We start from the raw sequence: 56610 nt of genomic DNA, 5'->3' as shown, positions 1-56610 counted from the left end.
TGTCTTCTTCGTACTCGCGGTAGTTGCCCTGGAAGAACTCCACGTGCGAGTCGCCTTCGAACGCCAGGATGTGGGTCGCGATGCGATCCAGGAACCAGCGGTCGTGCGAAATGACGAAGGTGTTGCCCGGGAACTCCAGCAGCGCATCTTCCAGCGCACGCAGGGTTTCGATGTCCAGGTCGTTGGACGGTTCGTCGAGCAGCAGCACGTTGCCACCCTGCAGCAGGGTCTTGGCCATGTGCAGGCGGCCACGCTCACCACCGGACAGCGAACCGACCATCTTCTGCTGGTCCTGGCCCTTGAAGTTGAAGCGGCCGATGTAGGCGCGCGACTGGATCTCGATGCCGTTGATGTTGAGGATGTCCAGGCCGCCGGCGATTTCCTGGAAGACGTTGTGGTTGCCTTCCAGCTTGTCGCGGCTCTGGTCCACGTAGGACAGCTGCACGGTCGGGCCGATCACGATCTCGCCCGAATCCGGCTTTTCCTGGCCGGTGATCATCTTGAACAGGGTCGACTTGCCGGCGCCGTTCGGGCCGATGATGCCGACGATCGCGCCCGGCGGAATCAGCATCGAGAGGTTGTCGATCAGCAGGCGGTCGCCGAACTTCTTGGAGACGTTCTTGAACTCCATCACCATGTTGCCCAGGCGCTCGCCCGGCGGAATGAAGATTTCGTTGGTCTCGTTGCGCTTCTGGTAATCCTGCGACTGCAGCTCTTCCAGGCGGGCCAGACGGGCCTTGCCCTTGGAGCGGCCGCCCTTGGCGTTCTGGCGCGACCACTCCAGCTCCTTCTGGATCGCCTTCTGGCGGGCCTTTTCCTGGTTTTCTTCCTGCTTCAGGCGCTCATCCTTCTGCACCAGCCATTCGGTGTAGTTACCCTTCCACGGAATGCCGCGGCCGCGGTCCAGTTCCAGGATCCACTCGGCGGCGTTGTCCAGGAAGTAGCGATCGTGGGTAACGGCCACCACGGTGCCGGTGTAGCGCGCCAGGAACTGTTCCAGCCATTCCACCGACTCGGCGTCGAGGTGGTTGGTCGGTTCGTCCAGCAGCAGCATGTCCGGCTTCTGCAGCAGCAGGCGGCACAGCGCCACGCGGCGCTTTTCACCACCGGACAGGTTGGCGATCTTGGCATCCCACGGCGGCAGGCGGAGCGCATCGGCGGCCACGTCCAGCTGGTTTTCCAGGGTATGCGCATCACCGGCGGCCAGGATCGCCTCCAGGCGCTCCTGCTCCTTGGCCAGCGCGTCGAAGTCGGCACCTTCCTCGGCGTAGGCGGCATACACCGCTTCCAGCGCAGCCTGCGCCTGCAGCACTTCGCCCACGCCTTCCTCGACCGACTCGCGCACGGTCTTGTTCGGGTCCAGTTCCGGTTCCTGCGCCAGGTAGCCGACCTTGATGCCCGGCTGCGGGCGGGCCTCGCCCTCGAAATCGGTGTCCACGCCGGCCATGATCTTCAGCACGGTGGACTTGCCGGCGCCGTTCAGGCCCAGCAGGCCGATCTTGGCACCCGGGAAGAAGGACAGCGAGATGTCCTTGATGATCTGCCGCTTGGGCGGGACCACCTTGGACACGCGGTTCATGGTGTAGATGTATTGCGACGACATGAGGTCTCCGTAGGCGCGGCCCTGCACCCGACCCGTCACGGGAACATCCCGTTGCGGCAGCGGGCACAGACTGGAATGGAATACCGCCAATTATAGCCGGAACCGGTTCCGGGCCGCGCCCGGCGCAGGGGCGCCGGCTGGCCGTGGCCTGAATACTCCGTCACAGTCCTGCAGCGGGAAGCGTTTCCAGCCGGAAACGGTTCAGATCGGTTGCGCAATATGGGCTCACCACCACCCAAACAGAGGTCTGACATGCGCATCAATCGAGTAATGGCCAGCGCCGTGGCCTCTGTGCTGGCGCTCGGTGCCGTGGCTCCCGCCTTCGCCGACAACGACCACCGCCGCGGCCACGACCGCCGCGAGTGGCGCGAGGACCGCCGCGAGTGGCGACAGGACCGCCGTGACTGGGAACGCGACCGCCGCGAGGCCCGGCGCGACTGGGAACGCGACCGCCGCGACTGGCACCGCGACCATGACCGCTACTACCGCCCGGCACCGCCGCGCGTGGTCTATCGTCCGGCCTACGGCCCGGGCTATGGCTGGAAGGTCGGCCACCGCTATCGCGACTACTACCGCGGCCCGATCTACGTGGTGAACGACTACCCGCGCTACAACCTGCGTCGCCCGCCCTACGGGCACCAGTGGATCCGCGATGACCGCGGCAACATGCTGCTGGTCGCCATCGCGACCGGTGTGATCGCCCAGTACGTACTCAGCAGCCGCTGAGGGGCGCGGCTGGGGTCGGATCCCTTTCCAACGGAAAGGGCTCTGACCCCACGACATCAATCGAAACCATACGGGGCCGGATTCCTTCGGGGATGCCGGCCCCGTCTGTTTCGGCCCCAGCGGGCCGGTGCGGGGCTACAATCGAGGGCTGAGCCGTACCCCTTTCCCTGCCTGCTGGAGTACCCGATGTTCCCGCGTGACGTCCGCATCGAATCCTACGATCCCGAACTGGCCAAGGCCATTGCCGCTGAAACCCAGCGCCAGGAAGACCACGTCGAGCTGATCGCCAGCGAGAACTACACCAGCCCGGCGGTGATGGAAGCCCAGGGCAGCCAGCTGACCAACAAGTACGCCGAAGGCTACCCGGGCAAGCGCTACTACGGCGGCTGCGAATACGTGGACATTGCCGAGCAGCTGGCGATCGACCGCCTCAAGCAGCTGTTTGGTGCCGACTACGCCAACGTGCAGCCGCACAGCGGTTCGCAGGCCAACCAGGCCGTGTACTTCGCCCTGCTGCAGCCGGGTGACACCATCCTTGGTATGAGCCTGGCCCACGGCGGCCACCTCACCCACGGCGCCAAGGTGAATGCTTCCGGCAAGCTGTTCAACGCCGTGCAGTACGGTGTGAACGATCAGGGCCTGATCGATTACGACGAAGTCGAGCGCCTGGCCCTGGAGCACAAGCCGAAGATGGTCGTGGCCGGCTTCTCGGCCTACTCGCAGGTGATCGACTGGGCGCGCTTCCGCGCCATCGCCGACAAGGTCGGTGCGTACCTGTTCGTGGACATGGCCCACGTTGCCGGTCTGGTCGCCGCAGGCGTCTACCCGAGCCCGCTCGAGCACGCCCACGTGGTCACCTCCACCACCCACAAGACCCTGCGCGGCCCGCGTGGCGGCATCATCATCGCCAAGGGCGCCGACGAAGACCTGGTCAAGAAGCTGCAGTCGATCGTGTTCCCGGGCATCCAGGGCGGTCCGCTGATGCACGTCATCGCCGGCAAGGCCGTGGCCTTCAAGGAAGCGCTGGAACCGGGCTTCAAGGCCTACCAGCAGCAGGTGGTGAAGAACGCCCAGGCGATGGCCAATACGCTGATCGAGCGTGGCTACAAGATCGTCTCCGGCGGCACCCAGAACCACCTGATGCTGGTCGACATGATCGGCAAGGACGTGTCCGGCAAGGACGCGGAAGCGGCGCTGGGCAAGGCCCACATCACCGTCAACAAGAACTCGGTGCCGAACGACCCGCGTTCGCCGTTCGTGACCTCGGGCCTGCGCCTGGGCACCCCGGCGGTGACCACCCGTGGCTACGTCGAACAGGACTGCGTGGACCTGGCCAACTGGATCGCCGACGTGCTCGACGCGCCGAACGATGACGCCGTCATTGCCCGCGTGCGCGATGCCGTCAGCGCGCAGTGCCGCAAGTACCCGGTCTACGGCTGATCAGGGCCGGGGTCAGAGCCCTTTCCTGGCGGAAAGGGATCCGACCCCGCCTTCCGGATCGACGCAGGGGGCGGATCCCTTCCCGCAGGGAAGGGCTCTGACCCCGACATCAGGAATCCCGCGCATGGATGAGCGCCGCCTCAAGTACCTGTACATCGCACTGGCGGTGCTGTTCGGCCTGCCCAGCCTGTTCTTCGGCGGTGCCGGCGCCTGCATCGCCGTGGTCATGGGCGTGATCGGGCTCGTCTCGCTGGACGCGGACAAACTGTTGTTTGCCGCCGGCATGCTCGCGTGGGGATCCTGCGCGATCACCGGCCTGGTGGCCTGGGTCGCACTGAGCATCGTCTGGCTGCGCGATGGTGCACGCGGGCTGCACATGGCATCACGCCGCTGGTGGCTGCTGCTGGGCCTGGGCGTGCTGGCAGGCCTGCCCTTGCTGGCGATGGCGCTGTATTACTTCGCCGAGCTGGGTTCGTCCGTGCTCAGCGGGCTGTTCGCCGGGCCGTCCCTGTTGGTGCCCACCGGTACGTTGATCCTCCTGCGGCTGCGTGCTGACGCCCTGGGCGAGCCATCCGGCCGGGCGCGATCAGAGGTGTAGGCCCGCGTGGATGAGCGCCGCCTCAAGTACCTGTACACCGCGCTGGCGGTGCTGTCTGGCCTGCCCAGCCTGGTGGTGGGCGGTGCCGCAGCGACGATGCTGCTGCTGACGGGGCTGGGCCAGTTCGGTCATGGCACGCTGGCCTCGGTGACGGTGATGCCGTTGTGGGGCCTGGCCGGCATTGCCGGCTGCCTGGCCTGGTTGTGGCTCAGCGCGGGTTTTCTGATGCAGGGGCGTGCCGGGCTGCACGTGCACCGCCTCTGGTGGTGGATGCTGCTGGCAGGCGGTCTCGCCGCCTTGCCCCCGCTGGGGCTGGCGCTGTGGTGGGGCATCGCCGTGCATGCCGAAGGCAACGGCTTGTTACTGTTGGGCCCACCGCTGCTGGTGATGGCAGGGCATCTGGTGTGGCTGCGTTGGGCGCGCGCGGCCTCGGCGCCGCCGGCACCCGCTTGAACGCGCAGCGCTGACCGCGCAGAAGGCTCGGTTCGACCGAAATGCAGGCACTTCCGCGCAGAGAGCATTTGCTGCCGGGCCCCTTCTCAGGTACCTTTGCGACGCTGCCATGACCGTGGCAATAGGTACTTCCCTGAGCCAGGCGTTCCATGCATTGCCCCTTCTGCCAACATGCCGATACCCGGGTCATCGACTCGCGCGTCTCTGAAGACGGCGCGACGATCCGCCGTCGGCGTGAATGCGAAGCCTGCGGCGAGCGCTTCAGCACCATGGAAACAGTCGAGCTGAAGCTGCCGGCCATCGTCAAGAGCGATGGCACCCGCGAAGCGTTCGATCAGCGCAAGGTACGTGCTGGCTTCGACCGCGCGCTGCAGAAGCGTGCGGTGGCCGAAGACAAGATCGAAGCGGCAGTACGCGCTGTGGTCCACCAGCTGCGCATCAGCGGCGAGCGCGAAGTGCCCTCCATCAAGGTCGGCGAGTTCGTCATGAACGAACTGCGCAAGCTCGACCATGTCGGCTATGTGCGCTTCGCTTCGGTCTACCGCAGCTTCGAGGACGTGGCCGATTTCCGCGAGGAGATCGAGAAGCTTGAACGCGACCTGCCGTCCAGTACCGAACAGCTGCAGCTGCTGGGCGATGTCATCGCCCTGACCAAGAAGAAGAAGGGCTGACCACCTCTGCCCTGGTGGGTGCCAACCTTGGTGGGCACTGATGGCATGGGTCTCCTTCGCTCTGGTGGGCGCCAACCTCAGTTGGCACTGATGGCATGGATCTCCTTTGCTCTGGTGGGTGCCAACCTTGGTTGGCACTGATGGCATGGATCTCCTTTGCTCTGGTGGGTGTCAACCTTGGTTGGCACTGATGGCATGGATCTCCTTTGCTCTGGTGGGTGCCAACCTTGGTTGGCACCGATGGCGTGGATCTACACCGGCGGCGTTACCATGGCCGCATGACCACCCCGTTCTCCGTCCTCGACCACCTGCACATGGCCAACGCGCTGCGCCTGGCCGAGCGCGCTGCCTATACCACCCGCCCGAACCCGATGGTCGGCTGCGTGATCGCCCATGGCGAACGCGTGGTCGGGCAGGGCTGGCACCAGCGCGCCGGTGGACCGCACGCCGAAGTGTTCGCGTTGCGCGAGGCCGGTAGCGAGGCGCGCGGTGCCACCGCCTACGTCACTCTGGAGCCCTGTGCCCACTACGGGCGCACACCGCCGTGTGCACTGGCGCTGATCGAAGCGGGCGTGTCGCGCGTGGTTGCCGCAATGCGCGATCCGTTCCCGAAGGTCGATGGCGGTGGCTTTGATCTGCTGCGCAATGCCGGCATCGAGGTCGCCGAAGGACTGATGGCGACGCAGGCACGTGAGCTCAACAAAGGCTTCCTGTCACGCGTGGAGCGCAATCGGCCGTGGTTGCGGGTGAAGCTGGCCGCGAGCCTTGATGGGCGTACCGCGATGGCCGACGGCAGCTCCAAGTGGATCACCGGTCCAGCCGCACGCGAAGACGTGCAGCACTGGCGTGCGCGTGCTGGTGCAATCCTGACCGGCGCCGACACCGTGCTGGCCGACGACCCGATGCTGACCGTGCGCCTGGCCGATACCGAAGTGATGCCACCGTTGCGCGTGGTACTCGATTCGCGCCTGCGTTCGCTCGAATGTAGTCGCGTGCGCGAGGACGGGGCACCGACGCTGTACCTGCACGATGCGGCGGTGAGTGCGCCGGATGCGGCGGACGCAGAATTTGCCAGCGTGCCCAGCGCAGAGGGACGGTTGGATCTGGGCGCGGTGCTGGCCCTGCTGGCCGAACGCGGCATCAACGAAGTGCATACCGAAGCCGGCGCGACGCTGGCCGGTGCCTTGCTGCGCGGCGGCTGGGTGGACGAGCTGCTGCTGTACCAGGCCCCCACACTGCTGGGCGACGGCGGACGCCCGTTGCTGACCGGCCTCGGCATCGATGCCATGGACCAGCAACGCCGCCTGCGGGTGGTTGACCAGCGCCAGGTCGGCGAGGACATCCGGCTGCTGCTGCGGCCGTGAGGGAATGGCGGTATCTCCGGCGTCGTCAGGTGCCCTTGTCCTCGTCCTCGTCTTCGTAGGCGGGGCACTGTTCTTTCACTGCTGCTTCCACAGCACGTGCAGGTCGCGGCAGTAGGCACTGAGCGCTTCCCCCGCCAGCTCTGTCGACTTCGACCGTAGTCTGCGGCGGCTGATGCCGTCGTCGTACTCGTCCGGCAGGACCGTCGGTGCACATCGATCGTGGTACTGCAGGAACGCGCAGCAGTCGTCGTTCTCGCTCAGCTGTGCATCAATGTCCCTGTCACGTAGCTGGTTCGACTCGAAGGCAACCGATGGGCGGATGATGAAGGTCTTGGGCCTGTACGCTTCGACCTGCCCACACACCATCAGCGCCAGCAGCATGACAGTAGTCGACGTCGTACGATGTTTCATGCGGTTGCCCCGGTGGAAGAGGGCAACCGCATTGACATGCAGGCCGCGCAAGGCCATGCAACGGTTCTGAAAGTGCAGTCGCCCTTGTCGTCGGCGACGATGAGCCGAGCGTGGGCTCGGCTCTATACGTGGCTTACGCGCACTCGTCGGTCCACATCATTTCGGCGATCGGGCGCAGCGACTTGCACTCCTGCGTCATCTCGTCGGCCGACTTCACCTGGGCCTTGGCCTTCAGTTCCTCGGCCATCGCGTCCACGCCGCCGATCTGGTCCGGTGCGATCTTCGCCACGCAGCTGCGGTGCTGCTGCAGCAACAGGTCGCAACCCGGAACGCCGGTCACCTTCGGCGCGTTGGCCGCCTGCGCGTCCTGCATCCAGTCCTCGAACGGTGCCAGCGCACCGGCCACGGTGCCCACCAGATCATCGAAGTTGCCGCTGTACCAGTAGCCATTGTCCTTGGCCGGATACAGGGTGAAGGTGCCGCTGGCCGGAACGCGCGCGCCACTCTGCAGTGCCTGGGTATAGGCATCGGTGAACTGCTTGCGCGCGGCCGGGCTGGCATCGTCGGCCAGGCTGGCGGCGAACAGCGGGCGGACCTTGCCCAGGTCGGGCACCTGGCAGCTGTAGCTGATCCGCGCCAGCTTCTGGTCTTCAACGTATTCGTTGTCTTCGATCACGCTCTTGGTCGCGCGGCACTCCGAATCGCGCAGCGCCTTGGCATACAGCGCTTCGGTGCCCGCAGCGTCGACCTTGGCGCCGGTGCTGGCCAGTACCGTCTGCCAGGGTTCGGCCAAGGCCTTGGCCAGCGCACCCGGGTTCGGGGTCACGGCGTCCTGGCCCTCGAACGCCGGCTTCAGTGCGTCGTTGAGCGTGCGCGTGGCGGCCGCGTCGTCTTCCAGCAGCACGCGTGCATACAGGTCGAAGGCCTGCTCGGGCGTCAGTTGGGCCGGTGCTGCGCTGGCAATCAGCGGGGCGCACAGCAGCACGCTGGCCAGAAGGGTTCGGGTGGGGGTCTTCATGACGGTGTTTTCCTGTTCCAGACGCGCGCAAGCCTAGCGCATCTGCCCACACTTTCGATGGCGCGATGCAACCAGGTGACGGTGTGCAGCGGACAAAAAACGGGCCCCTTGCGGGGCCCGTTCGATCGCACGACGAGGAGCGATCGTTGGATCAGAAGCTGGCGCGCACGCCAACCGAGTACTGGGTGACGTCGCGGTAGCCGGAGATTTCGCCCACCAGACCCCAGGTCTTGGTGAAGTTGATCTGGCCGCCGACGGTGCCGACCCAGGTGCCCTTGTAGTTGTTGCCGCCGTCCATGTAACCGGCCTTGGCCCAGGCTTCGGTCATGCGCGACGGCTTGCCGCGGATGCCCATGGTGACGCGGCCCAGGTTGGTGTGGTCCTTGCCGTGGTAACGCACGCCGTCATAGCGCAGGGTCGATTCGGCGTTCTGGCGAACCCAGGCGGCATCTGCGGTGAAGTCCACGCGGTCGGTCCATGGCATGTGGTAGCCGATGCCGAGCTCCGGCTGGTTCAGTTCCAGTTTCAGCGAATCCTCGCCGTAGTGGCGGGTCTTGCTGGTACGCGACCATCCGCCGAACACGTAGACCTGTTCAGCCAGCGCGACCGAACCACGCAGGTAGCCGCCGTCGACCTTCGGGTCGTCCAGTGCGTTGTCGTCAACCTTGACCTGCGTCCAACCGCCTTCGACGTAGGTGTAGCTAAGGGCGTCGGCCGAGGCCGAGAACGGGGCGGCGGCCAGCAGGGCGGCCACGATCAGGATCTTGCGCATGGGAATTCCTGTGAATTTCAGTCCATTGGCGGGCCTGCCGTCGCGGCTGCCCGTGGCGACATCATGTCGTCCAGGGCGGAATTTTAATGAAAGTTTTACAAATTGCGAGCGACGGCCGTCACAGCTGCGGCATCCGACCCCGTTCAGCCTGGGCTGTTACACTGGTCACGCCGGTTCGCCGGTATACAAACGTCTTCAGGGCGGGGTGCAATTCCCCACCGGCGGTAGGTGCGCAAGCACGAGCCCGCGAGCGCCCCGGCCCACGGCCGGGGGTCAGCAGATCCGGTCCAATGCCGGAGCCGACGGTCATAGTCCGGATGAAAGAAGACGGTGCCACAGGGCTCATGCCCTGCGTGCGCCTGTTTGCCTTGCGGCGTTTTTCGCTCACTTTTCGCGGAGAACGTTACTTGTTTACTGGAATCATCGAAGGCGTCGGCCGTCTGGCCGCACGCGAATCCATCGGCGGCGATGTCCGCTTCACCTTCAGTGTCGGGAATCTGCCGTTCGACAACGTGCAGATGGGCGAGAGCATTGCCATCAACGGCGTCTGTCTCACTGTCATCGCATTCGACGCCAGCAGCTTCCAGGCCGATGCCTCCACCGAGACCCTGGGCCTGACCACGCTGGGCCAGCTGGGCGAAGGGGCAGTCATCAACCTGGAACGCGCCATGCGGCCAACCGACCGCCTCGGCGGCCATCTGGTCAGCGGCCACGTCGACGGCCTCGGCCAGGTGCTGTCCATCCACGAAGACGCGCGTGCCCAGCGTTGGCGTTTCGCCGCGCCGGCCTCGCTGCGCCGCTACATCGCCAAGAAGGGCTCGATCTGCGTGGATGGCGTCAGTCTCACCGTCAACGAAGTGGACGATGAAGGCTTCGAAGTCGCCCTCATTCCGCACACCGTGGCCAACACCGCGTTTTCCGCTACCGGCGTGGGCAGCGCGGTGAACCTGGAAATCGATCTGGTCGCTCGGTATGTCGAGCGGTTGTTGGGTGAAGGAGCCCGCGCATGAACTTCGCACCCATCCCCGAAATCCTGGAAGACATCCGCCTGGGCCGCATGGTGGTCATCGTCGATGACGAAGACCGCGAGAACGAAGGCGACCTGATCATGGCCGCCGAGCTGGTGAAGGCCAGCGACATCAATTTCATGGTCACCCACGGCCGTGGCCTGGTGTGCCTGCCGCTCACCCGCACGCGCGCGGCCGATCTGGGCCTGGCGCCGATGGTGCAGGCCAATACCGCCCAGTTCCAGACCAACTTCACGGTCAGCATCGAGGCTGCCGAGGGCGTTACCACCGGCATCTCGGCGCATGACCGCGCGCACACCATCCGCACCGCGGTGAAGCCCAATGCCAAGCCATCGGACCTGCACCAGCCGGGCCACATCTTCCCGCTGATCGCCCAGCCGGGCGGCGTGCTGACCCGCGCCGGCCACACCGAAGCCGGCGTCGACCTGGCCATGCTGGCCGGGCTGGAGCCGGCCGGTGTGCTGGTGGAGATCCTGAACCCGGATGGCAGCATGGCGCGCCGCCCGGAGCTGGAAATGTTCGCCCGCGAGCACGGGCTGAAGATGGGCTCCATCGCCGATCTGATCGCCTACCGCCTGGCCACCGAAAAGACCGTTGAACGCGTGGACGAGCGCGAGATCGACACCGAGTTCGGCCCGTTCAAGCTGGTGACCTACCGCGACCGCATCGCCCACGACATGCATTTCGCGCTGGTGCGCGGGACCCCGGATGCGGACACCCCGACCCTGGTACGCGTGCAGGTGGAAAATCCGCTGGCTGACCTGCTGCATTGGCGCCGTGACGACTTTGGCGTGGCCGCCACCGATGCCCTGCGTGCGATCGATGCCGAAGGCAGTGGCGTGATGGTGGTGCTGTCGGCCCCGCGCGACGGCGAAGCCCTGCTGGCCCGCCTGCGCCAGCAGCCGGCGCCGGTGGTGCCGGGCAAGGACAAGGATGTGGGCCAGTGGCGCCGCAATGGTGCCGGCGCGCAGATCCTGTCCGACCTGGGCCTGGGCAAGCTGCGCGTGCTGGGCACCCCCCGCCGCCAGATCGGCCTGGCCGGGTACGGCCTGGAAGTGGTGGAGACGGTGACCCTGTAATGGGTAGTGCCGGCCGCTGGCCGGCAACCGCATCCCCGGGCTTGCCGGCCAGCGCCCGGCACTACCGGTGGGTGCCGACCCCTGCCATCGGTGGATGCCGACCGTTGGTCGGCACGCCCTTGCGCGCCCGCCAGCCACGGCCGGGGTCCATCCACGCTAGAATTACCCCCTTATCGAGTCCCCCAAGCCGCATATGAGCCACTTCGAAGGCGATCTTCGCACTCCCGAATCGGCGCGCTTCGCCATCCTGGCCAGCCGCTGGAATGCCCGCATCACCGACACGCTGGTCGCTGGCGCCCGCCAGAGCCTGGCCGGCAACGGCATCACCGAAGCCAACATCGACGTGATCCGCGTGCCGGGTGCCTGGGAGCTGCCGCTGGTGGCCGCGCGCCTGGCCGCTGCCCACGAACACGCCGCCATCCTCACCCTGGGCTGCGTGATCCGTGGCGATACCCGTCATTACGAGCACGTGGCCGACCGCTGCGCTGAAGGCTTGATGCGCGTGCAGCTGGATTTCGGCGTGCCGGTGCTGAACGGCGTGCTGGCGGTGGAACGCGTTGAAGACGCCGAGGCCCGCGCAGGCGGCAGCCACGGCAACAAGGGCGAGGAAGTCGCACTCGCCGCATTGGAAATGGTCAATCTTCTGGAGCAGCTGCCATGAACAAGAACACCCAGGGCAAGCCCTCCGGTAAACCCGTCCGCCGCGATGGCGTCGATCCGGTGCTGCGCTCGCGCGCACGCCGTCGCGCGGTGCAGGCCATCTACGCCTGGCAGATCTCCGGCGGCAACGCCCAGTCGCTGATCGCCCAGTTCGCCCACGAGCAGGCCCGCGAAATCGCCGACCTGGCGTATTTCGAGGCGCTGCTGCACGGTGTGCTCGACAACCGCCGCGACATCGACGAAGCGCTCGGCCCGTACCTGGACCGTGGCATCGAAGAAGTGGACGCGATCGAACGCGCGGTGCTGCGCCTGGCCGGCTACGAGCTGCGCTACCGCCTGGACGTGCCGTACCGCGTGGTGATCAACGAAGCCATCGAATCGGCCAAGCGCTTCGGTTCCGAACATGGCCACACCTACGTCAACGGCGTGCTGGATCGTGCCGCCGTGGAATGGCGCAAGGTCGAATCGGGTCACTGACCCACCCGTGGTAGTGCCGGCCGCCGGCCGGCAGCTGCAGGGATCCTGAGGTTGCCGGCGAGCGGCCGGCACTACCGCCCACCGCGCCTTGCGCGGCACGTACAACAGCGGGAACGCCCCATGTCCCTGGCCGAATTCGCCCTCATCGACCGCATCCGCGCCCGTACCCTCGAGCGCGACGACATCCTGCTCGGCATCGGCGATGACGCCGCGCTGCTTCAGCCGCGTGCCAATGAACAACTGGTGGTTACCGCCGACACGCTCAACAGCGGCGTGCACTTCCCGGTGGAAACCCCGGCCTTCGACATCGGCTGGAAGACCCTGGCGGTCAACCTGTCGGACCTGGCCGCGATGGGCGCGCGGCCGGCGTGGTGCACGCTGGCGTTGTCGCTGCCGGAAGCGTCTGAAGACTGGATCGAGGCCTTCGCCGATGGCTTCTTTGCCCTGGCCGACCAGCACGACATCGCGCTGATCGGCGGCGACACCACGCGCGGTCCGCTGTCGCTGTCGGTGACTGCGATGGGCCAGGTCGGGCGTGGCCAGGCGCTGCGCCGCGACCGCGCACAGGTGGGCGATGACATATGGGTGAGCGGCACGCTGGGCGATGCCGCCGGTGCGCTGCGCCTGTGGCAGCAGGGCGCGCTGAACCTGGCCACCGCCACGTTGCTGGCCGACTACGAGAGCCTGCGCCTGCGCCTGCTGCGGCCGACGCCGCGTGTGACCCTCGGCCTGCGCCTGCGTGCCTTCGCGCATGCGGCGGTGGATGTGTCCGACGGCCTGCTGGCCGACCTGGGCCACATCGCCACGCGCAGCAACCTGGCCGCACACGTCGATGCCGATTCGCTGCCGATCTCGCACGCGCTGCGTGAGCTGCTCGGCCGCGACGATGCGCGCGATTGCGCATTGCGTGGTGGCGACGACTACGAACTGTGCTTCACCGCCGCCGCCGACCAGCGCGATGCGCTGCATTACCTGGCCGAATCGCTGGACCTGCCGCTCACCCGGATTGGTCGTATTGCCGAAGGGCTGGGCGTGCACGTGGATGGCGAAGCCGCCGACGGCGGCTATCAGCACTTCGCGTAGCCGCAGCGGTACTGCCCTGCTGGGTCAACCTTCGGGGTGGGGCCAGATCGATGTTGCTCTGGTAGGTGCCAACCTTGGTTGGCACGAATGTGTCAGCCGCGCGTGCCCACACCGTGTCGACCAAGGTCGACACCTACCCGGGCGGAGGCACATCGATGTTGCTCTGGTAGGTGCCAACCTTGGTTGGCACGGATGTGTCAGTCGCGCGTGGCAACACCATGTCGACCCAGGTCGACACCTACCAACGTGGTCTGGTTATACGTGCGGAACCGGCGCACCGAAGCGATTGTCGCCCGGCGTGCTGGGCAGCACCAGGAACACCAGCAGCACCAGGCTCGCAAACGGCACGAACGCCAGCAGCATCCACCAGCCCGAGCGATCGGTATCGTGCAAGCGGCGAATGGTTGCGGCAATGCACGGCAAGGCGAACACCAGCCACATCACTACGCTCAGCCCGGTAGCGACCAGCGCCAGGCCCTGCGAACCACTGTGACCGGCATAGAAGCTCAGCAGATACAGCGGGATCGAGACGATCAGGATGAACAGCTGGAACCACCAGAACTCGCTGCGGCTTGCACGGCCATTGAACTGTGCATAGCGTTTTGTTAGTGGGGTCATCATCTTGTGCATCAGTTCCCTCCAGGAAAGAAAAGAGCACTATCGACACCGGTGCACTGACGGGCCATACAATTTCTTGCAAACACGGGCCCCAATTGCCCCGAATGTGGGCACATCGACAGCTGCCATGGTTGTGTGCTCACGTGCAGTGCAACTGCACATCCACATATTGAGACAGCCCTCGGCACGCCAGAAGCAAGCCTTCGCGCACGTCCTCTCCAATCTGTTGATCTTCATCGCCATCCACACGCGTCCGTTCGCTCGCATGCAGCAGTTCCAGCAACACGGTCAGCCCGGCATTGGCGCGGTCCGCGCGTGCCATGGCCATCCGGTGACCCGACGTGTGGCCCTTCTTTGGCCAGGGTTGGCCGTCGGCGGCGTCTACCTGGCGGATGCGCTGCAGGCATGCCAGCAGCGTGGTGGCTGAAGGTGCGGTACTGCCTTGGGTGGCACTGAGTGTGGTTTCGAGCGCACGGGCGATGGCCTCGGGCAGTTCGTTGGCGGCCTCGCCGAGGGTGGCGAACAGGTACGGGTAGTGTGTGGCAGTCATGGCGGCTTCCTTGTGCGTGCGACGAAGGGGCCACCCTGCTTAACAGCGAGGGTGGCGGACGGTGCGTGGTTGCAATACCGGTGACCGATGTACAAACGCCGGCGGGCACAATGACCCCATGCACCGCCCGCCATGTGAGCGCGGACAGAATGCCTGCCGACGCCGCCCGGGGGATGGACGACGCCGGCAGGCAAGCGTAAACAACATCGATCAAACGGGATTGCAAGGCCGTGCCACCCGTTGTCGGTGGCGCCACATGATTCGCATGCAGTGTCATGTATGCCAATGAGAAAGATTTGAAAATTCAAAGAAGGTGCAGACGCGTGGTGCGCGCCTCGGCATGGCAATCGCGACATTCCTGTAGAGCCCACGCTCGGATCATCGCAATCTGATCGAAAAGCGGCCGAGCATGGCTAGGCTCTACAGCAACAGCGTTGTGCGGGCGAACTGCAAGAAGAGACAATCGCGATGGCGCATGTCTTGTCTGGCTGGTTGCAGCCTTCATACTGCGGATGGATTTGCAACAAGTTGCATGGCATTCGGTGGCGTACCGGGGCGAAAGTTCCTGCCTATACCATCTTTCGATTCCTGGACGCCATGAACAGCCTCACCCGACAGCCTCTGGCGGCAGCATTGGTGCTGGCCCTGGTTCTACCCGCAGCATCGGTTGCCGCCGCTCCTCCCGGGATGCCTTGCCCGAGCATTCCGCGCCCGGCCAATCCGGGTGATCCGGCTGTAGAGGTGTCCTACCTGTGCGGCGTTGAAATCGCCGCCCACGATCTCTGGTTCGATCGGTCGCTGGAGGTCTACGACGCCACCGTGATCGGCAGTCGCGATCGCTGGCCCGGCGTGGAGATGGATATCAATCAGCGTGGTTATCTGGTGATGGAAGACAGCCGGGTCGAGACTGCAGGGACGATGTCCGACGCCGTGGTGATGACCAGCAACCATGTGGACGGCGCAAGGATCAGCCGGTCGCACCTGCGGACCTCCGGCGAGGCTTCGACGGGGCTGTACGTAGGCAATATTTCGCCGGACGCGTCAGGATTCATCGCCAAGGCGAATACGACCACCGTGATCGACAGCTCGATCTTCACGCAGGGCCAGGATAGTGCGGGCGTCGCGCTCGAGCCCAGTGCGTGGCTGCAGCTGCGCAACGTGGACATCGCGACCCAGGGTGACAGGGCGTTCGGCCTCTGGAACTATCGATCGGATGTGGCCATGCAGGGCGGCAGCATTCGCACAGCGGGGGAAGACAGTACGGGACTCTACGTCGAGTCGGGTCACATTGGTTTCGGAGGCTCGTCGTACGCCTACGCGGGTCGTGCCCAGCTGTACGGCGTGCAGGTTCGCGTTGCGGGCAGCGGCAGCAGCGGCATCATCGCAGGCTATCGCGGCGCTGACGCGGGCCGTGCAGGCATGGGCGCCGAACTGATGCTGCAGGACAGCCACGTGCAGGCGCTGCAGGGCGATGCAGTGCGCTTCCTCGATGGCGATGCCAATCGATTGGATATGGTCAATAGCGCGGCAGAGGGCAGCGACGCCGCGCTGCGTATGGCGGTGCGGCATGGCCAGGCACAGCTGAACCTGCACGCATCGCAGTTGCTTGGCGGAGGAACTGCGGCGATCGTCCTGGAGGCACCCGATACTCGCCTGCAGCTGCACGCGCAGGCGGGCAGCGTACTTGCGAACGAGCGCGGTGCACTGTTCGATATCGGCCGCTTCGCCGCGGCCGATGTCCAGCTGCAGGGCAGCCTGATGCGGGGGGGCGCCCGCGTCGCGGATGTTGGTCGGCTCGATGTCGCATTGCGCGAGCGCAGCGTCTGGCAGGTGGACGGCAACGCCATGGTCGATCAGTTGAGTGTGCAGCGCAGCGAAGTGTCGCTGGCCAACGGCCATGCAGGCGATCGCTTCGTCGTGCGCGGCGATCTGCTTCTTGATGAAGGTCACCTGCGCCTGGATACGGTGCTTGGCGGCGACGCTGCGGCCAGTGATCGCTTCGACGTCCAGGGCGATTTCCTGGGCAATGGTACGGTCTCGGTGGTCGGCGTTGGCGACGGGGCCGCAACCGACAAGGGAATCCCTTTGATCACCGTGGGCGGGCAGTCGCTGGCGACGCTGGCCCTGTCTGGTCGTGCGGTCGGCGGCATGTATGAGTACTTCCTGCATCACGATGGCGCCGATGGTGACTGGTACCTGCGCTCGCAGTTGTCCGCCGTTGACCCATGTGATGACGATCCGACCCTGCCCGGCTGTGGTGTCGATCCAGTACCCGATCCCGATCCAGTACCCGATCCCGATCCAGTACCCGATCCGACACCCGATCCGACACCGGAGCCGGGCCCTGATTCGACCCCGGAAGTTCCATCACTGCCTGACCCGGCAGGCGTGCTGCGACCGGAAGCGGGTGCCTATCTGGCCAACCGGTGGGTGCGACAGGCGCTGCTGCAGGCTCGACAGCATCTGGCCACGAATGAGGGGCAGGAGGGCGTACGGGGGTGGACCCGCGTCGATAGTGGCCAGGCACAACTGCCGGGCCTGGTGGATCAGCTGCAGCAGTCGGCGCAGTGGAACAGCCTGCAGCTGGGCGCCGACCTGGGCGTGTTCGACGCCGGGCGTGGCCGCGCTGGCGTGCTGCTGTCGTCCGGGCGCGCCGATGCGCAGTCGCGCTCGACCCTGACCGGCTATGCCGCCCGCGGCCGGGTGCAGTCCAATGCCCTCGGCGTGTACGCCGGTTGGCAGGGTGAGGCCGCTTATGTGGATGCTGCAGTTGTGCATGCACGCTTCCGCAATCGCGTGCAGGGTGATGCGCTGGCGCCAGAGCACTACCGGTCGCGCGCACGCCAGGCATCGCTTCAGGCCGGCTACCGCCTGCCGCTGGGCACGCTTGGCGGCACCGCGTTGACCTTGCAACCGGATGTACAGATCGTCCAGTTCCGCGATCGCGGCAACCTGCACGTGGAGACAACCGGCACCTCGATCGCACATCCAACCAGTACCGCGTGGTCACGGCGCCTGGGGTTGCGCCTGGAGGGGCAGGGTGCCGGAGGAGAGGGCGCAGTGGTCAGTCCATGGCTGGCCGCCCACGGGTATCGTGATACTGGTCGATCCGAGCTCGGTTTCGGCAACGAGACAATCGCCGGTATTGCACCGCGCAGTCGCTACGAAGTGGGAAGCGGGGTGCGCATCCAGTTCCGGGGCGGCCTGTCCGCCTGGGGCGGCCTCAACGTCTCGCGTGGTGATCACGGCTACCGCCAGACGAGCGCACAGCTCGGCGTGGCACGGCGCTGGTAGCACAGCATCGTTGTAGCGCCGGGCCTACGCCCGGCGGCGTTCCTGGCTGCCAGCACGGGTCTGCAATGCGGGCCGCGCAACGCCCGATGAACCCACCGACCCCTGTACTGCCTGATTGCAACAAGTTGCATGGATGAGCTCTGCGACAGAAAGGACCATTTGCGACATTGCCTTTCGTCGGAGCGCTTTCATGTGTCGCAATCATCGTGTCGTCCCCCCTTTGGGGCTGCTTGCTGGCGTGCTCGCCGGCTTCTCGGCGCATGCGCAACAGGTCATCGCCGACGGTGATGAGCAGACGCCTGCAGCCGGTGAATATCGAGCCTACAGCAGTGACGCTGCGCCGGTATTCCACGCGCTCAACGGCGGTTCGATCATTCCCTCAGGATCGGTGAATCTCTACCAGTGGGGCGACGGCGTTCCAGCTGCCCGGGTCGAGGGCTCGGGAAGCCGCGTTGCGCTGGAAGGGGGCAGTATCTTCTCTGGGGGGAGCAGCGCGCCCGGCATCTCTATTGGCACGGGAGGATACGCCCGTCTTTCCGGCGTGCATCTGGAAACCCGCTATTCGGGTGCCGTGGCGGTGGCAGTTGATGGTGAAGGGAGCCGGGTCGTGATCGAGGGTGGCAGCATCCAGACCAACGGCAGGCGCGCGCATGGCATCTCGGTGGGTGCCGGCGCGGTCCTGCAGGCGTCCGGCACACGCATCACAGTGAGTGGTGAGAGCAGTAGCGGCGTTCTGGTCGAGGGAGGGGACGTTGCTCTGGAGGATCTGCATATCCAGGGTTCTGACAAATGGCCCACGGGCCCTGCGGTCGACGTATCAGGCGGCCTGCTGCGGATGCGGGGAGGGACGATCCTGGCGGGAGGTGGACACGCCTTGAATGCGAGCGGAGGGACCTCGACGCTGGACGGGGTGCTGGTGGAACTGCCGGTGGGCCCGGGAGAGGGCATCATGGTTGCCGGCACAGCGCACGTGATGCTCAGGGACGTACGAATTGTCGAGCAGCCCATGGCACCCAGCGATACCGATGCCATCAGGGTGCAGGAGAACGCCAAGGTGACGCTGGATCGTGTCGCGATCGATCTGAGCGACGAGAATCGTGGATTCACGGCGAAAGGGCTGTCCCTGGAGGCCGGCGCAACGGCAACGGTCAATGACAGTCGCATAGATGCCGGAGCGGGTGCAGCTATCGAAAGCTACAACGGCACGCTGGTTGTTGCCGACAGCGAACTGAGCGGCGCCGTCGCTCTGGTCCTTGGCAGCAGTGCTGTCGCGGTATCCGGAAGCCGATTGCGCAGCAATGGGCCTCTGCATCGCGCCATCGACATGCGCAGTGATGGAAGCCGGCTGAGCCTTCACGACAGCAATGTTTACGCAATAGGCAATGCGCTGGCGATGACTGGAGCGGACAATCACGTCGACGTCGTGGGCAGTCGGCTTGAAGCCTCTGAGGGAGAAGACCGGTATTTCCGCGCCGGCCTGCGGCTTTCCGGCGAGCGAAGCACGGCCCATGTCGATGCCAGTGTGGTTGTGGGCGGCACCGGCGTGAGCCAGTCTGGAAACACCTCGCTGGATGTGCGCCATTCGGAACTGCAGTCCACATCCGCGGGGGGCGCGGCGCTGTGGCAGGAAGGTGGCGTGGCGAAGGTGCATGAAAGCACGCTGCGCGCATCTGGCACCGGTGCGGCTGGCTTATGGGTCGATGGCAGGCATTCTGCCACGCCGCAGGCCGAGGTGATCGGATCCTGGGTTGAAACGACTGGTGACGATTCGCCTGCGGTGGTTGCACGCGATGGCGGCACAGCGCACTTGCAGGAAAGTGCCGTCGTCACGCGAGGTGCCCAGGCGCATGGCGTACTGGCAGCGGGTACGGGCGAAATCGTCCTGCATGACACCCACGTATTGACCGAAGGCGAGGGCTCGTGGGCGGCAGTGGTCAACGATGGCGGCCGCCTGCAGATCGATGGCGGATCGCTGGTGAGCCAGCAGCACGGCGGTGCCTGGATCCGTTCCATGCGTGATGCCGGACTGGCGCTGGGCAAGGGCGCGCTGCTGTACGGTGGCAACGGCATCGCCGTGCAGCTGGATGCGGCCGTGGCCGGTCGCTTCGACCTGGCCTTGGCGGAGGGCGCGCGGATGCAGGGCGACATCGTCATCAATCCCGACGATCTGGCGGCGGGCCGGGGGCCGCAGTCGGAGCTGCACGTGCGCCTGTCGGAGGGCTCGCTGTGGGTGGGCCGCTCGGATCGGCTGCACGGCGTCACGCTGGACAGTGGCAGCCAGTGGACGTTGACCGGCGATACCGCGGTCAAATCGCTGCGGGTCAACGGCAGTGGCCTTGCACTGTCCGACGGGCGCGTTTTCAACACGTTGACTGTGGCTGGTGATCTGGATACGACCGCTGCGACGTTCCTGTTCAACGGTGCATTGCAGGGCGACGGGTCGATGATCGACCGTCTGCACGTGCGCGGCGATGCGTGGGGCGATGCGCAGGTAATGGTAAACAACGTCGGCGGCCTCGGTGCGCAAACGTTGGACGGGATCGAACTGATCCGGGTCGATGGCGCGTCGCTGGCCCGCTACACGCTGGCCGGACGTGCCGTGGCGGGTACGTATGAGTACTTCCTGCACAAGGGGGGCGTGGCCGGCGGCGAGGGCAACTGGTACCTGCGCTCCGAACTGCCGACGACGCCCGACCCGTGCCAGGTCGATCCGTCGCTGCCGGACTGTACGCCGATAGACCCGATCGATCCGGTCGACCCCATCACTCCGCCTCGGCTGCTGCGACCGGAAGCCGGTGCGTACCTGGCAAACCAGTCGGCTGCGATCAACATGTTTTCCCATCGTCTGAACGACCGCATCGTTACCGTCCCGCTGGATGAAGGCCGTGCCGCGTGGGCGCGCGTGGGCCGGCAGCAGGCGGACTTCAGCGCGGTCGGCGGTCAACTGTCGATCGACGGCAACACCTCGGTGCTGCAGATCGGCAGTGACCTGGTTCGCCGAGGCAATGCAGCGTTCGGCGTGATGTTGGGCACGGGTCGTGCCGACAGCAGCGCAGTGTCCGATCTGACCGGCTACAACGCCAAGGGGCGGGTGCGTGGCAGCGCGGTGGGTGTGTACGGCACCTGGTTGCAGGCGGCTGACGGCACGCAGGGCGCGTACATGGATGCGAACCTGCAGTACGGCCGCTTCGATAACCGGGTGCAGGGCATCGGCCTGGCGCCGGAGCACTACGATTCGCGCATGGCCAGTGCGTCGCTGGAGGCCGGCTACACCTTCAACGTGTGGCAGGGCAGCGCCAGCGCGCTGTATGTGCAGCCGCAGCTGCAGCTGAGCCAGGTCGATTTCCGCGCCGATCGCCACGTGGAGAGCAACGGCACGGTGATCGACCAAGCCGATGCCGGTGGCCTGAGCGGGCGTTTGGGCGTGCGCGTGTTTGGCCATGGCACTGCAGCCGGCAATACGGTGCAGCCGTACCTGGCCGTGAACTGGCTGCGTGGCAGCGGCACCAGCGCGTTGCAGTTCAACGGTGACACGCTGGGCGCGGATATGCCGCGCAATCGCTATGAAGTGCAGGCCGGTGTCGAGCTGAAGCTGGGCCAGCGCTGGGGCGCGTGGGGTGGCGTGAGCGTGCAGCGCGGCGACCACGGTTACCGCAACGTGGGCGGCCAGCTGGGCCTGCGCAAGGCCTGGTAAGCGGGCTTGCAGCGGGGGCGGATTCCATTGTCTGGGCAATGGGCTCTGACCCCACTGCTGCTGTAGAGCCGAGCCCATGCTCGGCTCAACGCGATCTGGACGAAGGGCCGCTGAGCGGGGCTCGGCCCTGCAGTGGCCCACAGGCTGCATCGAACCTAAACACACCCCCGCCCTGTCGCGATCGTCCATTGAATGACTGCGCAAACGGTGGCGATGCTGCCGGATCGCTCGCTGCCGGTCACCCGCATGTCCCCTCCCGAACGTTCCCACAATGCGGCCATTGACGGCCTGCGCGCATTGGCGGTGCTGGCCGTCATCCTGTTCCACACCAATGCGGCATGGTTGCCCGGTGGCTTCACCGGCGTGGACCTGTTCTTCGTGGTGTCCGGCTTCGTGATCAGCCAGTCGTTGGCCTCGCGCACCCATGCGTCGCTGGGCGCGCTGTTACTCGATTTCTACCGGCGTCGCGTGCTGCGCCTGCTTCCCGCGCTGCTGGTGATGCTGATGGCGACCTTCGTGCTGTCGGCACTGTTCATTCCCCGCGCATGGCGCAATGAGCAGTTCGACCAGACCGGCTGGTCCGCGTTGGTCGGCTTCAGCAACATCGTGCTGGCGGGTCAGCAGAACGACTACTTCTCACCCGGCGCGGAATTGAACCCTTTCCTGCACACGTGGACGCTGGGCGTGGAGGAACAGTTCTACCTGGTCTTCCCGCTGCTGTTCTTCGTGTGGCTGCGCGGGCGTGAGCGCTGGCCGTGGTCGCATTGGTTGTTGCCGGTGCTCACCCTGCTGTCGCTGGCGTGGGCAGGCTGGCAGGCGCAGACGGCACCGGCGGCAGCGTTCTACCTGCTGCCGGCGCGGTTCTGGGAGCTGGCCGCGGGCGCGCTGCTGTACCAGTGGATGCGCACGCGCACGCCGGGCCAGAACGCTGACATGGTCGCAGCGGCCGGCCTGGCGATGCTGGCCGCAGGTGTGGTGATCGCCCCGCAGCTGGCGATGCCGGTGCCGGGGGTGCTGGCGACCGTGGCCGGTACCCTGCTGCTGTTGGCGAGCGTGTCGACAGCGGGGTCATCGCGCATTGCCCGCGCGCTGGGCTGCGCACCGCTCGCCTACCTGGGGCGCCTGTCCTATTCGCTGTACCTGTGGCATTGGCCGCTGCTGGTGCTGCTGCGCTGGACCTACGGCCTGCACGGTGCTGCGCTGTGGCTGTATCCGGTACTGCTGCTGGCGGTGTCGGCCGCGTCCTACCACTTCGTCGAACGCCCATTGCGCCGTGCGGCGCCGCTGCTGCGGCTGGCACCGGGCAAGGTGCTGGCGATGGCATTGCCGCTGGTGGCGCTGTGTGGCGCGGGTGCCTGGGCCACCGTGGAGTACCACGAGCAGGTCTCGCTGAGCGTTACCCGTGACGGCTATGCATGGCGGGCGCGGCGCTACCCGGCATGGCGCCCATTGGAGCCGGTGAGTGCGCCGGCGCTTGAAGGGCGGCGACTGTTCGTGTCCGGCGATTCGCACGCGGCGGCGTATCGCACCATGGCCAGCATGGTCGCGCGCCAGACCGGCATGGAGGTGCGCCAGCAGGATCGCGGCGGCTGCAGCTTCGTCAACCTGCTGCGGGCCAGCCCGTCCGACTGCCAGGGCTTCATTGAGGACGCGTTGTCGACCATCGAGCGCGAGGCGCGCCCCGGTGACTTCGTGCTGCTGGCGGCCCTGCGAATGCCGGAGCTGCGCGGATTTGACTGGCAGCGGGAGGATGCACAGCAGATCTATCGTCAACTGCTTGCCGAGCGCACCCCGACCCATGCGCAGGCCGCGCGTGATGAGGCTGATCGTGTTCTTGGACGTCTGCAGAAGCTGGGCGTGCATGTGGTTTTGGATGCACCGCTGCCGTTGTTCAAGGCCGGTGCGTACCGCTGTTCGGACTGGTTCAACCGCCGCAATCCGGCTTGTGCCGGCGGTCTGAGCATGCCGCGTGCGGATCTGGAAATGCTGCGCGTGCCGCAGATGGCACTGCTGGCGGACCTGGCCGCACGTTACCCGTCACTGACCGTGTGGGATCCGCTGCCGTTGCTGTGCGGGCCAGACACCTGTTCGGCGGTGGAAGACGGTGAACCCCTGTTCTTCGACAATGACCATCTGAGCGGGCATGGTAATCGCGTGCTGTTGCCCAGCTTCCGCCAGACCCTCATCGACAGCGTAGGCAGCGCGCCCCGGTAGCGCCGGGCATGCCCGGCGGCGTTCACACCGGCGGCAGCACTTTGCCCGGGTTGAGGATGCCGTCCGGGTCCAGCGCGGCCTTGATCGCGCGCATCGTCGCCAGCGTGGCCGGGCTGAACGCCTGCGCCATGAAATCGCGCTTGGCCAACCCAATGCCATGCTCGCCGGACAGCGTGCCGCCCAGTGACAGCGTCAGTTCGAAGATCTTCGGCAGTGCGGCATGCGCGCGTGCGTTTTCGTCGGCTTCGTCCGGGTGGTAAAGAATGTTGACGTGCAGGTTGCCGTTGCCGGCATGACCGAAGGTGACGATGGTCAGGGTGTAGTCGCGCGCCAACGCCTGTACACCGGCCACCAGTTCCGGAATGCGCGACACTGGGACCACCACGTCTTCATTGATCTTGCCGGGCGCGACCGTCCGCAGTGCCGGCGACAGCGCCTTGCGCGCCGCCCAAAGCTGGTCGCGCGCGCGGCCTTCCATCGCCACGTCCAGCTCGATCATGCCGTCGCCTTCGGCGGCGCTGGCCAATGCCTGCAGCAGATAGGGCAGGGTGTCGTGGTCACCATCGGCCTCGACCAGCAGCATCGCACCAGCCTCCGGAACATTGGCGCCATTGAGCCGCAGCAGCTCCAGGCTGCGTGCGTCCATGAATTCCAGGCGGGTGGGTACCACCGGCTGCGACATCAACCGCGACACGGCGGCTGCGGCGGCATCCGCATCGCGGTACAACACGCGCAGCCCGGCCTGGCTGACCGGCAGCGGGGTCAGTTTCAGCGTGGCTTCCACGATCAATGCCAGCGTACCTTCGCTGCCCACCAGCAGATGGGTCAGATCGTAGCCAGTGGCGTCTTTGGTGTAGGCGCCGCCGCAGCGGATCACCTCGCCGGTGCCGGTCACTGCCACCAGGCCCAGCACGTTGTCGCGGCTGGTGCCGTACTTCACCGCGCGCGGGCCACCCGCATTGCAGGCCAGGTTGCCACCGACGCTGCAGATCTCCGCACTGGACGGGTCCGGTGCCCAGAAGAGGCCGTGCGGGGCCAGTGCCTGCTGCAGGGCGCCATTGAGCACGCCCGGTTGCACCACCGCGCAGCGATCGCCGGCGCGGATCTCGACGATGCGGTCCATGCGGGTGAACGACAGCACGATGCTGCCGGGTAGCGGCACGGCTGCGCCGGTGGTGCCAGTGCCGGCGCCACGTGCGACCAGAACCACGCCATACGCGCGGCAGGCACGCACCAGCGCCTGCACCTGTTCGATGCTGGCGGGCAGCGCGACGGCAGCGGGGCGCTGGTGGCGCCACGAGTTGTCCTGCGCGTTCGCCTCCAGCGCGTTGTCATCCATGCGCCAGCCATCGGCACCCAGCAGGGCGGACAGTTCGGCAACCAGGGCAGCAGGCAGGGCAGGACTCATGACGGATCTCGTGGGGCAGCAGGAGCGGGTTGGATCAGTTTCCAGGTGACAACGGCGCCAGCCAGTGGCAGCCACACCCAGCGCAGTTCCGACAGCAGGGTGGCCAGGCCGCGCGCGCTGAAGAACTGTGGGGCGAACGGTGAAACGCGGATCGGTCGCCACGGCGCGAAGAAGCGTTGTTCGCTCCAGGGCCAGGCGAGGGCCACGCCGAGGCCGCCCGAGGTCATCGCATCCAGCAACGGGTGGCTGGCAGCGCAGATGAAGACGAACACTGCCGCCTGCACGGTAGATGCCACCGTTGGCCGCGCCCAGGTAGGTGCCAACCTTGGTTGGCACGAAACCGCCGACCAAGGTCGGCGACTACCGGGCCTGTGTGGTGCCGACCAAGATCGGCGGTTACCAAAGAACGCCGGCACCGCGGCCAATGCCGCCAGCATGCCGGCAAACAGCAGCGAATGGCTGGCGCCGCGATGGCCGAACGCATCGGCGTAGGGAATGTGCAGCGCGAAGGCCAGTACATCGGCATCGGGCAGCATCGCTGCAATCACGCCGGCCGCCAGCAGGTGCGGCGGGATGCGGCCGCGATCAGCGGCGCACCACAGCGCCAGCGGCACGGCAGCATGGGTGATGATCGAAGGCATCAGTCACACACCGTGGTCGTGCCGGCCTGGCTGCGCGCTGGCAGGTGCCAACCTTGGTTGGCACAGAAGCGCCGACCAGGGTCGGCCTCTACCAGAGCGGACGGTACCCATCAGCAATCATCCAGCCGGAACGCATCACGCAGCCACCGCAGCTGCGGCGGCTCGCCGGTGGCGTCGACCACATCAAAACGGCAGGGTGCATCGGCCAGCGCCGGGTTGTCCTGCAGGTACAGCTGCGCGGCGTGCGCCAGGCGTCGGCACTTGCGCACATCCACCGAAGCGGCACCGCCACCGAAATCCGATCGCGCGCGATAGCGCACTTCCACGAACACCACGGTGCCGGCATCGTCCATCACAAGGTCCAGTTCACCGCCGCGATAGCGCACGTTGCGCGCACGCGGCTGCAGTCCCGCCTGTTGCAGATGCTGCTCGGCGGCGGCTTCCACCGCCGAGCCCCGTTGGCTGCGCTCAGCGACCACCGGCGATCGGCATCGGCCGGCCGCCATTGAAGGTGGACCAGGCCGGCTGGCGCAGGATGTTGCCGTTGCTGTCCAGGAACAGGGTGCCGGTGGCACCGTCCAGGCCGCCTTCGTTGGACAGCTTGTCCAGATAGGCGGTGATCTTCCAGGCATCGGCGCCGAAAGCGAACAGGCGGCCGGCTGCACCGCGTGCGCTGGGCAGGGTGCTGGCGACCTGGCTGGCCGACGGCAGGCCCGACACGCTGCGCACGTTCCAGGCTTCGTTCGGGTAGACGATGCCGTCCAGCGCCACGTCTTCTTCCACCTTGCCGCTGCCGATGGTCAGTTGCGAGGTGCCGACGCGGGTGGCGCCGCCGGCACCGGCCAGCGCCAGCTGCGGTGCCAGCAGGCGCGCCTGCGGCGCACGCACGGCGAGGAACACGGCATCGACCTGGCCGGCATTGCGCACCTGCGCACCGACATCGCCGACTGCATCGCTGACGCCGATGGTGGCCACCACCTGGCCGCCACGCTGGGCGAAGCGCTGGGCGAAGGCGGCGGCGGCACGGCGGCCGGTATCGTCGGCGCTGTTGATCACCAGCGCCTTGCCGCGCTCGCGACCACGCAGGTATTCAGCGGCGACGATGCCGTCATCTTCCGGTGCCAGCGAGAAACCGGCGCTGCCGGCCGGCGGCGCATCCTTGCCACGGTTCAGCGCCAGCACCGGCACCTGCAGCTGCTTACGGCCGTACACCGCGTCCACTTCGTCGCGGCCCAGCGGGCCGACCACGAAGTCGGCACCGGAGGCCACGGCCTTGTCATAGGCGGCGAGGGCACCGGCCGGGGTACCGGCGGTGTCGATGAAGTTGATGTCCGGGCGGCGGCGGGTCTCGCCGTAGTACGCGGCCAGCAGGCCATCGCGCACCGGCTGCGCGGCGGTGGCCAGGCGGCCGCTGAGCGGCAGCAGCACGGCCAGCTTGGCCGGCGGGCGGTAACCGTCGCTCATCGCCGGCGGGCGCTTGCTGGTGTCGAACTGGGCGGCGCCATCGCGGTCGAACGGTCGCGGCAGCGGCAGGCCGCGTGCGATCAGTGCGCGGCCGGCGAAGTTGTACAGCGGGTCGTTGGCCGGCAGGGCGGCGGCACGACTGCGCAGGGTGGCGTCGTCGAGGGTACCGAGCAGGCCGGCGATGGCGGCCTGGTTCTCGCTGCGCGCACTGCCGGTCAGGCTGGCATGGGCGCGGGCACGTTCGGTGGCGGCGCCGAAGGCATCGCCGGTGCCCTGCAGCGCAGTGGCGCGGGCCAGATACCAGCGCGTCCGCAGTGCCGGCAGCACGTTGTCGCCGTGGTCCTTCAGCAGGGCCAGGGCCTGCCCCGGCTGCTTGTCGGCCAGCGCAAGCTCGGCACCGGTCAACTGGTAGCGCTGCAGGCTGGCGCCGGTCAGCTGGCGGGCGGTGAGCTGACCCAGCAGGCTGCGCGCGCGGGCGCTGTCGCCGGCCAGGTGCCAGGCCCAGGCCGCATCGGCCAGGGCATTGGTGCGGGCTCCGCCGCGCAGGGTGGCAGCAAGGCCTTCCAACTGCAGTGCGGCGTCGCGCGGCTTGCCCTGGTCGATCAGCGCCAGCGCCTGGCTCTGGGCCGGCGATTCGGGCGCGCTGGTCAAGCTGGTGGTGGCACAGCCGGCCAGCAGCATCAACGACAGCGACAGGGCGGAGATCCGTGCGGCGGGCTTGTTCATGATCGGGTCCATGCGATGAGGGCAGCGGCCTTGGCCGGGTACACGCTACGATTCTACCCTTGCCCCGTGAGTACCGCTGAAATGAGTGTGCCAACCCTGTACGTCGTCGCCACCCCGATCGGCAACCTGGCCGATCTGAGCCCGCGCGCGCAGGAGGTGCTGCGCTCGGTGGCGGCCATCTGTGCCGAAGACACCCGCCGCAGTGGCCAGCTGCTTTCCCATTTCGGCATCCAGCAGCCATTGGTGGCCCTGCACGAACACAATGAAGAGGCCCTGGCCCAGCGCTTGGTGTCGCGCCTGCAGGCCGGCGAATCGCTGGCGCTGGTCAGCGATGCTGGCACCCCGCTGGTCAGTGACCCCGGTTTCCGTCTGGTGCGTGCCGCGCGTGCGGCGGGCATCAAGGTCAGCCCGATTCCCGGCGCCTGTGCCGCCATCGCCGCGCTGAGCGTGGCCGGCCTGCCCAGTGACCGCTTCAGCTTCGAGGGTTTCCTGCCGGCCAAGGCCAGCGGCCGCCGCGACCGCCTGCAGGCGCTGGCCGGTGAAGTACGCACGATGGTGTTCTACGAATCCTCGCATCGCATCGCCGAGTCGCTGGCGGACATGGCGGCGATCTTCGGCGGCGAACGCCCTGCGGTGCTGGCGCGTGAGCTGACCAAGCTGTTCGAGACCGTGCTCGATGGCGACCTGGCCGGCCTGCTGGCGAAGGTGGAAGCTGACGAGAACCAGCGCAAGGGCGAGTTCGTGGTGATGGTGCAGGGCGCCGGCGACGATGAGGAAGCGCAGCTGGCGCATGGCCGCCGCGTCTACGCCAAGCTGAGCGAGCACCTGCCGCCGTCGACCGCGGCGAAGCTGGCGGCAGAGTTGACCGGTGCACCGCGCAAGGCGTTGTACGGCAGTTGATGGATCGTGCGGACCAAGGTCCGCACCCACCAGAGCGGAATCCGCACCCACCAGAGCAGCGGAGTCGGTAGATCCACGCCATGCGTGGATGGATGAACCGGATGCCGCGATCAGCACGGCAGGAAGGGCGTGCGTAGGCTAGAATGTGCGCTGGCGGAGCCGGCCAGACAGTCGCGTCATCCCTTCGGGGGTGCCGAGGAAAGTCCGGGCTCCATAGGGCAAGGTGCCAGGTAACGCCTGGGCGGCGCAAGCCGACGGAAAGTGCAACAGAAAGATACCGCCTACGTCTTCTTCGGAAGGCCGGTAAGGGTGAAATGGTGCGGTAAGAGCGCACCGCGAGTCTGGCAACAGACCGGCACGGCAAACCCCACCTGGAGCAAGACCAAATAGGGATCCTTTGGCGCGGCCCGCGTTGGATCCGGGTAGGTTGCTTGAGCGTTGCGGTGACGTAACGCCTAGAGGAATGACTGTCCACGACAGAACCCGGCTTATCGGCCGGCTCCGCCTCTTTCTTCTACATGCGTGCTTGCATATGCGTGAACCGCGCATCGGTAGTGCCGGCCGCTGGCCGGCAGCTTCACGCTGCCAGCAGCGGCGGACAGAATACCGGCCAGCGGCCGTCACTACCTCGACGTCGCGCGGTCTTCAACCCGGCGTACGGTACTGCCCGGCGGAGATGAACTGCTCGAACCGTTCACACCACACCACCACGGTGGTGTAGTCGTCCACGTCCACGTTCGCAGGCACCTCCACCAGGAAGCGGTTGAACGTCTTCACCTCGCCGATGCGCTGGGCCTGCGCCTTGATCTTCAGGAAATCGGCCTTGTTGTCGACAAAGTCGCGGACCAGGTAGACCTTGTAGTCCGGCCCCGGGCCCATCTTGCCGTCGAACGCGACCTGGCGGGCGCTGACGCTGACGTTGCCTTCGGCCCAGTGCACCGCGTCGCTGCCCTTGAGGTCGCGACGGAAGGTGGTGTGGTAGCGGGCGTCGCCCATCGCCGCCTGCACCTTCGCGACCGGCGGGTCATCGGGAGCGATCAGGATCGGCAGCAGGTAGATGCCCAGGCCGAAGCCCAGGCCGAGGGTGAGCAGGTGGGTGGCGAGCAGGATGAGGGTACGGCGCATGGGGCCTCCATGTGGATGTGGATCGCGCGGCATGGCGCCGGGCATGAGCACCTTGGGAGGTTGCGGGCGGCATTTATAGACACAGTGCGAGACGCAAAAGGGGCACAGTGGGATGACCTCAGCGGCGCAGGCCCTGTGGCGCGGGCGAGAAGGCGCTGCGCCGGGAAGCTGAATGACGCCGTTGGCAGTCCTGGAGCAGGTAGTGCCGGCCGCTGGCCGGCAGCTGCGTGGCCTGCCCGAAGATCCGGAGGTTGCCGGCCAGCGGCCGGCATTACCCGGTCAGAAAATGACGTGGCTCTGTCCGTTGGCTGCGCCCTGCGGGCCAAAGCGGCGCTCGTGGATCTCGCCGTGGCCCTCGGCGTCGATCAGCAGCACGGTGCTGGCGCGGGTGCCGTAATCGTCGCCACGGATGAACGCCGGGCTCAGCCAGCGCTCGCGTTCCAGGCCGATGCCGGTGTCGGGCAGGTCGCTGTCGGCGGGGCGATGTTCGTCGGCCAGCGCGGCCCAGAGCGGGGCCAGATCCTCATCGCCGGCCTGCAGCCACGCAGACAGCGCGTCCATCAGCCGTCGGGTCTTCGGCCAGGGCGCGTCCAGCGCGCCGTTGGACATGCCATGCACGCCCGGGCCCAGGCTCTGGCGCTCGGCGGGGTGGTTGCCGAGGTACTCCAGGCTGTCGCCATCGGCCAGCAGCAGGTTGAAGGGCGCATACGCGCCCGCCACGGTGGCCAGCCGGTCGATATGCACGGCGGCGGGGTCGCGGCCGCGCAGGAAGTCGGCCACCAGTGCACCCCGGGACGGGCCGGTCTGTGCGGCCAGCGGATCACGGACATTGGTGACCACGGCCATGCGGCCGCCGGCGCCGACGCCGGCCCAGCCACCGCCGGAGCGCAGGTCGCGCCCTCCGATGACGGAGGTCTCATCCTGCCAGGGGGCCAGCGCCGCGGTCGGGCGGGCGTGGAACTCATCACGGTTGCCGGTCATCACCAGCCGCCAGCGCGGGTGGTGCATCCAGCCAAGAGCGAGCAGGCACATGGCCTCATTGTGCATCGTTTGCGCAGTCCGGCGGCGTTTCCGGCCGGTTCCGGATGAATGCGCGGGCGATGTTTCACGCCTTGTCCACAGCCCTGAACTTCCGTTCAATCTCAAAAATTGAGACGGATCAGCAACTTGTGGATAAGCCTTGAACAATTCTCTAAAGGTTGTTGCAAGCCATTGATGCGGCTGGCGATTTCCCCGCTGAAAAGTTGTTGACAACCCCTCGGCCGCTGCTAAGGTGGGCATCAGAGGGAAATCCGGGTGTTTTGTGGGTTTTCGTGGTTCAATGTTTCACCGGGCGAAGGATAGGTGCACGCGTCGTGTTCCAGGGCGAGACGGCCATCACAGTTGACGATAAAGGGCGCATGGCGGTTCCCACCGCTTACCGCGACCTCGTCGCGCGCGCCAGCAACAACCGTCTCGTGCTGACCTACAACCCGTTCGAAGCCGGCTGCCTGTGGCTGTATGCAGAGTCGGAATGGGAGCGGGTCCGCGACGACGTCATGTCCAAGCCCAACACCCAGCGCGTCGTGCGCCTGTTGCAGCAGAAGCTGGTCGGCTCGGCCGCCCATCTGGAACTGGACGGCAACGGTCGCATCAGCATCCCCGCCAGCCACCGCGGTGCGGTGGGCATTGAGAAGAAGGCGGTATTGCTCGGTATGGGCGACAAGTTCGAATTGTGGAGCGAGCAGGCGCATCGGGCCCTGATCCAGCAGACGTTGTCTGACGAGGATCTGGGTGATGGGTTGCTCGACCTGAAGTTGTGAGCCGGGGTGCCCGGATGCGCCCAGAAGCGCAGACCGGTCACCTTCCGGTGTCGCAGTCGCCGGCGGTGCACCTGCCGGTCCTGTACACCCAGGTCCTTGAAGGCCTGAGGGTGATCGAAAACGGACGTTATCTGGATGGTACGTTCGGTCGTGGCGGTCATGCACGTGGCGTGCTCACCCAGCTCGGTCCCGAGGGGCGCCTGCTGGTCATGGACAAGGATCCGGAAGCCATCGCCGTTGCCGAGCGCGATTTCGCGCCGGACCCGCGCGTGTCCATCTTCCGTGGCAGCTTCGCCCAGCTGCTGCAGTGGGATGCGACGGCCGAAGGCCTGGACGGCGTGCTGTTCGACCTGGGCGTGTCGTCGCCGCAGCTGGACGTGGCCGAACGTGGCTTCAGCTTCGGCAAGGACGGCCCGCTGGACATGCGCATGGACCCGGACAGCGGTGAAAGCGCCGCGCAGTGGATCAACCGCGTGGAAGAGCGCGAAATTGCCGACGTGCTGTGGACCTATGGCGAAGAACGCCAGAGCCGCCGCATCGCCCGTGCCATCGTGGCCCGCCGTGAGAAGCAGCCCTTCTCCCGCACCGCCGAACTGGCCGAGCTGATCGCCTCGGTGATGCCGCGTGGGAAAGACAAGATCCACCCGGCCACGCGCAGCTTCCAGGCCATCCGCATCCACATCAACCGCGAGCTGGCCGATCTGGAAGCGGGGCTGGATGCGGCGGTGGAGCGGCTCAAGCCCGGTGGCCGGCTGGCGGTGATCAGCTTCCATTCGCTGGAAGACCGCATCGTCAAGCAGTACATGAACCGCCTGGCCAAGGCGCCGCCGGCCAACCGCCGCCTGCCTGAGGCGGTGGCGTTCGTGCCGACGCTGGACCTGATCGGCGGTGCCATCAAGGCTACCGACGAGGAACTGGCCGCCAATCCGCGTGCGCGCAGCGCCGTGCTGCGCGTGGCCCAGAAGCGGGAGGCCGACGCATGAGCCGGCTGCTGCTGATCATCCTGCTGGCGTCCACCGTGGCCTCGGCGATCGGCGTCGTGTTCGTGCGTCACCGTCATCGGCAGACGTTCATCGAACTGTCGCGCGCCGAGCGCAAGCGCGATGACATCAACCTGGAATTCGGCCGCCTGCAGCTGGAGCAGGCGACCCTGGCCGAGGCCAACCGCGTGGACCGCATTGCCCGCGAGAAGCTCGGCATGAAGTTCCCCGAGGCCGCCGACATCGTGGTGGTGCGGCCATGAGCAAGGCCGGCCGCAACCGCCCGCGCAATGCCTTCAACCTGCGCCAGCGCCTGCGCTGGGTCGCGCTCGCGCTCGGCCTGTGCTCGGTGTCGCTGGTCGGTCGTGCTGCCTACGTGCAGATCATCAACAGCGACTTCTACCAGCGCCAGGGCGAGGCCCGTTACCTGCGCGAGCTGCCGATCAAGACCTCGCGCGGCATGATCACCGACCGCAACGGCGAGCCGCTGGCGGTATCCACGCCGGTCGCCTCGATCTGGGTCAATCCGCAGGACCTGTTGCGTTCGCCCGAGCGCATCCCGGAGCTGGCCCAGGCGGTCGGCATGTCGGTGGACGAGCTGAGCAGCCGCCTGTCGCAGAAGTCGGACAAGGAATTCATGTACCTGCGTCGCCGGATCAATCCGGACGAGGCAGAGAAGGTGGTCGCGCTGAAGATTCCGGGCGTGGCCGCGCAGCGCGAGTTCCGCCGCTTCTACCCGCAGGGTGAGGCGATGGCGCACGTGCTGGGCTTCACCAACATCGACGACCGCGGCCAGGAAGGCCTGGAGCTGGCGTTCGACGAATGGCTGCGCGGCAAGGCCGGTGCGAAGCGGGTGATCCGCAACCGCAAGGGCGAGACCGTCGAGAGCGATCTGCTGCGCGCCGCTGAGCCGGGCAAGGACCTGACCCTCAGCATCGACCGCCGCATCCAGTACCTGGCGTTCAAGGAACTGCGCAACGCGCTGGTGGCCAACAAGGCAGCGGGCGGTTCGATGGTGATCATGGACGTGACCACCGGCGAGATCCTGGCCATGGTCAACCTGCCGACCTACAACCCGAATTCGCTGACCGGCGCGCTGCCCGATGCGCGCCGCAACCGTGCGGTGACCGATCTGGTCGAGCCGGGTTCGACGATGAAGCCGTTGACCATCGCTACCGCACTGCAGGCCGGTGCGGTGACCAAGGACACCATCATCGATACCAATCCGGGTTACATGACCCTGGGCCGCTTCACCATCCGTGACGTGCCGCGCAACAACGGCGTGCTGAACGTGACTGGCGTGATCACGCGCAGTTCGAACGTGGGTGCGGCCAAGGTCGCGGCGAAGATGCCGGACCAGGTGTTCTACGACGGCGTGCGCCGCTTTGGTTATGGCTCGGTACCGCACAGCGGTTTCCCCGGTGAATCCGGCGGCGTGGTGCTGCGCCCGGCGCGCTGGTCGGGTACCACCAAGACCACGATGTCCTACGGCTACGGCCTGAACGTGACGCCGCTGCAGATCGCTACCGCCTATTCGGCACTGGCCAACGGCGGTCGTCTGATCGCGCCGACCTTCGTCAAGGGCCAGCGCAATGAAGGCCAGCAGATCATCGACGAGAACGTCGCCAGGCAGGTGGTGGCGATGATGGAAACCGTGGTCACCCAGGGCGGCGCCAAGCAGGCGGCGGTGCTCGGCTATCGCGTGGCCGGCAAGACCGGTACTGCGCGCAAGGCCGGCCCGGGTGGTTACGAGCGTGGCCATTACAACGCGCTGTTCGCTGGCGTGGTACCGGCCACCAACCCGCGCTTCGCCACCGTCATCGTCATCAACGATCCGCAGGCCGGCAAGTTCTACGGCGGCCTGGTGTCGGCGCCGGTCTACCACAACGTGATGGAAGGCACACTGCGCCTGATGGACGTGCCACTGGACGACCTGCAGTCGTGGCTGGCCGCACAGCAGTCCGGCAAGGTCGGCCACTCGGCCTCGATCCTGCCTGCGCCGCCGGCCGAGACCGCGCTGCCGGTGGATGCCGCCGCTGAATTCGATGCTGCGCTGCCGAGCGCGCACGCCCAGACGCCGCCCGCTACGGGAGGCACGCAATGAGTCCTTCGATGTTGCTTTCGCAGTTGCTTCCGGATGTTGCCCTTGCAGGGCACGACCCCGTTCTGACCGGCCTGGTGCTGGACAGCCGCGCCGTGCGTCCCGGCAATGCCTTCGTCGCCATCGCCGGTTTCGGCGCGCATGGCCTGGGCTTTGTCGAGCAGGCCCGCGCCGCCGGTGCCAGCGTCATCCTGTTTGAACCGCCGGCGCCTGTCGAACTGCCGGCACCGGCCGATGCGATCGCCGTGCCGGGCCTGCGCGCACGCATGGGTGCAATGGCCGACCAGTTCCATGGCGCGCCGTCGCGGGCGATGGCGATGGTCGGTGTCACCGGCACCAACGGCAAGACCTCCACCGTGCAGCTGCTGGCCCAGGCCTGGCACCTGCTCGGTACGCCCAGTGGCAGTATCGGCACGCTGGGCGCCGGACTTTATGGTGCGGTCGAGCCGACCGGCTTCACCACGCCGCTGGTGCTGCAGATGCATGCGCTGCTGGCGCAGCTGCGCGACGCCGGTGCGCGCGCGGTGGCGATGGAAGTCAGCTCGCATGCGCTGGACCAGGGTCGCGTGGATGCCGTGCACTACGACGTGGCGGTGTTCACCAATCTCACCCGCGACCATCTGGACTACCACGGCGACATGGCCAGCTACGGCGCGGCCAAGGCGCGGCTGTTCCACCGTCCGGGCCTGAAGGCCGCGGTGATCAATCTGGACGACGCGTTCGGCCGCCAGCTGTTCGCCGGCCTGCCGGCGGGCGTACAACCGATCGGCCTGAGCTCGCGCGGTGCCACCGACGCCAGCGTGCGCGCCGAGGCGCTGCAGCTGGATGGCCGTGGCATTGCCTTCGAACTGGTCATCGACGGCCAGCGCGCGGCGGTGCAGTCGCCGCTGCTGGGCCGCTTCAACGTGGACAACCTGCTGGCGGTGGCCGGCACCCTGCACGCGCAGGGCCAGCCGCTGCCGCGCATCGCCGAGGTGCTGTCGGCACTGCAGCCGATCCGTGGCCGCATGAACCGCCTGGGCGGCGAAGACGGCCTGCCGACCGTGGTGGTCGACTACGCACACACCCCGGACGCGCTGGAACAGGCGCTGGACAGCCTGCATGGCCACCTGCAGGGCACGCTGTTCTGCGTGTTCGGCTGCGGCGGCGAGCGTGATACCGGCAAGCGCCCGCAGATGGCGGCCATTGCCGAGCGTCTGGCCAACCAGGTCATCGTCACCGACGACAACCCGCGTGGCGAGGATGGCGACGTGATCGTGGCCGACATCCTGGCCGGCTTCACCGATGCCTCCGCCGTGACCGTGCAGCGCAGCCGCGCGCGTGCGATCGGCCTGGCGGTGAAGCGTGCCGGTGCCGGTGACATCATCCTGATCGCTGGCAAGGGCCACGAGCCGTACCAGGAAGTGAATGGCGTGCGCCATGACTTCGACGACACCGAAGTGGCCGCCGCTGCACTGGCGGCCAAGGCCGGTGTACTAGAGGCGCAGGCCGGGGAGGGCACCGCATGAAGCGCACCCTGCTTTCGCTGATCGCACACTGGGCCGGCGGCGAGATCCACGGCGACGACGTGGCCATCGATGCGGTCAGCAATGACACCCGCAGCCTCGGCCCGGGCAGCCTGTATGTGGCGCTGCGCGGCGAGCGTTTCGACGGCCATGACTTTGCCGCCGACGCGCAGGCGCGCGGTGCCAGTGCGCTGCTGGTCGAGCGCCTGCTGCCGATCGAACTGCCACAGGTGCTGGTGGCCGACAGCGAACTGGCACTGGCGAAGATCGCCACCGGCATGCAGCGCGACCGCGGCACCGAGGTGTTCGCGATCACCGGCAGCAACGGCAAGACCAGCGTGAAGAGCCTGCTGCTGTCGATCCTGCAGCAGGTGGCACAGCACGCCCACAAGGTGGTCTACGCCAACCCGGGCAACCGCAACAACGAGATCGGCCTGCCGCTGGCGGTGATCGATGCGCCGGAAGATGCCGACTACGCCGTCTACGAGATGGGCGCCGGCAAGCCGGGCGATATCGCCTACCTGACCGACATCGCCCGCCCGCGCTATGCGCTGGTCAACAACATTGCCCCGGCGCACCTGGAACGCATGGGCAGCCTGCTCGGCGTGGCGGTGACCAAGGGTGCGATCTATGCCGCGCTGCCGGCCGATGGCGTGGCGGTGATCAATGTGGACGATGCCTACGGCCGCTGGTTCGAACAGCACTTCGTCGGCACCCCGCCGCGTTGCCGCGTGCTGCGCTACGGCCTGGAACATACCGCCGAGGTGACCGCGCGCGACATCCGCGCCGGCGCGCAGGGCAGCCAGTTCACCCTGGTCGCACCGAGCGGCGAAGCCCGCGTGGTGCTTGGCCTGCCCGGTCGCCACAACGTCAGCAATGCGCTGGCCGCCGCCAGCCTGGCGCTGGCCGCCGGTGTCGACCTGGCGCTGATCGCGACCGGCCTGGCCGAAGCGCAGCCGGTGCCGGGCCGCCAGATTGCCCATCAGCTGCGCAATGGCGCGGTGCTGGTGGACGACAGCTACAACGCCAACCCCGGTTCGCTGGCTGCGGCCATCGACGCCCTTGCCGCCGCGCCGGAAGAGGGCTGGCTGGTGCTGGGCGACATGCGCGAGCTGGGTCCGGACGGCGAGGCCCTGCATGCGCAGGCCGGCATCCGTGCACGCGCCGCCGGCCTGAAGCGGCTGTATGCACTGGGTCCGCTCAGTGCCGCCGCTGCGGCCGCCTTCGGTGAAGGAGGACGCCATTTCGATACCCATGGTGCGCTGTCGCAGGCGCTGCAGGACGAGTTGCACGCTGGTGTGCGCTGCCTGGTCAAGGGTTCCCGTGGCAGTGCCATGGACCTGATCGTCAAAGCGCTGCTGGCGCAAGGAGAGGAATCCCCGCATGTTGTATGAACTGGCTCGATGGTTGCAGCAGTTGGAGAGCCTGTTCGGGCTGTTCAACTACCAGACGTTCCGCGCCATCCTTGCCGCGCTGACGGCCCTGTTCCTGTCGCTGTGGCTTGGCCCGGCGATGATCCGCAAGCTTGCCCAGTTCAAGGGCGGCCAGCCGATCCGCAAGGACGGTCCGCAGACCCATTTCTCCAAGGCCGGCACGCCGACCATGGGCGGTTCGCTGATCCTGCTCACCGTCACCCTGTCGGTACTGATGTGGGCCGACCTGCGCAACCGCTACGTGTGGCTGGTGCTGGCGGTGATGCTGTGCTTCGGCGCCATCGGCTGGTATGACGACTGGATCAAGATCGTCCGCCGTGACCCGAACGGCCTGAAGTCGCGCTGGAAGTACCTGCTGCAGTCGATCTTCGGCCTGGCCGCGGGCCTGTTCCTGTTCTATACGGCCGACGTGCCGGCGGCGCTGACGTTCTACATCCCGATGTTCAAGTCGGTGGCGTTGCCGCTGGCCGGCATTGGCTTCGTGGCGATCGCCTACTTCTGGATCGTCGGTTTCTCCAACGCGGTGAACCTGACCGACGGCCTGGACGGCCTGGCGATCATGCCAACCGTTCTGGTGGCCTGCGCGCTGGGCGTGTTCGCGTATGCCTCGGGCAACGTGGTATTCGCCAACTACCTGCAGATTCCGCAGATTCCAGGCGCCGGCGAGCTGGTCATCATCTGCGCGGCCATCGCCGGTGCGGGCCTCGGCTTCCTGTGGTTCAACACCTATCCGGCCATGGTCTTCATGGGCGACATCGGCGCGCTGGCGCTGGGCGCGGTGCTGGGCACGATCGCGGTGATCACCCGCCAGGAACTGGTGCTGGTGATCATGGGCGGCGTGTTCGTCATCGAAACACTGTCGGTGATGATCCAGGTGGCCTCGTTCAAGCTGACCGGCAAGCGCGTGTTCCGCATGGCGCCGATCCACCACCATTTCGAACTGAAGGGCTGGCCCGAGCCGCGCGTGATCGTGCGCTTCTGGATCATCTCCGTCGTGCTCGTGCTGATCGGCCTGGCCACGTTGAAGGTGCGCTGAGATGAACGACCTGTCCCGCCAGGCAACACGCCTTGAAGCCATCGAAGGCAGCTACGACAAGTGGCTGCTGGGCGCGATCATCGCGCTCACCGGCGTGGGCGTGGTGATGGTGGCGTCCAGCTCGATCGCCTTGATGAGCAGTCCGTTCTACTACCTCAACCGCCACCTGATCTTCCTGGCGGTGGGTATCGTGCTGGCGGTCATCGCCGCCCGCACTGAACTGAAGTCCATCGAGCAGTACAACCAGATGCTGCTGCTGGGCTGCTTCGTGCTGCTGCTGGCGGTGTTCGCACCGGGCCTGGGCAGCACCGTCAACGGTGCGCGCCGCTGGATCAACCTGGGCATCTCCAAGTTCCAGACGGTCGAAGCAGTGAAAGTGCTCTACATCGTCTGGCTGTCCAGCTACCTGGTGCGTTTCCGCGACGAGGTCAACGCGACCTGGCCGGCGATGCTCAAGCCGCTGGGCGTGGCCGGGGCGCTGGTGGTGCTGCTGCTGCTGCAGCCGGACTTCGGCTCGTCCACCCTGCTGCTGGCGATCACCGCCGGCATGCTGGTGCTGGGCGGGGTGAACATGCCGCGCATGTCGATGCCGGTGATCATCGGCCTGGTCGGCATGAGCGCACTGGCGATCATCGAGCCGTACCGCATGCGCCGCATCACCTCCTTCCTGGACCCGTGGGCCGACCAGCAGGGCGACGGCTACCAGCTGTCCAACGCGCTGATGGCGGTGGGCCGTGGCGAGTGGACCGGCGTCGGCCTGGGCAACTCGGTGCAGAAGCTGTACTACCTGCCCGAAGCGCATACCGACTTCATTTTCTCGGTCACCGCCGAGGAATTCGGCTTCCTGGGCACCTGCGTGATCGTGGCCCTGTACGCGCTGCTGGTCGGCCGGACCTTCTGGCTGGGCATGCGCTGCGTGGAGATGAAGCGGCACTTCTCCGGCTACATCGCCTTCGGCATCGGCCTGTGGATCAGCATGCAGACCTTCGTTTCGATCGGCGTGAACCTGGGCATCCTGCCGACCAAGGGCCTGACCCTGCCGCTGATCTCTTCCGGCGGCTCGTCGGTGCTGATGACCTGCGTGGCGATGGGCCTGCTGCTGCGCGTGTCCTATGAACTCAAGCGCGCCGAGCGCCGCCAGGCCGTGCGCATCGGCGGCACCGAAGACGCCGCTGCCGAGCCGAGCGACGAGCCGGCCGCGCCGGTGGCCGCCAGCGTACCGATGAGCGCCGAGCCGGTGGCTGCCGCTGCAGCGAACGCTGCGCGTGGCACCAGCCGCCTGCAGTCGCGCATCGAACCGACCTTCGGGAGGCTGTCATGAGCACAGCCACCGGCAACGTGCGCCCGGTGATGATCCTGGCCGGTGGTACCGGCGGTCACATCTTCCCCGGCCTGGCCGTGGCCCGCGTGCTGCGCGCGCGCGGCGTGCCGGTCACCTGGATGGGCGCCGACGGTGCGATGGAAACCCGTCTGGTGCCGCAGCACGACATTCCGATCGACACGCTGGCCATCACCGGCCTGCGCGGCAAGGGCAAGCTGGCCCTGCTGGGCGCGCCGTGGCGGCTGATGCGCGCGCTGCGCGCGGCCGGCATGATCATCCGCAAGCGCCAGCCGCGTGCGGTGGTGGCCTTCGGTGGATTCGCCTCCGGTCCCGGCGGCATGGCCACGCGCCTGCATGGCCTGCCGCTGATCGTGCATGAGCAGAACCGCGCACCGGGCCTGACCAATCGCATCCTGTCGCGCTATGCACGCCGTCTGCTGACCGGCTTCCCGGGCACCTTCGCCAAGGGCGAGGAGTTTGTCGGCAACCCGGTGCGTGCGGAGATCGCCGCCATCGCACCGCCGGAACAGCGCTTCGCCGACCGCCAGGGTCCGCTGCGCGTGCTGGTGGTGGGCGGCAGCCAGGGTGCACGCGCGCTCAATACCGGCGTGCCGCAGGCCATCGCTGCGCTGGGCGCCACAGTGCCGGTGCAGGTGCGTCACCAGAGCGGCGAGAAGATGCATGCCGAAGCGGTCGAGGCGTATGCCAAGGCTGGTGTGCAGGCGGAGATCACCCCGTTCATCGCCGACATGGCCGAGGCGTTTGCCTGGGCCGATCTGGTCGTATGCCGCTCCGGCGCGTCCACGCTGGCCGAGCTGTGCGCGGTCGGTGTCGGCAGTGTGCTGGTGCCATTCCCCGCTGCCGTCGACGATCACCAGACCCGCAATGCGGAGTACCTGGTCGAGCGCGGCGCGGCGGTTTTGCTGAAGCAGGACGGAACGCTGGCCGAAGGCATTGCCTCACTGCTGCGCGATCTGTCCGAAAATCCCGCCCGCCGCATGCAGATGGCGCAAGCCGCGCGTGCCTTGGCCAAGGTCGATGCCGCCGAGCGCATCGCCGATATCATTCTTGAGGAAGCTGTATGAAGAAGGCATGCCAGCGCGCCTGCCCTGCGCGAGGCCGCGCATGATCCGCCGCCTGCACGACACCAACGACCTGGTGCGCGCATTCCCGCGCGTGCATTTCGTCGGCATCGGCGGCACCGGCATGAGCGGTATCGCCGAAGTGATGCTGACGCTGGGCTATGAAGTGTCCGGTTCGGACAACGCCGACAACGTGGCGACCCGCCGCCTGGCCAGCCTGGGTGCGCGCATCATGCGTGGCCACTCGGCGGCCAACGTGCTGGGCACCGACTGCGTGGTGGTCTCCAGCGCCATCCGCGAAGACAACCCGGAACTGATGGAAGCGCGCAGCCAGCGCATTCCGATCATGCCGCGCGCAGCGATGCTGGCCGAACTGATGCGTTTCCGCCGTGGCATCGCCGTGGCCGGCACCCATGGCAAGACCACCACCACCAGCCTCACCGCTGCGGTGCTGAGCGAAGGTGGCCTGGACCCGACGTTCGTGATTGGTGGCCAGCTGCTGGCCGCCGGCGCCAACGCCAAGCTGGGTGGTGGCCAGTGGCTGGTGGCCGAGGCCGACGAAAGCGATGGCAGCTTCCTGCGCCTGAATCCGTTGATGTCGATCATCACCAACATCGATGCCGATCATCTGGAGAACTACGGCAACGACTTTGCCCGCGTGCAGGCGGCGTTTGCCGAGTTCCTGCAGCGCCTGCCGTTCTATGGCCTGGCGGTGCTGTGCATCGACGACCCGGAGGTGGCTGCGCTGGCCGCCAGGACCCCGCGCCACGTGATGAGCTACGGCATGAGCCCGCAGGCCGACGTGCGCGCCGAGAACGTGGTGCAGGATGGGTCGCGCATGCGCTTCACCCTGCGCCTGCCGCAGGGCACCAGCCAGGAAGTGGTACTGGCACTGCCAGGCAGGCACAACGTGCTCAACGCGCTGGCCGCCGCCGCAGTGGGTTGGCAGCTGGGCGTGGCCCCGGACGCCATCGCGCGTGCGCTGGAAGGCTTCGCCGGTGTCGGCCGTCGCTTCAACGATCTGGGCGAAGTGACCACCGCCAGTGGTGCCAAGGTTCGCATCATCGATGACTACGGTCATCACCCGAGCGAGCTGGAAGCCGTGTTCGCCGCCGCCCGTGGTGGCTGGGCCGACAAGCGCCTGGTGGTGGCCTTCCAGCCGCACCGCTACAGCCGAACCCGCGACCAGTTCGACAAGTTCGCCGCGGTGCTGTCCAGCGTCGATGCGCTGGTGCTGAGCGAGGTCTACCCGGCTGGCGAGGAACCGATTGCCGGTGCCGACTCGCATGCGCTGGCCCGCGCCATCCGCGCGCGCGGCCGCAGCGAACCGGTGGTGGTTGGCAAGGCCGCCGAGCTGGCCAGCGTGCTGCCGGACGTGCTGCAGGACGGTGACTTGCTGCTGATGATGGGGGCGGGCGACATCGGCGCCGTGGCTACCCACATCGCGGTGGAAGGCTTCAAGGGGGAGGGCGAGGCGTGAGCGCGCTGACCTTCCCGCCGCTGCGCGTGACCGACCCGGCTGTATTCGGTCGCGTCGCCGTGCTGCTCGGTGGCACTTCCAGCGAACGCGAGGTGTCGCTGGATTCCGGCCGCAACGTACTGGAAGCACTGCAGTCGCGCGGTGTCGATGCGTTCGCGGTGGATGGCATTCCGGCGCTGGCCAAGGCGCTGGCTGCCGGCGGCATCGACCGTGTGTTCAACATCCTGCACGGCCACAACGGTGGTGGTGAGGATGGCATCGTGCAGGGCCTGATGGACGCTTTCGGCGTGCCGTACACCGGCTCGGACGTGCTGGGCTCTGCGCTGAGCATGGACAAGATCCGTACCAAGCAGGTGTGGTTGTCGCTGGGCCTGCCGACCCCGCAATACCGCAAGGTCGACGCATCGAACGTGCATGCACTGGCGGCCGAGCTGGGCCTGCCGGTGGTGGTGAAGCCGGCCAACGAAGGCTCCAGCGTGGGCATCAGCCGGGTCACCGACGACGCCGGCCTGGATGAGGCCGTGGCCCTGGCTGCGCGCTACGACGGCCAGCTGCTGATGGAGCAGATGGTGGTCGGCGACGAACTGACCGTGGCCATTCTCGGCGACGTCGCGCTGCCGTCGATCCGCATCGTGCCCAAGGGCCAGTGGTACGACTACAACGCCAAGTACATCGCCGAGGACACCCAGTACCTGTGCCCGGGCCTGGACGGTGGCGACGAAGAGGAAATCCGCCGCATCGCGCTGGCCGCGTTCCGCGCCGCCGGTTGCCGTGGTTGGGGCCGCGTGGACGTGATGCGCGACCGCAGCAGCGGCCGCTTCTTCCTGCTGGAAGTGAACACCGCGCCGGGCATGACCAGCCATTCGCTGGTGCCCAAGGCCGCAGGCCAGGCCGGCATCAGCTTCGAAGAGCTGGTGTGGCGCGTGCTGGAACAGACCCTGGAGGCCTCGCACGCATGAACGCGGTGCTGCGCATCTTCGTCTGGCTGTTGGCGCTGTCGGTGGTTGCACTGCCGGTGGTGGCCGTGGTCAATGGCTGGGTCGGCGCCGAGCGCTGGCCGCTGGCGAAGCTGCGCGTGCATGGTGAGTTCAAGCGGGTGCCGGCCGAACAGCTGCAGCAGGTGCTGTTGCCGTATGCGCGCGCCGGCTTCTTTGCGGTCAAGCTGCAGGACGCGCAGGACGCGCTGGAACAGCTGCCGTGGGTGGAAAGCGCGCAGGTGCGCAAGCAGTGGCCGGACGTGCTGGAGGTGACTCTGGTCGAGCACAAGCCGTTCGCGCGCTGGGGCAGTGACCGCCTGGTTTCCGAGCAGGGCAAGTTGTTCCCCACGCCGAAGAAGCTGGCCGACCTGGCGCTGCCCGAACTGGATGGCCCGGACAGCCAGACAGAAGAAGTGATGAAGCTGTACAGCGACTCGCGTGCATTGTTCGCACCGGCCGGCGTCGACGTGCGCCGGGTGACGATGGATGCACGCGGCAGCTGGTCGCTGGTGCTGAGCAACGGCACCGAAGTGGTGGTGGGCCGTGACGACGCGCGCTCGCGCATGCAGCGCTTCGTCAAGGTGCTGCCGCAGCTGAACCGTCAGGACGCGCCGATCGAGCGCGCCGACCTCCGTTACACCAATGGTTTCACGCTGAGCTGGGGTACCCCGGCCACGCCGGCGAAAACGCCGGCGACCCCGGCCAGAAGCACGCAGGAAAGGACATGAATCGCAAGGGTGACAAATCGCTGATCGTTGGCCTGGACATCGGCACCTCCAAGGTGGTGGCGCTGGTGGGCGAGTATTCGCCGGGCAACCCGATCGAAGTGATCGGCATCGGCTCGCACGAGTCGCGCGGTTTGAAGCGCGGCGTGGTGGTGGACATCGAATCGACCGTGCAGTCGATCCAGCGCGCGGTGGAAGAAGCCGAGCTGATGGCCGGCTGCGAGATCCGCTCGGTGTACGCCTCGATCTCCGGCAACCACGTGCAGTGCAAGAACTCGCCGGGCATCGTGCCGATCCGCGACGGGGAAGTGACCTGGGGCGACCTGGATCGCGTGCTCGATGCGGCCAAGGCGGTGGCCATTCCGGCCGACCAGAAGATCCTGCACGCGATCCCGCGCGAGTACGTGCTGGACGATTCGCAGGAAGGCATCCGCAACCCGGTCGGCATGACCGGCGTGCGCCTGGAGGTGCATGCGCACCTGGTTGTGTGCGCGCAGTCGGCGGCGGCCAACATCAGCAAGTGCGTGCAGCGCTGCGGCCTGCAGGTGGATGACCTGGTGCTGTCCTCGCTGGCCTCCAGCGTTGCGGTGCTGACCGCCGACGAGCGCGAGCTGGGCGTGGTGCTGGTCGACATGGGCGCCGGTACCACCGACATCGCGGTGTTCGTGCAGGGCGCGATCTGCCACACCGCCTCGCTGCCGATCGCCGGCGACCACGTGACCAACGACATCGCGCACATGCTGCGCACGCCGACCCCGGAAGCCGAGCAGATCAAGGTGCGCTATGCCTGCGCCCTGGCCCAGCTGGCCACCGCCGAGGAAAGCATCCAGGTGCCGTCGGTCGGCGACCGGCCGCCGCGCCGCATGCCGCGCCACTCGCTGGCGCAGGCGGTGCAGGGCCGTTACGAGGAAATCTTCGAGATGGTGCAGGCCGAACTGCGCCGCTCCGGCTTCGAGGAACTGGTGCGCGCCGGCATGGTGCTGACCGGTGGTGCCTCGAAGATGGAAGGCGTGGTCGAGCTGGCCGAGGAAATGCTGCAGATGCCGGTGCGCGTGGGCATCCCGCAGCACGTCACCGGCCTGGGCGAAGTGGTGGGCAACCCGGTGCATGCCACCGGCGTGGGCCTGCTGCTGATGGGCAGCCAGATCGAGCACCCGCGGCGGCCGTCGCTGCCGACCGGGCGCGCCGGAAGCATGTTCAAGAAACTCAAGACCTGGTTCCGCGGCGAGTTCTGACGCGGAACCCGTAACACCGGGGTCACCCCGGCGCAGCACCTGCAGTACCCGCATCACAACGCAGCAACGCAATACACAACCCACACAGCCGCAACGGCAACATGACACGCGAAGGCAGGAGGCCCGACCGTCCATGCCACCGACAAGCGGATACAACGAGGACACGGACATGGCGCATTTTGAACTGATCGAAAAGATGGCACCCAATGCGGTGATCAAGGTGGTTGGCGTGGGCGGCGGCGGCGGCAATGCCGTGGCGCACATGGTCAACTCGGCGGTGGACGGCGTGGAATTCATCACTGCCAACACCGACTCCCAGGCCATCAAGAATTGCGGTGCCAAGCTGCAGCTGCAGCTGGGTACCAACGTGACCAAGGGCCTGGGCGCAGGCGCGAACCCGGAAGTCGGCCGCCAGGCCGCGCTGGAAGACCGTGAGCGCATCATGGACGCCCTGCAGGGCGCGGACATGGTGTTCATCACCGCCGGCATGGGCGGCGGCACCGGCACCGGCGCTGCACCGGTGGTGGCGCAGCTGGCCAAGGAGATGGGCATCCTGACCGTGGCCGTGGTCACCAAGCCGTTCCCGTTCGAAGGCCGTCGCCGCATGCAGGTGGCGCTGAAGGGCATCGAGGAACTGAGCCAGCACTGCGACTCGCTGATCACCATCCCGAACGAGAAGCTGATCACCGTGCTGGGCCGCAACGCGACCATGATCCAGGCATTCCGCGCCGCCAACGACGTGCTGCAGGGCGCCGTGCAGGGCATCGCCGACCTGATCGTGCGTCCGGGCCTGATCAACGTCGACTTCGCCGACGTGCGCACCGTCATGTCCGAAATGGGCCTGGCGATGATGGGTACCGGCACCGCCCGTGGCGATGACCGCGCCCAGGCCGCTGCCGAATCGGCCATCCAGAACCCGCTGCTGGACGACGTGAACCTGGCCGGTGCCAACGGCATCCTGGTCAACATCACCGCCGGTGCGGACTTCACCATGGCCGAGTTCGACGAGATCGGCCGCACCATCGACGGCTTCGCTTCGGAAGACGCCACCGTGGTGGTCGGCACCGTGCTCGACCCGGACATGCAGGACGAAGTGCGCGTGACCGTGGTTGCCACCGGCCTGAACCGCGTGTCGGCCAGCAAGGCCCAGCGTCCGGGCGAGCGCGCGCCGATCAAGCTGGTCCGCAACGCCACCACCGGCCAGCCGGAGTTCGGCGACTTCGACAACGGCGGCGACGCCGTGTCCAAGGCCGTCGGCGGCATGGGCCTGGGCCTGCGTCGCGCCAGCAGCGATACCGCGGCGGCTTCGGCCCCGTCGGCGCCGTCCTCTTCGGCCCCGGCCGCGGCAGAACTGCCGAACGACTACCTGGACATCCCGGCGTTCCTGCGCCGCCAGGCGGACTGAGCGGGCCGGCCCGGGGTTGTCCTCCCCGGGTTGCGCCACCATGTCCTGAAAACGCGGGCGCCGGGCCAGGATGGGCCCGGCCGCCCTGCTTCATGTGCGTCCCATTGGCGCGCCGGTGTGTCCTGCCTGCCTTTCAGCCGGGGTAGGGGACCGTGCGTGTTAATCTAATGTGTCACTTCCGGTCCATCCCCCATGATCCAGCAACGCACCCTCAAGAACACGATCCGCGCCACCGGCGTTGGCCTGCACAGCGGCGACAAGGTCTACATGACCCTGCGCCCGGCACCGGTCAACCATGGCATCGTGTTCCGCCGCGTGGACCTGGACCCGGTGGTGGAAGTGCCGGCCAAGGCCGAGCTGGTCACCGAAGTGACCCTGTGCACCGGCCTGACCTGCAACGACGCCAAGATCCAGACCGTCGAACACCTGATGTCGGCGCTGGCCGGCCTGGGCGTGGACAACATCATTGTCGAACTGTCCTCGGCCGAGCTGCCGATCATGGACGGTTCGGCCGGCCCGTTCGTGTTCCTGCTGCAGTCGGCGGGCATCGTGGAACAGGATGCGCCCAAGCGCTTCATCCGCGTGCTGAAGACCGTGGAAGTGACCGAAGGCGACAAGGTGGCCCGCTTCAGCCCGTACGAGGGCTACAAGCTGGGCTTCACCATCCAGTTCGACCACCCGATGATTCCGGCCAAGCAGTCGCGCCAGGAAATCGAGTTCTCGACGCTGGCCTACACCAAGGAAATCTCCCGCGCGCGCACCTTCGGCTTCATGCGCGACCTGGAATACATGCGCGAGCGCAACCTGGGCCTGGGCGGTTCGATGGACAACGCCATCGTGCTGGACGAGTTCCGCGTGCTCAACGAAGACGGCCTGCGCTACGCCGACGAATTCGTGCGCCACAAGATCCTCGATGCGATCGGCGACCTCTATCTGGCCGGTGGCCAGGTGCTGGGCGCCTACGAAGGCTTCAAGTCCGGTCACGCCCTCAACAACAAGCTGGTGCGGGCGCTGATGGCCGACGCCACTGCCTGGGAATGGGTCAGCTTCGACTCGCCGGCGACGCCGGATCCGGTCGAATATGCCACTCCGGCCTACGCCTGATTTATGTAGGTTGTTGAATTAAAAGACAAAAACGCCGCCTTCCAGGGCGGCGTTGTCGTTTCAGGCGTGTTCGGCGCATTCAGCATGCTTGACACGCGTCAAGGCCGGTTTGGCGTCACGGTTTTGTGAACCTGTTGGATCGGAAGCCTGAATTTAACGCAGTTTTAACAACAATCTAACGACAGGCCCCCGGATGGCAGCTAGGATGCGACTCGGCCCCCGAAATGTTTCACGCCGTGGTGACACGCGCGACGGGGAGCGGAGCCGGATGCTCCGTTGTCGTCAGGACCGCTTCTTCGGCTTCGAAGGAACGTCCTGCAGGCAAGCCAAGGCGTCGCGTAGCCCTTTGTGCGTGGCGGCTGAAACTGCGTGGGGTCCATTCCGGTTGTCGAGCGCTGGGGAGCGCGTGGGAGTGGGAGACGCAGTCTTGATGGTCACCCTGGTGGCCTTCAGCCCGATGGAACGGGCCGCGTCGAGCAACTGGGCTTCGGCAAGCCGCAACTTGGCATGCCAGACCGGGGACTCGACGAGAAAAACGAGGTGTTCCCCGTCCACATTGGCCAGCCGGCAACGGCTGCGCAGAGGTGGCGGCAACTGGGGGCGCAACTGACGGTCCAGCGCGTCGAGCCACAAGGCACGCCGCAGCGGGTTCCCGCTTTTGTCCGCCATCACCGCATCCAGCGCCGGCTTCGGCACTGACGCGGGGCGAACGCTGGATTTCGGCTCAGACATGAAAACTCACTGATGGCATTCAAAAAGATCGTAATCAAAACGCGTGAAGGACAGGCCAAGTCGTCGCCGATCGCGCGTTTGCGGTTCTATTTCGAGGACCGCCCCCGCGCCCTGCTGGGCAGCGTGCTCGGGGTAGGCTGCATTATCGGCCTTGCTGGCGGCATTGGCGCCAGCGCGCTGAATGATTCCCGGCTGCAGGCCAAGGTCGAGCGCCAGGATGCGGAACTGGCCAAGGTCAAGCGCGATGCGCAGACCCAGGTCAACGCGCTGGCGGCACGCCTCGGCGAGCTGCAGGCGCAGGCTACCCGCCTGAACGCCCTTGGCGAACGGCTGACCCAGATGGGCAAGCTGGAAGATGGCGAATTCGACTTCAACGAGACCCCTGGCCTCGGTGATGGCGATGCCGGCGGCCCGACCAGCGACATCCCGGTCAAGGACGTCAACGCCGACTTACAGGTGCTGGAGCAGCGTTTCGCTGCTTCAGGCCGCCAGTTGTCGGTGATGGAATCGCTGATGTTCGACCACCAGCTGCAGCAGAACGCCGTGCCGTCGCGCATGCCGATCCGCAACAGCTACGTGACCTCCGGCTTCGGCACCCGTGCCGACCCGTTCGGCCGCGGTGCCGCGACCCACAAGGGCATGGACTTCCACGCCAAGGTCGGCGACCCGGTGATGGCCGTGGCCGAAGGCGTGGTCAGCTTCGCCGGCGTGAAGGGCGGTTACGGCAACGTGGTCGACGTCGACCACGGTAATGGCTACGTCACCCGCTACGCGCACAATTCGCGCCTGGTGGTGAAGGCCGGTGACCTGGTCCGTGCCGGGCAGGAAGTGGCCAAGGCCGGTTCCACCGGTCGTTCGACCGGCGCCCACGTGCACTTCGAGGTGTGGGAGAACGGCAACGTGGTCAACCCGCGCAAGTTCCTCGGCGACGGCGGCAACACGCCGGTCGGCCGCGTCAGCCGCGGCTGATGCCCGGGGCGGATCCCTTCCGCGCCGCGGGAGGGCTCTGACCCGATGCGGTTGATCTGGTAGTGCCGGCCGCTGGCCGGCAACCTCATGATCTTCGGCAGCATCGCGGATCACCGGCCAGCGGCCGGCACTACCCCTCGGGGTTGAAACCTCAGCCGCCCGTCCCAAGCTACAATGAGTGTTGCCATCGACAGGGCGCCAGGCGCCCTGTTTCGTTTGCGGCGGACGGATCCCAAGGGGGAGGCCGGGCGTCGTGTCCATCCAACCCGGTTCCTTCAATGATCAACAGCCTGCTTACCCGCGTATTTGGCAGTCGTAACGAACGACAGCTGCGCCAGCTCAACCGCATCGTCGCCAAGATCAATGCGCTGGAGCCGGAGATCGAGAAGCTTTCCGACGAGCAGCTTCAGGCCAAGACGCCGGAGTTCAAGCAGCGCATCGCTGACGGTGAAGCCCTGGACAAGGTGCTGCCGGAAGCCTTCGCGGTCTGCCGCGAAGCCGGCCGCCGCGTGCTGGGCATGCGCCACTACGACGTGCAGCTGATCGGCGGCATGGTGCTTCACCTGGGCAAGATCGCAGAAATGCGCACCGGTGAAGGCAAGACCCTGGTGGCGACCCTGCCGGTGTATCTCAACGCGCTGGAAGGCAAGGGCGTGCACGTGGTCACCGTGAACGACTACCTGGCCCGCCGCGACGCCGCGCAGATGGGCAAGCTGTACAACTGGCTGGGCCTGAGCGTGGGCGTGGTCTACCCGGGCATGCCGCACAGCGACAAGCGCGAAGCCTATGCTGCGGACATCACCTACGGCACCAACAACGAATTCGGCTTCGACTACCTGCGCGACAACATGGCGCTGTCCAAGGCCGACCGCTACCAGCGCGGCCTGCACTACGCCATCGTCGACGAAGTCGACTCCATCCTGATCGACGAGGCGCGTACCCCGCTGATCATCTCCGGCCCGGCCGACGATTCCCCGGAGCTGTACATCCGTGTCAACCGCGTCGTGCCGCACCTGGTCAAGCAGGAAGCGGAAGACGGCGAGGGCGACTTCTGGGTCGACGAGAAGGGCAAGCAGGTGCACCTGTCCGAAGCGGGCATGGAGCACGCCGAGCAGCTGCTGGTTGAAGCCGGCATCCTCAACGGCGAAACCGAAGGCCTGTACGCGGCGCAGAACCTGACCGTGGTCCACCATCTCAACGCCGCCCTGCGCGCGCACGCGATCTACCAGCGTGACGTTGACTACATCGTGCGCGACGGCGAAGTGGTCATCGTCGACGAGTTCACCGGCCGTACCCTGGCCGGCCGCCGCTGGTCCGATGGCCTGCACCAGGCGGTGGAAGCGAAGGAAGGCGTGCCGGTACAGCGCGAGAACCAGACGCTGGCGAGCATCACCTTCCAGAACCTGTTCCGCATGTACAAGAAGCTGTCCGGCATGACCGGCACGGCCGATACCGAAGCCTTCGAGTTCCAGAGCATCTACGGCCTGGAAGTGGTGGTGATCCCGACCAACCGCCCGACCATCCGCAAGGACAGCCCGGACCAGGTGTTCCTCAACCGCAAGGGCAAGTTCAATGCGGTGCTGGCCGACATCGAAGAGTGCGCCAAGCGCGGCCAGCCGGTGCTGGTCGGTACCACCTCGATTGAAACTTCGGAAATGCTGTCCGAGCACCTGAGCAAGGCCGGTGTGAAGCACGAAGTGCTCAATGCCAAGCAGCACGACCGCGAAGCGACCATCGTCGCCAACGCCGGCCGTCCGGGCGCGGTGACCATCGCCACCAACATGGCCGGCCGTGGTACCGACATCGTGCTGGGCGGTTCGCTGGAAGCAGAGCTCCACGCGCTGGGCGAGGACGCGACCGACGAGCAGAAAGCCGCGGTCAAGGCCGACTGGCAGAAGCGCCACGAGGCAGTGAAGGCGGCGGGCGGCCTGCACATCGTCGGCACCGAGCGCCATGAGTCGCGCCGTATCGACAACCAGCTGCGTGGCCGTTCCGGCCGCCAGGGTGACCCGGGTTCGTCCCGCTTCTACCTGTCGCTGGAAGACAACCTGATGCGCATCTTCGCCTCCGACTGGGTGCAGAAGGCCATGCGCATGATGGGCATGAAGGAAGACGACGTCATCGAAGACCGCCTGGTCAGCCGCCAGATCGAGAAGGCGCAGCGCAAGGTCGAGGCCCACAACTTCGACATCCGCAAGAACCTGCTGGACTTCGACGACGTCAACAACGACCAGCGCAAGGTGATCTACGCCCAGCGCGACGAACTGCTGGACGCCGAGTCGGTGAAGGATAACGTCGACGGCATCCGCGACGATGTGATCTTCGACGTGGTGGCCCGCTTCGTGCCGCCGAACTCGATCGACGAGCAGTGGGACCTGCGTGGCCTGGAAGCGACCCTGGAGTCGGACTTCGGCCTGCAGATGTCGCTGACTGACCTGGTCAAGGAGCACGAGGAGCTGGATGCCGAGGCGATTGCCGCCAAGGTGCAGGAACGCGTCAACCAGCACTTCGCCGAGAAGGAAGCCGGCGTGGGCGAAGAGACCATGCGCGCACTGGAGAAGCACGTGATGCTGACCGTGCTGGACCAGAGCTGGAAGGAGCACCTGGCGCGCATGGATTACCTGCGCCAGGGCATCTACCTGCGTGGTTACGCGCAGAAGCAGCCCAAGCAGGAATACAAGAAGGAAGCCTTCGAGCTGTTCTCGGACATGCTGGAGAACGTCAAGCGCGAAGTGGTGACCCTGCTGTCGCGCGTGCGTATCCGCAGCGACGAGGAAGTGCAGGCGCTGGAAGCGGCCGAACGCCAGCAGGCCGAAGCCCGCCTGAGCCAGTCGCAGTTCCAGCACCAGGACGTGGGCGGCTACAGCGCCGACGAGGAAGCCGCGCAGGTGCAGGCTGCCCAGCAGGGCGTGGCGCAGATGCAGCGCGACGAGCCGAAGATCGGCCGCAACGATCCGTGCCCGTGCGGCAGTGGCAAGAAGTACAAGCACTGCCACGGCCAGCTGAGCTGATGCCGAAGAGCCCCGCGAAAGCGGGGCTTTTCGTTTGTGGCAGGGGAGTCGCAGCGGATCCGTGATTGCGCCGGCCGCCCTGTTCTGGGCATGCTTCCCCCCATGCCTTCCCCCACCCGATCGATCCATGTCGTGGCCGCCGTCATCACCGACGCCCGTGGCCGCGTGCTGCTCAACCGCCGTACCGAGAACCGCGACATGGCCGGCCTGTGGGAGTTTCCCGGCGGCAAACGCGAATCCGGCGAGACCTCCGAACAGGCGCTGGTGCGCGAGCTGCGCGAGGAACTGGGCATCGAGGCCGATGTCGGCGAGTGGCTGATGGATGTGCCGCAGCGCTATCCGGACAAGCACCTGACCCTGGAGGTGCGCCACGTGCGCAGCTGGAAGGGGACACCGCGTGGGCGGGAGGGCCAGGCAATCACCTGGGTGGCGCCGGACAAGCTGGGCCGCTATTCGATGCCACCGGCCGATCTGCCGGTGGTGGCCGCGCTGCGCCAGCCCAACAGCTACCTGATCACCCCGGCGCCGGCCGATGATGAGGGCGGCGTGCAGCATTGGCATGAACAGCTGCAGCGCGTGGTGGCCGCGGGCCAGCAGCGCATCCAGCTGCGGTTGCCGACGGCGCATCCGCAGCGGCAGGCGATGGTCGAACAGGCCGTGCGCGCGCATCGTCGCAGCGGGGTGCAGTGGCTGCTCAATCGCGATATCGAACTGGCGCGTGCGTTGGGCGTGGGCGTACACCTGGGCAGCGAGCAGTTGCAGGAACTGTCGCAGCGTCCACTTCCCGAAGGCCAGCTGGTGGCCGCATCCTGCCACGACCTGCAGCAGCTGCAGGCCGCACAGCAGCTGGGCTGCGACTTCGCCGTGCTGGGCCCGGTGCAGGCCACGGCCAGCCATCCGGACGCGGTGCCGCTGGGCTGGGACGCGTTCGCCGAGCTGCGCGCGCAGGTGTCACTGCCGATCTATGCGCTGGGCGGCATGGGCCGCGGTCACGTCGCCGAAGCGCGTCGCCATGGCGGGCAGGGCATCGCCGCCATTCGCGGGCTGTGGCCAGAGTGAGCCGGCATGCGGGGTCAGATCCCTGCGCAGCAGGGCTCTGACCCCTCCCGATCACAGCGTGATCCAGAAACAACCATATTGCCGCCGCAACCCCAGCACCGTCGAAGCGCGCGCCACGCTGCCCGGCAACGTCTGCTCCAGGCGCAGGCCGACCGGATGGCGCACGGCCGGCGGCTCAGGGTCGGACCCCTGCGCAGCAGGGCTCTGACCTTCATCCTGCGATAGCGGCAGCGCCTGCGAGGGATACACCGGCACCACGTCCACCAACGGCCGCCGCGCCAACGATTCCAGTTGGCCGAGGATGCGCTGCGCGCCCGCGTCGGACACCGAGCCCCACAGGTACAGTGAAGACAGCCGATTGACGTCGTTGCTGAGGATGCCGTTGCGCAATGCGTCCACGAGCTCGCTCAGCCGGCGCGGGCAGCGTGCACCCAGCGTGTCGCGCGCTGCGGTATTGCCGGCCGGGGAGGGCGGCGGCAGCCGTGACCGTGCACCCACGCTGTCGCAGGGCCGGTCGGTATACACGCTCTGGCCCTGCGCATCGGTGCAGCGGTTCAGGCGCGTGGACTGTGCGTGGGCGACGCTCGACAGCACGCATAGCGGCAGCAGCAACAGCAGGAAGGAAAGCCGGATCATCCTCGCAGGGTAGCGCCGATCCGGTCCGCATGGCGTGCTTTCAGCCCTGCAGCAGCTTCAGCACCGACGTGGTCGGCTTGGCCAGGTTCAAGGTGTAGAAGTGCAGGCCGGGCGCGCCGCCTTCGATCAGGCGCTGGCACAGCCGGGCCACCACTTCCGTGCCGAATGCACGTACCGACTCGGCGTCATCGCCGTAGGCCTGCATCTTGCGGCCGATCCAGCGCGGTATTTCCGCGCCGCACTGCTCGGAGAAGCGGCGCAGCTGGCTGAAGTTGGCGATCGGCATGATGCCGGGCGTGATCGGCACCTGCACGCCGAGCCGGCGCACTTCATCGACGAAGTGGAAGTAGGCATCCGGGTTGAAGAAGTACTGGGTGATCGCCGCATCGGCACCGGCATCGATCTTGGCCTTGAAGTGCTTCAGGTCAGCCAGCGCATCGGTCGCCTGCGGATGCGTTTCCGGATACGCGCCCACTTCGATGTGGAACGCATCGCCGTGCTCGGTGCGGATGAAGTCGATCAGCTCGGCGGCGTAGCGCATGTCGCCGGGGAAGCCCATGCCCGAGGGAAGGTCACCGCGCAGCGCGACCAGACGACGGCAGCCGATGGCGCGGTACAGCTTGAGCAGTTCGCGGATCTCCTGGCGGGTGCCGCCCACGCACGACAGGTGCGGCGCGGCATCGAAGCCATGGTGCTGGTTGAGGTGGCGCACGGTCTCGGAGGTGTAGCTCAGGGTCGAGCCACCGGCGCCGAAGGTACACGACACGTATTCGGGGGCGTAGTCCTTCAGCTTGGCCGCGGCACGGTCCAGCTGGCTGCGCTGTTCGTCGGTCTTGGGCGGATAGAACTCGAAGCTGATGGCGGTCATGGCGCGGATGGCGGCGGTCGGTGTGAAGCATTATATCTCTTCATCAAGATGGATGCTTGAAGATTGCGTGAGAGCCCGCCGTCCCCGGCCCGCGACCGTTCGCCCCGCCGTGCGGCCGCTGCTCCGAAATCGCAACCGGGGTGCCTCCGCCAGGCCCACGCTGCTCCCATCCCGGCACCACCCACCCAATGAAGGAGCAGACGATGAAGATCTTCCTGGCACTCTGGTACGCAATGAAGGCCCTGGCCCGGCTGGCGATGATCGGCATGGCGATGGCCGTGCTCGGTTCCGGCTCGGCGCATGCGGCGGCCGCCACCGGCACCGGCAAGGTGCAGGTCGAGGTGGTCGGCAAGGGCCGTCCGCTGCTGATGATCCCCGGCCTGAACAGCAGCGCCGAGGTCTGGCGCGAGACCTGCCTGGCGCTGAAGGACGTGCAGTGCCATCTGGTGCAGCTGCCGGGCTTTGCCGGCGCTGCGCCAGCCGACCCGCGCCCGGCCGAATTCCTGCCGGCCATGCGCGGGCAGCTGCTTGCCTACCTGCATGACCAACAGCTGGGCCCGGTGGTGGTGATCGGCCACAGTCTTGGCGGCCTGCTGGGGCTGCAGGTGGCGCAGGCCGAGCCGAAGGCAGTCAGTGCGCTGGTGGTGGTCGACGCATTGCCGTTCCTGCCGGCGGCGCGTGACCCGAACGCCACCGCAGACAGCGTGCGGCCAATGGCTGACCAGCTGCGCAAGGGCATGCTCGCCGCCGATGCCGCGCAGTGGCAGGCGCAGCTGAAGGCCGCCCTGCCGGGCATGACCCGCGATCCGCAGCGGCAGGCCGAGCTGGGGCGCTGGGGCGAAGCCAGCGACCGCCAGACCACCGCTGACGCCATGCATGCGGTGATGGCCACCGACCTGCGTGACAGCATCGCCTCGATCACCGCACCGACGCTGGTGCTGGGCAGCTGGGCCGGCTACCAGCCGATGGGCGGCACCGAGGACAGCACGCGCGCGGTGTTCCAGGCGCAGTACGCGAAACTGCAGGGCGTGCAGATCGCGATGAGCGCGCAGGGTTTCCACTTCCTGATGTGGGATGATCCGCGCTGGCTGCGCGGTCAGGTGCAGGCCTTCCTCGACCACCACCACTGAGT

General features: G+C 67.0%; 48 protein-coding genes, 1 other RNA gene, 1 pseudogene and 1 riboswitch (1 of these 51 running past the window's edge). Of the genes and pseudogenes, 35 read left to right on the top strand and 15 right to left on the bottom strand.

What is annotated here, in order from left to right; translation table 11 throughout:
* On the bottom strand, positions 1–1603 hold the 5' portion of the coding sequence (ettA, locus tag AC5P68_RS03275; RefSeq protein ID WP_184013778.1) for an energy-dependent translational throttle protein EttA. The gene continues 62 nt to the left of window position 1, outside the view; the window shows 1603 of its 1665 coding nt (coding positions 1–1603); the start codon lies at positions 1601–1603; its stop codon lies beyond the left edge, outside the window.
* 252 nt (positions 1604–1855) lie between these two features.
* Between ettA and AC5P68_RS03270 the strand changes: the two genes are divergently transcribed.
* The 6 genes from AC5P68_RS03270 to ribD all read left to right on the top strand — a co-directional run bounded on the left by AC5P68_RS03270 (position 1856) and on the right by ribD (position 6855).
* Positions 1856–2329: an RcnB family protein gene (locus AC5P68_RS03270; protein WP_111188430.1), complete on the top strand. Its 474-nt coding sequence runs from the start codon at positions 1856–1858 to the stop codon at positions 2327–2329.
* A 186-nt stretch (positions 2330–2515) separates the two neighbouring features.
* The gene (gene glyA / locus AC5P68_RS03265) at positions 2516–3769 is read left to right on the top strand and encodes a serine hydroxymethyltransferase (RefSeq protein WP_088436092.1); all 1254 of its coding nucleotides are present in this window, start codon (positions 2516–2518) and stop codon (positions 3767–3769) included.
* Positions 3770–3893: 124 nt separating this feature from the next.
* On the top strand, positions 3894–4367 hold the full coding sequence (locus tag AC5P68_RS03260) for a hypothetical protein (protein WP_184013779.1): 474 nt from the start codon (positions 3894–3896) through the stop codon (positions 4365–4367).
* Positions 4368–4373: 6 nt separating this feature from the next.
* A complete protein-coding gene (locus AC5P68_RS03255) occupies positions 4374–4820 on the top strand; it encodes a hypothetical protein (protein WP_111172559.1) in 447 nt (148 codons plus the stop codon).
* Between the two features lie 149 nt (positions 4821–4969).
* The gene (gene nrdR / locus AC5P68_RS03250) at positions 4970–5491 is read left to right on the top strand and encodes a transcriptional regulator NrdR (protein WP_004143350.1); all 522 of its coding nucleotides are present in this window, start codon (positions 4970–4972) and stop codon (positions 5489–5491) included.
* Positions 5492–5769: 278 nt separating this feature from the next.
* On the top strand, positions 5770–6855 hold the full coding sequence (gene ribD / locus AC5P68_RS03245) for a bifunctional diaminohydroxyphosphoribosylaminopyrimidine deaminase/5-amino-6-(5-phosphoribosylamino)uracil reductase RibD (protein WP_049402416.1): 1086 nt from the start codon (positions 5770–5772) through the stop codon (positions 6853–6855).
* A 75-nt stretch (positions 6856–6930) separates the two neighbouring features.
* On the opposite strand, the gene AC5P68_RS03240 is transcribed toward ribD, so the two are convergent.
* From AC5P68_RS03240 to AC5P68_RS03230, 3 genes are all read right to left on the bottom strand, one after another.
* On the bottom strand, positions 6931–7266 hold the full coding sequence (locus tag AC5P68_RS03240) for a hypothetical protein (RefSeq protein ID WP_229295554.1): 336 nt from the start codon (positions 7264–7266) through the stop codon (positions 6931–6933).
* Between the two features lie 133 nt (positions 7267–7399).
* Entirely contained in the window at positions 7400–8284 is an 885-nt protein-coding gene (locus tag AC5P68_RS03235) for a hypothetical protein (RefSeq protein WP_231522714.1), read from the bottom strand.
* Between the two features lie 151 nt (positions 8285–8435).
* Positions 8436–9056, bottom strand: coding sequence for a hypothetical protein (locus tag AC5P68_RS03230; protein WP_033834706.1), 621 nt, complete (start codon positions 9054–9056; stop codon positions 8436–8438).
* Positions 9057–9243: 187 nt separating this feature from the next.
* A riboswitch (FMN riboswitch) is annotated at positions 9244–9389 on the top strand.
* Positions 9390–9463: 74 nt separating this feature from the next.
* On the opposite strand from AC5P68_RS03230, the gene AC5P68_RS03225 reads away from it, so the two are divergent.
* The 5 genes from AC5P68_RS03225 to thiL all read left to right on the top strand — a co-directional run bounded on the left by AC5P68_RS03225 (position 9464) and on the right by thiL (position 13383).
* Positions 9464–10066: a riboflavin synthase gene (locus AC5P68_RS03225; protein ID WP_033834707.1), complete on the top strand. Its 603-nt coding sequence runs from the start codon at positions 9464–9466 to the stop codon at positions 10064–10066.
* Positions 10063–11163, top strand: a complete 1101-nt coding sequence (gene ribB, locus AC5P68_RS03220) for a 3,4-dihydroxy-2-butanone-4-phosphate synthase (protein ID WP_033834708.1) — start codon at positions 10063–10065, stop codon at positions 11161–11163. The genes AC5P68_RS03225 and ribB overlap by 4 nt, the downstream gene beginning before the upstream one ends.
* Positions 11164–11356: 193 nt before the next feature.
* Positions 11357–11824 (top strand): 6,7-dimethyl-8-ribityllumazine synthase, encoded by a 468-nt coding sequence (gene ribH, locus AC5P68_RS03215; RefSeq protein WP_005408061.1) that lies wholly within the window; start codon positions 11357–11359, stop codon positions 11822–11824.
* A complete protein-coding gene (gene nusB, locus AC5P68_RS03210) occupies positions 11821–12300 on the top strand; it encodes a transcription antitermination factor NusB (RefSeq protein WP_012479139.1) in 480 nt (159 codons plus the stop codon). The genes ribH and nusB overlap by 4 nt, the downstream gene beginning before the upstream one ends.
* A gap of 120 nt (positions 12301–12420) precedes the next feature.
* A complete protein-coding gene (gene thiL / locus AC5P68_RS03205) occupies positions 12421–13383 on the top strand; it encodes a thiamine-phosphate kinase (protein WP_049402384.1) in 963 nt (320 codons plus the stop codon).
* Between the two features lie 255 nt (positions 13384–13638).
* Here thiL and AC5P68_RS03200 read toward each other — a convergent pair whose 3' ends face one another.
* Positions 13639–14013 (bottom strand): DUF805 domain-containing protein, encoded by a 375-nt coding sequence (locus tag AC5P68_RS03200; protein ID WP_049402382.1) that lies wholly within the window; start codon positions 14011–14013, stop codon positions 13639–13641.
* A gap of 127 nt (positions 14014–14140) precedes the next feature.
* The gene (locus AC5P68_RS03195; protein WP_049402380.1) at positions 14141–14551 is read right to left on the bottom strand and encodes a hypothetical protein; all 411 of its coding nucleotides are present in this window, start codon (positions 14549–14551) and stop codon (positions 14141–14143) included.
* A gap of 468 nt (positions 14552–15019) precedes the next feature.
* Here AC5P68_RS03195 and AC5P68_RS03190 point away from each other — a divergent pair, with 468 nt between their 5' ends.
* The 3 genes from AC5P68_RS03190 to AC5P68_RS03180 all read left to right on the top strand — a co-directional run bounded on the left by AC5P68_RS03190 (position 15020) and on the right by AC5P68_RS03180 (position 23753).
* Positions 15020–17845 carry an autotransporter family protein gene (locus AC5P68_RS03190; protein WP_288419736.1) on the top strand — a complete coding sequence of 942 codons (2826 nt, stop codon included), beginning with the start codon at positions 15020–15022 and terminating at the stop codon, positions 17843–17845.
* A gap of 190 nt (positions 17846–18035) precedes the next feature.
* Complete coding sequence (locus tag AC5P68_RS03185) at positions 18036–21539, top strand: autotransporter family protein (RefSeq protein ID WP_495222505.1); 3504 nt, start codon at positions 18036–18038, stop codon at positions 21537–21539.
* A 192-nt stretch (positions 21540–21731) separates the two neighbouring features.
* A complete protein-coding gene (locus AC5P68_RS03180) occupies positions 21732–23753 on the top strand; it encodes an acyltransferase family protein (protein ID WP_111188263.1) in 2022 nt (673 codons plus the stop codon).
* 22 nt (positions 23754–23775) lie between these two features.
* On the opposite strand, the gene AC5P68_RS03175 is transcribed toward AC5P68_RS03180, so the two are convergent.
* The 4 genes from AC5P68_RS03175 to AC5P68_RS03160 all read right to left on the bottom strand — a co-directional run bounded on the left by AC5P68_RS03175 (position 23776) and on the right by AC5P68_RS03160 (position 27992).
* Complete coding sequence (locus AC5P68_RS03175) at positions 23776–25161, bottom strand: FAD-binding oxidoreductase (protein WP_049433199.1); 1386 nt, start codon at positions 25159–25161, stop codon at positions 23776–23778.
* Positions 25158–25802, bottom strand: a complete 645-nt coding sequence (locus AC5P68_RS03170; RefSeq protein ID WP_049402372.1) for a metal-dependent hydrolase — start codon at positions 25800–25802, stop codon at positions 25158–25160. Before AC5P68_RS03170 ends, AC5P68_RS03175 begins: the two co-directional genes overlap by 4 nt.
* A 110-nt stretch (positions 25803–25912) precedes the next feature.
* Positions 25913–26281: a YraN family protein gene (locus tag AC5P68_RS03165; RefSeq protein ID WP_174842129.1), complete on the bottom strand. Its 369-nt coding sequence runs from the start codon at positions 26279–26281 to the stop codon at positions 25913–25915.
* Positions 26271–27992, bottom strand: coding sequence for a penicillin-binding protein activator (locus AC5P68_RS03160; RefSeq protein WP_049402415.1), 1722 nt, complete (start codon positions 27990–27992; stop codon positions 26271–26273). The genes AC5P68_RS03165 and AC5P68_RS03160 overlap by 11 nt, the downstream gene beginning before the upstream one ends.
* Positions 27993–28073: 81 nt before the next feature.
* Here AC5P68_RS03160 and rsmI point away from each other — a divergent pair, with 81 nt between their 5' ends.
* The gene (gene rsmI, locus AC5P68_RS03155; protein ID WP_005412235.1) at positions 28074–28892 is read left to right on the top strand and encodes a 16S rRNA (cytidine(1402)-2'-O)-methyltransferase; all 819 of its coding nucleotides are present in this window, start codon (positions 28074–28076) and stop codon (positions 28890–28892) included.
* A 155-nt stretch (positions 28893–29047) separates the two neighbouring features.
* An RNA gene (rnpB, locus tag AC5P68_RS03150) (RNase P RNA component class A) lies at positions 29048–29399 on the top strand.
* Positions 29400–29537: 138 nt separating this feature from the next.
* Here the strand turns inward: rnpB and AC5P68_RS03145 are convergent.
* Together AC5P68_RS03145 and AC5P68_RS03140 are read right to left on the bottom strand one after the other, a co-directional pair.
* Positions 29538–30017: a DM13 domain-containing protein gene (locus tag AC5P68_RS03145; RefSeq protein WP_005412238.1), complete on the bottom strand. Its 480-nt coding sequence runs from the start codon at positions 30015–30017 to the stop codon at positions 29538–29540.
* Positions 30018–30296: 279 nt separating this feature from the next.
* The gene (locus tag AC5P68_RS03140; protein ID WP_033834460.1) at positions 30297–31049 is read right to left on the bottom strand and encodes an NRDE family protein; all 753 of its coding nucleotides are present in this window, start codon (positions 31047–31049) and stop codon (positions 30297–30299) included.
* Between the two features lie 323 nt (positions 31050–31372).
* Between AC5P68_RS03140 and mraZ the strand changes: the two genes are divergently transcribed.
* The 15 genes and pseudogenes from mraZ (at position 31373) to lpxC (ending at position 48203) form a co-directional block, all read left to right on the top strand.
* On the top strand, positions 31373–31819 hold the full coding sequence (mraZ, locus tag AC5P68_RS03135; protein WP_004143635.1) for a division/cell wall cluster transcriptional repressor MraZ: 447 nt from the start codon (positions 31373–31375) through the stop codon (positions 31817–31819).
* A gap of 14 nt (positions 31820–31833) precedes the next feature.
* Positions 31834–32802, top strand: a complete 969-nt coding sequence (gene rsmH / locus AC5P68_RS03130) for a 16S rRNA (cytosine(1402)-N(4))-methyltransferase RsmH (protein WP_012479154.1) — start codon at positions 31834–31836, stop codon at positions 32800–32802.
* Complete coding sequence (gene ftsL / locus AC5P68_RS03125; RefSeq protein ID WP_005412242.1) at positions 32799–33062, top strand: cell division protein FtsL; 264 nt, start codon at positions 32799–32801, stop codon at positions 33060–33062. Before rsmH ends, ftsL begins: the two co-directional genes overlap by 4 nt.
* Positions 33059–34903, top strand: coding sequence for a peptidoglycan D,D-transpeptidase FtsI family protein (locus AC5P68_RS03120; RefSeq protein ID WP_033834432.1), 1845 nt, complete (start codon positions 33059–33061; stop codon positions 34901–34903). The genes ftsL and AC5P68_RS03120 overlap by 4 nt, the downstream gene beginning before the upstream one ends.
* Positions 34900–36408 (top strand): UDP-N-acetylmuramoyl-L-alanyl-D-glutamate--2,6-diaminopimelate ligase, encoded by a 1509-nt coding sequence (locus tag AC5P68_RS03115; protein ID WP_111108791.1) that lies wholly within the window; start codon positions 34900–34902, stop codon positions 36406–36408. The genes AC5P68_RS03120 and AC5P68_RS03115 overlap by 4 nt, the downstream gene beginning before the upstream one ends.
* A complete protein-coding gene (locus tag AC5P68_RS03110; RefSeq protein WP_005408077.1) occupies positions 36405–37799 on the top strand; it encodes a UDP-N-acetylmuramoyl-tripeptide--D-alanyl-D-alanine ligase in 1395 nt (464 codons plus the stop codon). Before AC5P68_RS03115 ends, AC5P68_RS03110 begins: the two co-directional genes overlap by 4 nt.
* Positions 37789–38874 carry a phospho-N-acetylmuramoyl-pentapeptide-transferase gene (gene mraY, locus AC5P68_RS03105; protein ID WP_033834434.1) on the top strand — a complete coding sequence of 362 codons (1086 nt, stop codon included), beginning with the start codon at positions 37789–37791 and terminating at the stop codon, positions 38872–38874. The genes AC5P68_RS03110 and mraY overlap by 11 nt, the downstream gene beginning before the upstream one ends.
* Before the next feature lies 1 nt (position 38875).
* Positions 38876–40195: a putative lipid II flippase FtsW gene (ftsW, locus tag AC5P68_RS03100; protein ID WP_005408078.1), complete on the top strand. Its 1320-nt coding sequence runs from the start codon at positions 38876–38878 to the stop codon at positions 40193–40195.
* Complete coding sequence (gene murG, locus AC5P68_RS03095; protein WP_049402367.1) at positions 40192–41280, top strand: undecaprenyldiphospho-muramoylpentapeptide beta-N-acetylglucosaminyltransferase; 1089 nt, start codon at positions 40192–40194, stop codon at positions 41278–41280. The genes ftsW and murG overlap by 4 nt, the downstream gene beginning before the upstream one ends.
* Positions 41281–41320: 40 nt before the next feature.
* The gene (gene murC, locus AC5P68_RS03090; protein ID WP_049402366.1) at positions 41321–42757 is read left to right on the top strand and encodes a UDP-N-acetylmuramate--L-alanine ligase; all 1437 of its coding nucleotides are present in this window, start codon (positions 41321–41323) and stop codon (positions 42755–42757) included.
* Positions 42754–43716, top strand: coding sequence for a D-alanine--D-alanine ligase (locus AC5P68_RS03085; protein ID WP_049402364.1), 963 nt, complete (start codon positions 42754–42756; stop codon positions 43714–43716). The genes murC and AC5P68_RS03085 overlap by 4 nt, the downstream gene beginning before the upstream one ends.
* A pseudogene (locus tag AC5P68_RS03080) lies at positions 43713–44390 on the top strand (cell division protein FtsQ/DivIB); the annotation flags it as partial. The gene AC5P68_RS03085 and the pseudogene AC5P68_RS03080, both read left to right, overlap by 4 nt.
* A 68-nt stretch (positions 44391–44458) precedes the next feature.
* Positions 44459–45694 (top strand): cell division protein FtsA, encoded by a 1236-nt coding sequence (gene ftsA, locus AC5P68_RS03075; protein WP_005408083.1) that lies wholly within the window; start codon positions 44459–44461, stop codon positions 45692–45694.
* Between the two features lie 169 nt (positions 45695–45863).
* Positions 45864–47099, top strand: a complete 1236-nt coding sequence (gene ftsZ / locus AC5P68_RS03070) for a cell division protein FtsZ (RefSeq protein ID WP_005408084.1) — start codon at positions 45864–45866, stop codon at positions 47097–47099.
* Positions 47100–47291: 192 nt separating this feature from the next.
* Positions 47292–48203: a UDP-3-O-acyl-N-acetylglucosamine deacetylase gene (lpxC, locus tag AC5P68_RS03065; protein WP_005408085.1), complete on the top strand. Its 912-nt coding sequence runs from the start codon at positions 47292–47294 to the stop codon at positions 48201–48203.
* 282 nt (positions 48204–48485) lie between these two features.
* Here the strand turns inward: lpxC and AC5P68_RS03060 are convergent, their stop codons facing one another.
* Positions 48486–48935 (bottom strand): DciA family protein, encoded by a 450-nt coding sequence (locus AC5P68_RS03060; protein WP_005408086.1) that lies wholly within the window; start codon positions 48933–48935, stop codon positions 48486–48488.
* 12 nt (positions 48936–48947) lie between these two features.
* Here AC5P68_RS03060 and AC5P68_RS03055 point away from each other — a divergent pair, with 12 nt between their 5' ends.
* From AC5P68_RS03055 to AC5P68_RS03045, 3 genes are all read left to right on the top strand, one after another.
* Positions 48948–49904 (top strand): M23 family metallopeptidase, encoded by a 957-nt coding sequence (locus tag AC5P68_RS03055; RefSeq protein ID WP_033834438.1) that lies wholly within the window; start codon positions 48948–48950, stop codon positions 49902–49904.
* Between the two features lie 278 nt (positions 49905–50182).
* Positions 50183–52915, top strand: a complete 2733-nt coding sequence (gene secA, locus AC5P68_RS03050; protein ID WP_005408088.1) for a preprotein translocase subunit SecA — start codon at positions 50183–50185, stop codon at positions 52913–52915.
* A 102-nt stretch (positions 52916–53017) separates the two neighbouring features.
* Positions 53018–53974: a Nudix family hydrolase gene (locus tag AC5P68_RS03045; RefSeq protein ID WP_033834440.1), complete on the top strand. Its 957-nt coding sequence runs from the start codon at positions 53018–53020 to the stop codon at positions 53972–53974.
* A gap of 51 nt (positions 53975–54025) precedes the next feature.
* Here the strand turns inward: AC5P68_RS03045 and AC5P68_RS03040 are convergent, their stop codons facing one another.
* Together AC5P68_RS03040 and metF are read right to left on the bottom strand one after the other, a co-directional pair.
* On the bottom strand, positions 54026–54610 hold the full coding sequence (locus AC5P68_RS03040) for a DUF4124 domain-containing protein (RefSeq protein WP_033834441.1): 585 nt from the start codon (positions 54608–54610) through the stop codon (positions 54026–54028).
* Positions 54611–54650: 40 nt separating this feature from the next.
* Positions 54651–55478: a methylenetetrahydrofolate reductase [NAD(P)H] gene (gene metF, locus AC5P68_RS03035; protein ID WP_033834442.1), complete on the bottom strand. Its 828-nt coding sequence runs from the start codon at positions 55476–55478 to the stop codon at positions 54651–54653.
* A 203-nt stretch (positions 55479–55681) separates the two neighbouring features.
* Here metF and AC5P68_RS03030 point away from each other — a divergent pair, with 203 nt between their 5' ends.
* Positions 55682–56608, top strand: coding sequence for an alpha/beta fold hydrolase (locus AC5P68_RS03030; RefSeq protein ID WP_033834443.1), 927 nt, complete (start codon positions 55682–55684; stop codon positions 56606–56608).
* Positions 56609–56610 lie beyond the last annotated feature (2 nt).

Source organism: Stenotrophomonas sp. YJH_SMC_58, assembly GCF_059369635.1.
This window is presented reverse-complemented; position numbering and strand designations above follow the sequence as displayed.

What these genes read in the sequence shown, in the direction of transcription:
- AC5P68_RS03235 (WP_231522714.1), bottom strand. Translation starts at nt 8,284, where the DNA reads ATGAAGACCCCCACCCGAACCCTTCTGGCCAGCGTGCTGCTGTGCGCC.
- AC5P68_RS03200 (WP_049402382.1), bottom strand. Translation starts at nt 14,013, where the DNA reads ATGCACAAGATGATGACCCCACTAACAAAACGCTATGCACAGTTCAAT.
- AC5P68_RS03240 (WP_229295554.1), bottom strand. Translation starts at nt 7,266, where the DNA reads ATGAAACATCGTACGACGTCGACTACTGTCATGCTGCTGGCGCTGATG.
- ribD (WP_049402416.1), top strand. Translation starts at nt 5,770, where the DNA reads ATGACCACCCCGTTCTCCGTCCTCGACCACCTGCACATGGCCAACGCG.
- AC5P68_RS03185 (WP_495222505.1), top strand. Translation starts at nt 18,036, where the DNA reads ATGTGTCGCAATCATCGTGTCGTCCCCCCTTTGGGGCTGCTTGCTGGC.
- AC5P68_RS03160 (WP_049402415.1), bottom strand. Translation starts at nt 27,992, where the DNA reads ATGAACAAGCCCGCCGCACGGATCTCCGCCCTGTCGCTGTCGTTGATG.
- lpxC (WP_005408085.1), top strand. Translation starts at nt 47,292, where the DNA reads ATGATCCAGCAACGCACCCTCAAGAACACGATCCGCGCCACCGGCGTT.
- AC5P68_RS03190 (WP_288419736.1), top strand. Translation starts at nt 15,020, where the DNA reads ATGGCGCATGTCTTGTCTGGCTGGTTGCAGCCTTCATACTGCGGATGG.
- AC5P68_RS03230 (WP_033834706.1), bottom strand. Translation starts at nt 9,056, where the DNA reads ATGCGCAAGATCCTGATCGTGGCCGCCCTGCTGGCCGCCGCCCCGTTC.
- ftsZ (WP_005408084.1), top strand. Translation starts at nt 45,864, where the DNA reads ATGGCGCATTTTGAACTGATCGAAAAGATGGCACCCAATGCGGTGATC.
- AC5P68_RS03055 (WP_033834438.1), top strand. Translation starts at nt 48,948, where the DNA reads ATGGCATTCAAAAAGATCGTAATCAAAACGCGTGAAGGACAGGCCAAG.
- murG (WP_049402367.1), top strand. Translation starts at nt 40,192, where the DNA reads ATGAGCACAGCCACCGGCAACGTGCGCCCGGTGATGATCCTGGCCGGT.
- nusB (WP_012479139.1), top strand. Translation starts at nt 11,821, where the DNA reads ATGAACAAGAACACCCAGGGCAAGCCCTCCGGTAAACCCGTCCGCCGC.
- AC5P68_RS03195 (WP_049402380.1), bottom strand. Translation starts at nt 14,551, where the DNA reads ATGACTGCCACACACTACCCGTACCTGTTCGCCACCCTCGGCGAGGCC.
- AC5P68_RS03060 (WP_005408086.1), bottom strand. Translation starts at nt 48,935, where the DNA reads ATGTCTGAGCCGAAATCCAGCGTTCGCCCCGCGTCAGTGCCGAAGCCG.
- secA (WP_005408088.1), top strand. Translation starts at nt 50,183, where the DNA reads ATGATCAACAGCCTGCTTACCCGCGTATTTGGCAGTCGTAACGAACGA.
- glyA (WP_088436092.1), top strand. Translation starts at nt 2,516, where the DNA reads ATGTTCCCGCGTGACGTCCGCATCGAATCCTACGATCCCGAACTGGCC.
- AC5P68_RS03040 (WP_033834441.1), bottom strand. Translation starts at nt 54,610, where the DNA reads ATGATCCGGCTTTCCTTCCTGCTGTTGCTGCTGCCGCTATGCGTGCTG.
- rsmI (WP_005412235.1), top strand. Translation starts at nt 28,074, where the DNA reads ATGAGTGTGCCAACCCTGTACGTCGTCGCCACCCCGATCGGCAACCTG.
- rsmH (WP_012479154.1), top strand. Translation starts at nt 31,834, where the DNA reads ATGCGCCCAGAAGCGCAGACCGGTCACCTTCCGGTGTCGCAGTCGCCG.
- metF (WP_033834442.1), bottom strand. Translation starts at nt 55,478, where the DNA reads ATGACCGCCATCAGCTTCGAGTTCTATCCGCCCAAGACCGACGAACAG.
- AC5P68_RS03140 (WP_033834460.1), bottom strand. Translation starts at nt 31,049, where the DNA reads ATGTGCCTGCTCGCTCTTGGCTGGATGCACCACCCGCGCTGGCGGCTG.
- murC (WP_049402366.1), top strand. Translation starts at nt 41,321, where the DNA reads ATGATCCGCCGCCTGCACGACACCAACGACCTGGTGCGCGCATTCCCG.
- AC5P68_RS03110 (WP_005408077.1), top strand. Translation starts at nt 36,405, where the DNA reads ATGAAGCGCACCCTGCTTTCGCTGATCGCACACTGGGCCGGCGGCGAG.
- ftsL (WP_005412242.1), top strand. Translation starts at nt 32,799, where the DNA reads ATGAGCCGGCTGCTGCTGATCATCCTGCTGGCGTCCACCGTGGCCTCG.
- AC5P68_RS03260 (WP_184013779.1), top strand. Translation starts at nt 3,894, where the DNA reads ATGGATGAGCGCCGCCTCAAGTACCTGTACATCGCACTGGCGGTGCTG.
- thiL (WP_049402384.1), top strand. Translation starts at nt 12,421, where the DNA reads ATGTCCCTGGCCGAATTCGCCCTCATCGACCGCATCCGCGCCCGTACC.
- AC5P68_RS03270 (WP_111188430.1), top strand. Translation starts at nt 1,856, where the DNA reads ATGCGCATCAATCGAGTAATGGCCAGCGCCGTGGCCTCTGTGCTGGCG.
- AC5P68_RS03030 (WP_033834443.1), top strand. Translation starts at nt 55,682, where the DNA reads ATGAAGATCTTCCTGGCACTCTGGTACGCAATGAAGGCCCTGGCCCGG.
- ribB (WP_033834708.1), top strand. Translation starts at nt 10,063, where the DNA reads ATGAACTTCGCACCCATCCCCGAAATCCTGGAAGACATCCGCCTGGGC.
- AC5P68_RS03120 (WP_033834432.1), top strand. Translation starts at nt 33,059, where the DNA reads ATGAGCAAGGCCGGCCGCAACCGCCCGCGCAATGCCTTCAACCTGCGC.
- AC5P68_RS03045 (WP_033834440.1), top strand. Translation starts at nt 53,018, where the DNA reads ATGCCTTCCCCCACCCGATCGATCCATGTCGTGGCCGCCGTCATCACC.
- AC5P68_RS03145 (WP_005412238.1), bottom strand. Translation starts at nt 30,017, where the DNA reads ATGCGCCGTACCCTCATCCTGCTCGCCACCCACCTGCTCACCCTCGGC.
- AC5P68_RS03175 (WP_049433199.1), bottom strand. Translation starts at nt 25,161, where the DNA reads ATGAGTCCTGCCCTGCCTGCTGCCCTGGTTGCCGAACTGTCCGCCCTG.
- ftsA (WP_005408083.1), top strand. Translation starts at nt 44,459, where the DNA reads ATGAATCGCAAGGGTGACAAATCGCTGATCGTTGGCCTGGACATCGGC.
- nrdR (WP_004143350.1), top strand. Translation starts at nt 4,970, where the DNA reads ATGCATTGCCCCTTCTGCCAACATGCCGATACCCGGGTCATCGACTCG.
- ribH (WP_005408061.1), top strand. Translation starts at nt 11,357, where the DNA reads ATGAGCCACTTCGAAGGCGATCTTCGCACTCCCGAATCGGCGCGCTTC.
- AC5P68_RS03115 (WP_111108791.1), top strand. Translation starts at nt 34,900, where the DNA reads ATGAGTCCTTCGATGTTGCTTTCGCAGTTGCTTCCGGATGTTGCCCTT.
- AC5P68_RS03170 (WP_049402372.1), bottom strand. Translation starts at nt 25,802, where the DNA reads ATGCCTTCGATCATCACCCATGCTGCCGTGCCGCTGGCGCTGTGGTGC.
- AC5P68_RS03180 (WP_111188263.1), top strand. Translation starts at nt 21,732, where the DNA reads ATGACTGCGCAAACGGTGGCGATGCTGCCGGATCGCTCGCTGCCGGTC.
- mraY (WP_033834434.1), top strand. Translation starts at nt 37,789, where the DNA reads ATGTTGTATGAACTGGCTCGATGGTTGCAGCAGTTGGAGAGCCTGTTC.
- ftsW (WP_005408078.1), top strand. Translation starts at nt 38,876, where the DNA reads ATGAACGACCTGTCCCGCCAGGCAACACGCCTTGAAGCCATCGAAGGC.